Consider the following 41,634-nt stretch of genomic DNA (forward strand, 5'->3'; position numbering starts at 1 on the left):
GCGTGCCCAAAATTCGGTTTCCTGTTACGAAAACAGATCAGAACCGCTCGCAACCAGCTGACGGCGCTCCGTCAGACCGCCCCACATCAGCGTGTGAGAAATGCGGGCTAAAGAAATCCACTATGCGAAAGGCAAGCGGTGTCTTGTACTTCCGCTATGTAGGCGAAAGCAGACGGTCTTTTGACGGGAGCGAAATGCGAACATGCGACAGCCACATATTTCTCCATGCAACAATTTGGTTGACTCTATGAAATAATATCTATTTATCGATAAAACGATAATTGTGTGGTGGTGCAGAGATAGAGGTAATGGACGATTTGCAGGCCAATGTGTTTCGTGTGGCGGAATTGCTGAAAACATTGTCGCATTCCGATCGCCTCCTTATCGCCTGTGCATTGGCTAAAGGTGAGATGTCGGTTGGGCAGATACAAAGCGAGCTGAGTATACATCAACCCAATCTGTCCAGGCATCTGACAGTCCTGAAGGCGGCGAGAATAGTGACGTTCCGAAAGGAAGGTCTTTCTGTTTTCTACCGTCTTTCAGATGAGAAGGCAGGGCAGGTTATCGCCGCTCTTCATCATATCTATTGCGAGCGGAAGGAATAAAGATGTCCCCGATATACTGGAACAGTCTTGCGGGAGGAAGCCTGATCGGTCTGGCTTGCTCGGCCTATCTGCTGCTGAACGGCCGCATTGCCGGCATCAGCGGATTGCTTGCTCAAACACTTTCGGGGAGAAATATCTGGCCGGGAGCCGCTTTGCTGTTGGGGTTGGTCAGTGGTCCGCTGCTCTGGCGCCTTATGACCGGTGTATGGCCTGAAATGACAATCCGAGCGCCTTGGAGTGTTGTCCTCATATCCGGCTTTCTGGTCGGTTTCGGCACGCGTTTGGGAAATGGCTGTACCAGTGGTCACGGCGTGATTGGACTGGCTCGTTTATCACCACGCTCAATAGTGGCTGTAATCTGCTTCCTCGGAACGGGAATGGCAACTGCTACAATCGTTCATCTTTTGACGGGGACTTAACATGTTCGCGGTTATGAGAACTATTGCAGCATTTCTATGTGGGATCGTATTCAGTCTCGGGTTGATTCTGGGCGGGATGCTTAATCCTTCCAACGTTCTGTCTTTTCTGAATGTTGCCGGGCATTGGAATCCTGCTTTGGTATTCGTTCTGGGGAGCGCCGTCTTTGTGACATTCTGCGGGTTCTGGCTGAAAAAGAATCTGTCGCAGCCACTTCTTGGTGCTACCTTTCAAATCCCGGCATCGAGACAAATCGATAAATCGTTGATCGTAGGAAGCTGTTTGTTTGGATTGGGTTGGGGATTGACCGGTCTGTGTCCCGGACCCGCCATTGCGTCCTTTTTTATTTTTCAGCCAAAGAGTTTATTGTTTCTGCTGGGTCTTATCGTGGGGACAATCGTTTTTTCTTATCGAAATGGTGTGTGGCGATATTTGCTCCGCTCCTGTTGAACGATGAGCAGTTGAGCCGCGCTCCGGTTTTCCGGCCGCATGTCGGGCCGATGGTGGATGTAGGCGGTTCTTTTTTGTGACTGTAATATTTGACAGGTACGTTTGGCTCGGTGGGTTGAAATTTATCTCTAAATGGAATGTCTCTAGCGACGATGTGCGGCCCATGGTATAGGGCAATTGCCTTTTGCTGGCGTGACAACCGGCTATGGGTGCGCATTGTTGCGGAAACGCTGGGAGAGCCCTTATGTCGGGCGGCTCCCGAAATACAAAACCTCTCGTAGGGAATACGGGAGGCGCGTGTCCCAGCGTGCGCGTTGTCAACCACCCGGCACCAGAGGCCGGGGCTGATGTCGCTGGGGTGTGAATCAGATGTTTATAAGAAAATTATTGGATAAAATCGGTCTTCGTTCTGGGACGGGGGATCGTACCGCCCGTTTTTAGTCGGTGATATGGTTCGCGTCTATACTGGCTGGCCTCGAAACTATGCACTCGATTTTGTGGGCAGGATCGAAGAGATCAGAACCGATATTGGTCCTGAGGATGAAAAACTCCCTTATCAGGAGCAGCATCGTTATGGGATCAGGCTTCCTCATGCTGGCATCTATTATTTCAGCGAGGCGGAACTGTTGAAACTTTCAAAGAGAGCGTCAAAGAAGGCCAGAATCGAGAGGCGAATTTCATCACTGTAAAATGCGGAAGGAGAAGGGATTGTTGTCCCTTCTCCTTCTCGTCAGATTCTTTTTTGGTTTCCGGCGGAACAATCCGCCAGAAACCAACGAATAAAAGTCTTTTTGCTTCTTTTTCTTCAGAAAAAGAAGGTTCTTTCTTCAGTTCACCTTGGGCGCGCGGCCGTTGGCGGCGGCGACTTTGGTGCCCCATTTGACCAGGGTTTCGGTGCAGTCCGAACGGTCCAGGTCGCATTCGATCAGGGTGGGGCCGCGCGTGTTGGCTTTGGCCTGTTCGATGGCGCCCGCCAGTTCGCCGGCGGTGGTGGCGCGGAGGCCGAGTCCGTGACCGTCTTCGGCGTTGAAGGCGGCGATCAGGCCGGCGTAGTCCCAGTTCTTGATGTAGTTGTACGGGCCGTCATGGATCTTGATTTCGATGACGTAGCCGTGATTGTTCACGAGGAAGATGATGATCGGCAGTTCGTAGCGCACCATCTGGGCGACTTCCTGCGCGGTGAGCTGGAACGAGCCGTCGCCGACCATCAGGACGTGGCGGCGGTCGGGGGCGCCGAGGGCACCGCCCAGCGCGGCGGGGACGGACCAGCCGATGCTGCCCCACTGCATTTCGCTTTCGACCTTCGCGCCGCCGGGCAGGTCCATGCGGACGGCGTTGAACCAGCTATCGCCGGTTTCGGCCGTGAGTGTGGTGTTGCCGTCGATCAGGGTGTTGATCTGGCGCGTCATCTCGTCGTTGGTCAGGCGGGCGTCGCGGGGGGCCGGGGCGATGGTGGGCAGGGGCTGGCGCGGGGTTTCGGCGGAGCCGGCGCGGCGCGGGGCGCGGGCGGACAGGGCTTCGAGATACTGGCGGATGGAGAAGCCTTCGAAGACGCGTCCGTTGACGGTGATGCCGTGCAGGTCGGCCAGCAGGGTGTTCTCGGGCTTGAGCGTGGCGCGCCAGCCGACGGTGGCGTAGTCGTTGAAGATCGGGCCGAGGCAGAGGATGCCGTCGGCGCTCTCGACGAGTTCCTGCGCGCCGGGGGAACTGACTTCGCCCCAATAGACGCCGCGATAGGCGGGGTGGTCTTCGGGGAAGAAGCCCTTGGCGGCGGCCATGACGGTGACGGCGCAGCCCATGCGGTCGGCGAGGGCGGGCAGCAGGTCGATGACGCCGGAGGCGCGCATGCGGCTGCCGACCAGCAGCACCACCTTGTCGCGGGCGTAGAGGAAGCGGCCGGTTTCTTCCAGCGCGGCGTCCAGGCTGGCGGGGTCGGCTGCGGGTTCGGACAGCAGGCTGCTGACGGGGCCGGGGGCGGCGCAGGCGGCGTTGGCGAGGTTGCAGGGGATTTCGATATAGGCGGGTTTGCGCTCACGCAGGGCGGTGCGGATGGCGTTGTCGATCTGCTGCGGGGCGTGTTCGGCGGAGAAGATGACCTCGGCGGCGCAGGTGATGTGGCGCATCATCTCGGCCTGGTAGCCGTAATTGGTGTTGCCCAACGTGTGGTGCAGCAGGTGGCCCGTGCCGTGATCGTTGGTGTTGGGGGCGCCGGAGACGATGATGACCGGGACGTTTTCGGCGTAGGCGCTGCCGATGGCGTTCATGGCCGAGAGGGCGCCGACGCTGAAGGTGACGACCATGGCGGCGGCGCCGTTGGCGCGGCCGTAGCCCTCGGCGCTGTAGCCGCAGTTCAGTTCGTTGCAGCTATAGATCTGTTTGGTGGAGCCTTCGGCGAGCAGTTCGTCGAGCAGGATGAGGTTGAAATCGCCGGCGACGGCGAAATGGTGTTTCAGGCCGATCTGGCCGAGGCGGGCGGAAAGATACTGGCCGACTGTGGTGGTCATGGTGAGGACTCCCCCGGAGGTGTCCGGGGCGACCCGTTCGTCCCGGCTGCGTGGGGGCAGACTGGGAGGCGAATATTCTTCTGTCCAATATATGCGAACACCGTTATCCATATGTCTGAGATATGAATATCGAATTCCGCCATCTGCGCTACATCGCCGCGATCGCCGAGCATGGCAGCTTCACGCATGCTGCACGGGCGCTGCACATGGAACAGCCGCCGCTGAGCCAGCAGATCCGTGCGCTGGAGCAGATGCTGGGGCTGAAGCTGTTCGTGCGTTCGCGGCAGGGGGCGGTGCCGACCGAGGCGGGGGCCGAACTGGTGAAGCGGGCCGGCATCCTGTTGCAGATGCGCCAGGAGTTCGTGGAGGTGGCGACGGGGCTGGGGCGTGGCGAGCGCGGTAGCCTGCGCGTGGGCTTGGCCGGCGCGGTGTCGCTGCTGCCGCTGATTCCGGCGGCGATCCGGCAATTGCGGCTGGCGCTGCCGCATGCGGTGATCACGATGGAAGAGAGCAACACGCCGGCGCTGTGTGCGGCGCTGACGGAGCGGACGATCGACGTGGCGATTATCCGGCCGCCGGCGCCGGGTGGGGTGTTTATGATCGAGACGCTGTTCGAGGAGCCGACGCTGCTGGCGGTGCCGGTCGGGCACAAGGCGGCGGGGCAGGCGCGGGTGGCGTTGCAGGATGTGGCGGGGGACCCGCTGATCCTGTTTCCGCGTGCGCTGGGGCCGGGTTTTTTCGATGCGATCCTGGCGGCGTGCCAGAATGCGGGATTCACGCCGCAATTGGGGCAGGAGGCGCCGCAGATTACGGCGGCGGTGCCGCTGGTGGCGGCGGGGCTGGGGGTGTCGATCGTGCCGGCGAGCCTGGACCAGATTCATGCCGGTGGGGCGGTGTTCCGGCCGATCGCGGGGACGGCGCCGCGCGCGACGCTGGCCGTGGCGACGCGGCCGGAGCCGCCGACGCCGCTGCTGCGCCGGTTTGTGGAGACGGTGCGCGAACAGGTGCGGGCGACGGCGTTGGTGTGAGTACCTGTCCGGGCGGGGGCGTCGGCGGCGATCCGACGCGGGTTTCCTGTGCTTCGGTGCTCATGGCCATCGAGGCCACGTCGCTTTGATGCCCGGAGACACATGTCGGGCGCGGTCCTTTGGGCGGCTCTCGCTTGCCAGTGCGCATTGCAAGGCAGGTTCCGGGAGAGAGCGACGCAAGGGCGGCTGGTCAGGGGGCCGCGTTGGCCATGCGGTCGTCGTACTGGCGCTGTGCGTGCTGGATCTGCTCCATATGGCTCTCGGCCCAGTGGATGAGGCTGGTGGCGGCCTGTGTCAGGGTTTCGCCCAGCGGGGTGAGGCTGTAGGTGACGGCGACGGGGACGGTGGCGTGAACCGTGCGCAGCACCAGCCCGTCGCGTTCCAGGTTTTTGAGAACCTGCGAGAGGACTTTCTGCGAGATGCCGCTGATGTCGCGCCGGATGACGTTGAAGCGCGCGGCCTCGTACCGCAGGCGGCCCAGCACCAGAAGCGCCCATTTGTCGCCGATGCGGTCCAGCACCGTGCGGGCGGGGCAGGCGCTGGCATAGACGTTGAAGGCGGGGACGGTGGTCTCCGGCTCCGGTGTCGTCTGCGCGTCCGTGGGCCGGTCGGTGCCGGTGGTCGGGCAGGGCGGCGGTTTCCTGGGCGTAACCATGTTTCGAAAAAGTGCCTTCTTGCTGGCGGTGGCGTCGGTGCGTATCAGGAATCGAAACCTAGTTTCAATATGAAACCGGGTCGGGCAGATCGCAATCCGCGTCAGCGCGAGGGAACGAGACATGAGCAAGACCGTCGTTATCTATCATTCCGGCTATGGCCACACGAAAACTGTTGCCGAGCATGTGGCGCGTGGTGCCGAGGCGCAGATCATCGCGATCGATGCGCAGGGCGAGATTGCCGAGGCGGACTGGGATGCGCTGAATGCGGCGGATGCCATCATTTTCGGCACGCCGACCTACATGGGCAACGTGAGCTGGCAGTTCAAGAAATTCGCCGATGCGACCTCGAAAGTGTGGTTTACGCGCGGGTGGCAGGACAAGGTGTTCGGCGGCTTTACCAACTCGGCCAGCCCGAACGGCGACAAGCAGGTGGCGCTGATCACGTTGCAGACGCTGGCCTCGCAGCATGGCGGGATCTGGGTGAGCCTGGGCGTTTCGCCCTCCAACACCAAGGCCGCGACAGCGGACGATCCGAACAATCTGGGTGGTTCGGTCGGTCTGCTGGCGCGTTCGCCGGCCGATGCGGGGGCGGATGAGGTGCACAAGGGTGATCTGGAGACGGCCGCGCTTTATGGCAAGCGGGTGGCCGGGATTGCGGCGCGGTTGAGGCGTTAGACGCTTTCGCGGGGCTCTGCCCCGCACCCCGCCAAAGGCGGTGCCTTTGGAAACCGCTTTTGGGGTCAGGGGGGGGTGAGCCTGTTGCGTTCGAAGGGGGTGATGACGTCGGCCAGGGTGTGGCGGTCCAGGACCGTGGTCATGGCCTGTAGCGCCTCGCCCAGGACGCCGCGCAGGCGGCAGGCGGGCATGAGCAGGCACTGGGCGCGTGGATCGGTGTCCGCATTGCCGCCCATGCAGGCCAGCAGGGCCATGTCGTCTTCCATGTAGCGCACGACGGCGCCGATATTGATATCGGCGGCCGGGCGGGCAAGCCGGATGCCGCCATTGCGGCCGCGAATGGTGTCGATGAAGCCGGCCATGCCCAGACGGTGGATGACCTTGACCATGTGGGCTTCGGAAATGCCGTAGGCGTCCGCGATCTCGCGGATCGAGGACAGGCGCTCGGTCCGGCTGCCGAGATAGATCAATGCGCGCAGTGCATAGTCGGTTTGCAACGTCAGTTTCATGATCGGAAAGATGCGCGTTCTTGACAGGTTTTCCAATCTGTCCGAAAAGGTATATAGAAAATAAACCTTAAAGGATGGACCCATGTCCGCTCCTCTCGACGACGCGACCCGTGCGATCATCGGTGCCACCGTCCCCGCGCTGAAGGCGCACGGGGTGGATATCACCACGGAAATGTACAAGCGCCTGCTGGCGCATCCGCAGATCCGCGATCTGTTCAACATGTCGCACCAGCGTGACGGCGCGCAGCCCAAGGCGCTGGCGCTGGCGGTGCTGGCCTATGCCGAGCATATCGACCGGCTGGGTGCGCTGGGCGGCATGGTCGAGCGGATCGCGGAGAAGCATGTCGGGCTGAACATCCTGCCCGAGCATTACCCGTATGTGGCCGAGGCCCTGCTGGGGGCCATCGCGCAGGTGCTGGGGGATGCCGCGACGCCGGAGATCCTGGATGCGTGGGGCAAGGCTTACTGGTTTCTGGCCGATATCCTGATCGGCCGGGAAAAGCAGATCTATGACGCGCATGAGGCGGAGCCGGGCGGCTGGGTGGGCTGGCGGGCGTTCCGCGTGCGGGCGCGCAGGCAGGAGACGCCGGCGATCGTGTCGTTCGAGCTGGTGCCGGTCGATGGCGGGCCGATCGCGCGGCATAAGGCCGGGCAGTATCTGAGCTTCAGGCTGGATGTGCCGGGGCATGAGACGCAGCGCCGCAATTACAGCATTTCCTCGGCGCCGGGGGCGGATCATTACCGGATCAGCGTCCGTCGGGCCGAGGGGGGCGTCGTGTCGCCGTGGTTGCACGATAGCGTGCGGGAAGGGGCCGAGCTTCAGGTTGCCAATCCGGCCGGTGATTTCGTGCTGGACGAGGCGGCGGATGGTGCGGTTGTGCTGCTGACGGCTGGCGTGGGCCTGACGCCCGCGGTCTCGATGCTGGCGGAACTGGCGGCGAAGGCCGGACGTTCGGTGCGGTATGTGCATGGGTCGGACACGCCGGAGACGGCGGCCTTCGTGCCGGATGTGTGTGATCTGGCCGCGCGTGGCGTGCTGACGGCGGATTTCTTCTTCGCCCATGCGGATGGGACGGTTCAGGATGGCGGGCCGGGGGTGACGCGGCATGCCGGGCGCATCGGCACGGGCTGGCTGCGCGAGACGCTGGACCGGGAGGCGACCTATTATATCTGTGGGCCGGACGCGTTCATGCGGGACATGGTGGGGACGTTGCGGGCGGTGGAACTGCCGGCGGCGCAGATCCGCTATGAGTTCTTCGGGTCTGCTGTCGATCCGGAACTCGTCGTCTGATCGATGGTCGTGCGGCTGTCCGGGGGGAGCCCTTCGGACGGTCGGCGCGAATGGAGGGGGCTATGGTGCGAGACGATCATCGGTCCGAAATCGGGCTGAAGCGCGTGTATGACGCGCCTGAACCCGGAGACGGGGTGCGCGTGCTGGTGGATCGGCTATGGCCGCGCGGGGTGCGCAAGGACGCGCTGAAGATGGATCTGTGGCTGAAGGACGTGGCGCCCAGCCCGGATCTGCGGCACTGGTTCGGGCATGATCCGGCGCGCTGGGAGGAATTCCAGGCCCGGTATCGCCGGGAACTTCAGGCTGGAAATCCGGAGATCGCGCAACTGGAGGCGCTCGCGGGCAGGGAAAAGGTCACGCTGCTGTATGCGGCACATGATCTGGCGCATAACCATGCGCTGGTGTTGAGGGATTTTCTGCGCGGGGCGTGACCGCCCGCGCTGACGGCTTTTAGAGCATATCCTGCTTGAATGCGTGCATTCAAACAGGTGAAGATGCTCGTAAAAACAATAGACTGGAGCATCTTCACCGAACCGGCTTTTGCTGGTGGCCGGCTCACATCTGATGGTGGCGTGATGCTGCTGGCGGCCGCCGAACGGGTGTCCGTTCAAGATGTACGATTTCACGTTGCGCCATCGGCACATGCACCTCCGATGGTCTCGCGCGGGACATCCGCACATATGATACGGCCTGCTCGAGAGCTACCGACTGGTAAACCGGTCTACCTATTCCAGCAGGGCATAATCGTTAGTCCCGGACGCTCCCTAGGACCACTCCAAGCAATCGATCAGGTTCCTCTCCGTCACCTAATCCTTGGCAGAGAGGAAACCAGACCAATGACCCAATTCACCGCTTATACGACCGACACCGCTCCCGAAGCGGCCCGCCCCATTTTCGAAGGTGTCAAGGGCGCTTTCGGCTTCGTACCCAACCTGCAATCCTACATGGCCGAGTCACCGGAATTGCTGGCAGGCTACACGGCACTCTGGGATCTGTTTTCCAAGACGACACTGACCGCTCATGAGCAGCAGGTCGTTTACCTCACCGCAAACTACGAGAATGAGTGCCGGTACTGCATGGCCGGTCACACGACACTGGCCAAAATGCAGAAGATGGACGCGGCCGTGATTGAGGCTTTGCGTGCCGGTAAGCCCTTGCCGGATGCGAAGCTGGAAGCACTCCATCACTTCACGACGTTGGTCGTCCGCAATCGCGGCCAGGTCGCCGATGCCGATGTCGACGCTTTTATCAATGCCGGTTTCACCCGCCGCAACGTGCTTGAGGTTGTGCTGGGCGTCGCCACCAAGGTGATGAGCAATTACACCAACCACATTGTCCACACCCCCCTCGACGATTTCATGAAGGGGAATGAATGGACGAAACCGACCGGCAACGCGTCGTGACGTTCGGGCGCCCGGCATGACGCCGAGTGCCCTTTCTTCCGGAGCCGGGCACACTATCGAGATTTTCAGGACCGCATGAACGCGACCAGCCGGATCATATCTCCGGGAACGAGACGCCTGATGGCCCGCGTGGAATAGACGGCATTCACGATTGAGCCATCCGGTGCAAGGATGAAGCCGGTCGTTTCCAGAAAATGACCCGGCTGTGATGGTGCATGTCACAGGCCCCAGTGCGTTCGACGATTGTCTCAACGTCAGCGGAGTGGCCCGGTGGGAATGGCCAGTGTTGTCGTCGGGTAGAGCGGTCATTCTGAAAATTGCCAGCCAGACCGCTCACACCACCGAATTCATCAGATCCTCGACGAAGCCTGCGAACTGACGTGCTTTCGCGGTCATCATACGACCGGCTGGAAAAACGGCCCAGAGATCGATGGGGGGCAACGACCACCCTTCCAGCACCCGAACGACGGCGCCGCGTTCCAGTTCCGGCGCGAACATCCAGTCCGACGTGATGGTCAGGCCCATGTCCGCCAGTATCGCGGCACGCAACCCTTCGGCGGCGCTGACGCGCAGCCGTCCCGAGACGGAAACCGACACCGCCGCCCCGTTCCGCGTGAACGACCAGACGCTCGGCAGTTGACTGTAGATGACGGTGTCATGGTTCGCGAGATCTGCAGGGTGCCGCGGTAATCCCGCACGCGCCAGATATGCAGGCGTTGCGATGACCGAGCGCCGGCCGGTCGCGAGTTTTCTCGCAACGGCTGTGGAATCGGAAAGCGCGCCCATGCGCAGGGAAATATCGACACCCTCCGCCACGAGATCGATCATCCGGTCGTCGAGGAGGAAATCGACATCGAGTTGCGGATGCGCCGCCAGAAACGCGGGTAATTTCGGAATCACATGCAGGCGCGAAAACGTCGTCGCCGCCGACACCCGCAATCGCCCGGACAGCCCGATGCCCGCCCCCTTGGCGGCGCGTTCCGCCTCGTCCGCCTCCTGGATGGCATTGCGCGCGCGTTCATAGAAGTTCTGCCCGGCCTCGGTCGGCGTCAGGCCGTGCGTCGTGCGGATCAGCAAGCTGACCTGAAGCCGGGCCTCGAGTTGCGCCACGGTCTTGGAAACCGCCGGCTGCCCCACGCCAAGCTGACGCGCCGCGGCTGAGAACGAGCCCGTCTCCACCACGCGCACGAACGTGGTCATTGCCTGATATCGGTCCATGCCATTCCTCCGAGGAATGACCTTTATCGCCCCGAGACGGCTGCCATGTCGAGCGGCATGGAAGATATCGTCTCCCTCACCCGGACAGGCCGGGCCAGAGAGAAAGAAGACCCGATGTTCGGACCCTTCATTGTCGCGGCGTCCGAACCGGCCATCGCGCACGACATGCTCGCCTTCCAGCTCACCGGCAGCCCGCTTCATGCCCTGCTGGCGTTGGTCGGCCATGCTCTCTCCAGCCCGCAGGCCCGCCATGAAGGAGACAACGACGATGCTTGATGTTTATGCTTTCGCGACGCCCAACAGCGTCAAGGTGCCGATCGCGCTGGAGGAACTGGGACTTCCCTATACGCTGCATGGCGTCAATGTCCGCAAGGGCGAACAGAAGACGCCAGAGTTTCTCAGGCTGAATCCCAACGGCAAGGTGCCGGTCCTCGTCGACACGCCCGAGAGCGGCGATCCGTTCGTTCTCACGGAATCAGCGGCGATCCTCGTTTATCTCGCCGAGAAGACCGGGCGGCTCCTGCCGGCCAGCGGGGAAGAGCGCGCCCGCGTTTTCGAGCAGCTTTTCTTTCACGCCTCCGGTCTGAGCCCGGCTTTCGGCCAGTCCGGCTTCTTCCAGCGCTTCGCCGCCGAGCCTCAGCCCCTCGCCATCGCGCGTTTTGCCGCCGAAGCGACACGCACGCTGGGCGTGCTCGACGGCGTGCTGGCGCAGCGCCCCTTCGTCGGCGGGGAAGACTTCACCATCGCGGACATCGCCCATTTCGGCTGGCTGTGGCGCCGTGGTTTTCCCAACATCACATTCAGTGACGCACCGCATGTCGCCCGCTGGTACGAAACAATCGAAGCGCGCCCGGCCGTGCAGCGCGGGATCGCCCGCGTCGAAGCGCTCGTTCCGCAAGACTGACAGCATCCCAACCCAGGAAAACATCATGTCCATGCTTTTCACGCCTTTCAGAGCGGGTGCGCTGTCGCTCGGCCATCGGGTCGTCATGGCGCCCCTGACCCGCATGCGTTCGGAACCCGGTGACAGGGCCGGTGCGCTCATGCGCGACTATTACACCCAGCGCACCTCCCGGGGCGGCCTCATCGTTTCCGAAGCCACGCCCGTCGCGCGGGAAGGATACGGTTATGCTGGCGCGCCCGGCATCTATGACGACGTGCAGATCGATGGCTGGCGCGCGGTGACCGATGCCGTGCATGCGGGGGGCGGCAAGATCGTCATGCAGCTCTGGCACGTTGGGCGGCAGTCCCATCGCGATCTGCAGCCCGAGGGCGGCGCGCCCGTGGCACCGTCCGCGATCCAGGCGGAAGGCGATGCCTATACCCCGAACGGGCCGGCACCGTTCTCGATGCCTCGCGCGCTCGCACTTCATGAAATTCCTGGCGTGATCGAACAGTTCCGGCAGGGCGCGGCGCGCGCGAAAATGGCCGGTTTCGATGGCGTGGAAATCCACGGCGCGAATGGCTACCTGCCCGACCAGTTCCTGCAGGACGGCACCAACCATCGCACCGATGAATATGGCGGCCCGATCGAAAACCGCGCGCGCTTCCTGCTGGAAGTAACACAGGCGGCTATCGATGTGTGGGGCGCGGACCGCGTCGGCGTGCGGCTGAGCCCAAGTGGCACGTACGGTTCGATGTCCGACAGCAATCCGCAGGAGACCTTCGGCTACGTCGCGAAGAAACTGGACGAAATGGGCATCGCCTATCTTCACGTCGTCGAGCCGCGCATCAAGGGCACGGAACTGGTCGCCGAGAGCGATGCCGTCGCGGCCCGGTATTTGCGCGGCGCCTTCAGCGGCACGCTCATTGCCGCTGGCGGTTTTGATGGCGCCAGTGCCGAGGCGATCATCCGGGCAGGCGACGCCGATGCCGTCGCTTTCGGGCGGGCGTTCATCAGCAACCCGGATCTGCCGGAACGTCTGCGACGCAATCTGCCGCTGAACGCGTATGACCGTTCGACCTTCTACGGCGGCGACGCGCATGGCTACACCGATTATCCGGCCGTCGAATCCGTCGGTTGAAATCCCGTTCCGGCCCGGAATGACCGATCGTCGTCCGAGCCGGCATCCCCCCACGCAGCGCATCGCTCTATCCCGAGCATGTCACGACGAGCCATAATGGAAACCACCATGTCACTTCAGGAAAAACTCGACGCCTTCAAAACCGACTTTGAAGCCGGCAAGCCACCCTACAACGTGCCGTATGCCGTCATCGAGGTGATGCGCCGTGCCACCGCCGAACTGATCGCCTCCGGTGCCGCCGAAAAGGCGCTCAAGGCTGGCGACAGGGCTCCGGTTTTCACGCTGGACGATCCGGAAGGCAATCCGGTGTCCTCCGCCGATCTTCTGGCGAAGGGGCCGCTGGTCGTGAGCTTCTATCGCGGCGTCTGGTGCCCTTACTGCAACATGGAGCTACAGGCGCTCGAAGCCGCCCTGCCGTCGTTCCGCGCACTGGGCGCAAACCTGATCGCCATCTCGCCGCAGACGGTGGTCAACAGCCGCAAGTCGGTGCGCCAGAACGCGCTTGATTTCCCGATCCTGTCGGACACGCATAACGATGTGGCCGCAAAATTCCGCCTGCGTTTCGCGCTGCCGGATTATCTGGTCGAACTCTACCAGAACCTGAAGAACGATCTGCCGGGCTTCAACGGTGACGACAGTTGGACCCTGCCGATGCCGGGCCGCTTCGTGATCGGCCAGGACGGCGTGATTCTCTACGCCGAGGTCAACCCGGACTATACCCGCCGCCCCGAGCCTGAAGACATGCTCCCGGCCCTGCGCAAAGCCGCGAACGTCACGGCCTGATCAGCGCGATGTCCTCGCCAGCCCGACATGGTGTTCGGGGCTGGCGCGGACGATCAGAAAACGGGAGACAGACGATGACACCGAGAGAAAAAGGCAACGCGGCAACACGCGCCCTGATGGGGCCTGAGCCGTCCGAGCGCCTTGCCGCCGCCGCCGCGTCCAGCACATTCGGGGCTGATATTGCCGGATACGCGGTCGATCACGTTTTCGGCGACATCTGGACGCGCGATGGTCTCGACCAGCCGCGCCGAAGCCTCATTACCATGACAGTCATGGTGGCGCTGCGACAGCCGCACGAATTCGGTCTGCATATGAATTTCGCGCTCGACCACGGCATGAAGCTGCGCGAGATCGAAGAAGCGCTGATCCAGATGCTCCCTTATGTCGGATTTCCAGCCATCTCGAACGTCCTGCCGATCGCCACAAAAATCATAGCCGAGCGTGGGCTGGACAAGACGGCCGATTATGCAGGCCATCGCGGCCTTCTCTGAAACAGGGCGGGGGGCCGCAGGCATCGGAACGCGGCATGACCCTGTCTGCGGTGCCTTTTTCGCTTCCTCCCGCTCCCCTTCACTCCTGGAGACCCGACAATGCAACGAACCTTTCTGATTACCGGCGCCAGCAAGGGCATTGGCCTGGCTCTGGCGCATAATCTGGCGAAGCAGGGTCATCGCGTCGTCGGTCTGGCGCGCAATCGCACGGACGGCTTTCCAGGCACTCTTGTGCAGGCGGATCTTGCCGACAGCGATGCAACGGCACGCCTGTGCGCCGAGCTTGCGGAGCAGCACGCGTTCGATGGTGTCGTCAACAATGTCGGCCTCGTCAGGGCACAATCTCTTGAAGAGGTTTCCCTGTCGGCTCTCGACGAGGTCATGCGGGTCAATCTTCACCCGGCTGTCCTGACGGCCCAGGCCCTTCTGCCGGGGATGAAGGCGCGTGGTTGGGGACGCATCGTCAACATATCCAGCCTGACAGCCCTTGGGGCCGTGCAACGGACCGCCTATGCCGCGGCGAAGGCGGCACTGATCAGCTTTTCGCGGGGGTGGGCCCTCGAACTTGCCACGACCGGGATTACGGTCAACACCGTCGCTCCTGGCCCAACAGAGACCGAATTGTTTCGCGCCAACAACATGCCCGGCAGCGATGGTGAAAAACGCTATCTATCGAGTGTCCCCATGAAGCGGTTCGGAAGACCGGAAGAAGTGGCGGCGGCGATCGCGTTTGTGCTGTCGGAAGACGCATCGTTCATGACGGGGCAGACCCTGCATATCGACGGCGGAGCCTCGATCGGAAAAGCCTGACCGAACATGTGGGCTGGCGAGCGAGAGCGGCCCGTTTCGGGCCGCGCCCGACATGTGTTTCCGAGCATCGGAGCGGAGTGGCCTTGATGGCCATGAGCACCGAAGCCCAGAAAACGCGCGGAGGAAACGCGCGGGGGACACGCCGCCAGCGCGCATGTTCGGTCAGGCTCTGAGACCTGATCTTCAGGCCTGGCGGTTTTCCAGCAGGCTGCGGCGGATGTGGCGGCCGCGTTCGATGCGGTCGACGATGAAATCCTCGTCGCCCCAGCGGATGGCGCGGGCCATGGCCTGGGCGTCTTCCATGAAGCGGGCCAGCATTTCCAGCAGGGCTTCGCGGTTGTTCAGGAAGATGTCGCGCCACATCACCGGGTCGGATGCCGCGATGCGGGTGAAGTCGCGGAAGCCGGAGGCCGCGAAATCCAGCACTTCGGAGCGGGTTTCGTCGGCCAGGTCGTCGGCGGTGCCGCAGATGGTGAAGGCCAGCAGGTGCGGCAGGTGGCTGACGATGGCGCAGACGCGGTCGTGATGGGCCGGGTCCATGATGCGCGTGCGCGCGCCCAGGCGGTGCCACATCGTCTCCACCAGCGCGGTGGCCGCCGGGTCGGTGTCTTCCAGCGGTGTCAGCAGGCACCAGCGGTCGTCGAACAGGGTGGCGAAGCCGGCGTCGGGGCCGGAATATTCGGTGCCGGCCATCGGGTGGGTGGGCACGAAGGGGATGTCGGGCCGCAGGGCGGGAGCGATGGCGTTGATGATCGACTGCTTGGTCGATCCGACCTCGCTGAGGATCGCGCCGGGTTTCATGACCGGCAGGATCTGGGCGCCGACGGTGGCGATGGCGCCCACGGGCACGCAGAGGATGACGCAGTCGGCGTCGGCGGCGGCACGGAGGGGATCGGCTTCCACGCGGTCAGCGATGCCGAGTTCCGTGACGCGCTGGCGGACGGCGGGGTCGATGTCGCAGGCCACCAGTTCGCGGGCGATCGTGCCGTCGCGCTGGGCGCGGCGCAGGATGGACGAGCCGATCAGGCCGGGGCCGATGACGGCGAGCGTGCCGAACAGGGGGGAAGCGGTCGGGGTTTCGGTCATGGCGGGAGGCGGTTCAGCGCGAGCGTTCGGAGGCGGGGTAGGGACCGTCCTCCGGGGTGGCATTCGCGCGGCTGCCGCGCAGGCGGCGCACCTCGGCGGCCTGCCACAGCAGCAGGACGGGGACGCCGATGGCCAGGTCGCGGCCCCGGCGCAGCAGCGACAGGCCCAGCGAGATCGACGGGTCGATGCCGAAGGCCGAGCCGAGTGCGATGTAGGCGGCTTCCTGCACGCCCAGGCCGGCGGGCACCAGGAACGAGGCGGACATGATGCCGCAGGCCACGCCCTCGATCACGATGGCGCCGCTGAGGCTGAGATGCGCGCCGAGGAAATAATAGCCGACCCAGATGGCGGCGGCGCTGCCGATCCAGGCGACGAGATGGACCGCCGCGGCCTCGGCGATGCGGCCGGGGTGCGACCACATCTCGTCCAGCTTCTCCTGCAATGTGTCGGCACGGCTGAGCATCGCGCTGTGCCATTGCGAGGCGATGTTGCGGCTGAGGCCGCGCGCCATGCGCTTGAGGATGGTGCCGCCGTGCTGCTGGGTCCAGATGAAGCCGCCGATGCCCACGGCCAGCAGCAGCGTGCCGATGATGACCGGCTTGGCAAACGGGCTGGATTGCTGGTGCACGACCAGGAACACCACCGCGATCAGCACGAACACGATCTGGCCGAGCACCTCGGTCGTCAGGTCCACGATATTGGCGCTGGCGGCCTCGGGCCAGTCGATCGACCGGCCGCCGGTGCGGGGCGTGGCCTCGGCGCCGGTGGCGCGGATGCCGATCAGGATGCCGCCGAGCTGCGAGAAGGGCAGGCAGGTCGCCGCCGCGTCGCGGACCATGCGGGCCATGGTCAGGTGGGCCAGCCCGATCTCGCGGCAGGCCGCGTGCCAGGCGACGCCCAGGATTGCATCCACTGCAAGCTGGGCGAGGATGGTGGCGCCGAATCCGACGATGCCGATGGACAGGACCGCCTTCAGCACGGACCCCGCGCCAAGCCATGCGGTGCATCCGGTAATCAGGGCCAGTCCCAGGAAGGCCAGCAGGATCGTGAGTTTTTTCAAGGATTGACCGCACTTCGTCTGCCGCGCCATGGCCACTCCGCCAGGGAGGGGGCCGACGCATGGGTTGGGCCTGACTTACACTAGAGGAGGGTCTGGCGCCACCATGTGGTGTCGGGATAAATGGTGCCCCGCCTTCCGCCGTCCGCACGACCCCTCGGGGCCGCGCGGGCGGGACCTTCCGGAGCATTTGATCGGATCATGACTGCCCCCACGCTTGTTACCGGCGCGACCGGATTCGTCGGTTCGGCCGTTGCCCGCACGCTGTTGCAGCGGGGGCACAGCCTGCGGCTGATGGCCCGCAAGGGCGCCGACCTGAGCAATATCCGCGATTTGCCGGCCGAGATGGTCGAGGGCGATCTCTCCAACCCCGCGACGTTTGCCGATGCGGTGCGCGGCTGCCGCTATGTATTTCACGTCGCCGCCGACTACCGGCTGTGGGTGCCCGACCCGGCGCCGATGATGACGGCGAATGTGGAGGGCACGCGGCGGCTGATGCTGGCGGCGCAGGACGCGGGGGTGGAGCGGATCGTCTATTGTTCCTCGGTGGCGGCGCTGGGGCTGATCGGCGACGGCACGGTGTCGGACGAGGCCACGCCGGTGCATGAGCATGCGGTGATCGGCATCTACAAGCGGTCGAAATACCGGGCGGAGCAGGAAGTGCTGCGCCTGGTGCGCGAGCGTGGCCTGCCGGCGGTGATCGTGAACCCCTCGACGCCCGTGGGGCCGCGCGACATCAAGCCTACGCCGACCGGGCAGATGATCCTGGATTGCGCGGCGGGCAAGATGCCGGCCTATGTCGATACGGGCGTGAACCTCGTCCATGTCGATGACGTGGCGGAGGGGCATGCCCTGGCGCTGGAACGGGGACGGATCGGCGAGAAATACATCCTGGGCAGCGAGAACCTGGCGCTGCGCGACCTGTTCGCCATGACATCGCAGATCGCGGGCGTGAAGCCGCCGCGCGTCAGCCTGCCGCAGGAGGTGATCTGGCCGGTGGCGGTGGTGTCGGAATGGCTGTCGCGCGGGTTTGGCATCGCGCCGCGCGTGACGCGCGAAATGCTGGCCATGTCGCGGAAGAAGATGTTCTTCTCCTCCGACAAGGCCGAGCGGGAACTGGGCTATGCGCCGCGTCCGGCGCGTGACGCGGTGACGGATGCGGTGGCGTGGTTCCGCCAGAATGGCATGCTGAAATAAGACGGATGCCAAGACGATGGTCCTGCTGCTGACGGCGTTGCTCTGCGCCCTGATCTGGTTGTTTCTGATCTGTTTTCATGGCCGTTTCTGGCAGGGGGGGCCGATTCTGGACCCGGTTGCCATTGCCGGGGACGATTGGCCGCCGGTCTGCATCGTCGTCCCGGCCCGTGACGAGGCCGGGTCGGTGCAGGCCTGCGTGGGGTCGCTGCTGGAGCAGTCCTATCCCGGCCCGCTGTCGCTGGTTCTGGTGGATGACAACAGCACCGACGGGACCGGCGATCTGGCGCGCGCGGTGCCCGACCCGTTGCGCCGGCTGACCGTCGTGACCGGTGGCGAGCGGCCTTCCGGGTGGAGCGGCAAGCTGTGGGCCGTGGCGCAGGGCGTGGCCGAGGTGCGGCGCCAGGTGCCTGCGGATTCGGGGTATGTGTTCCTGACCGATGCCGACATCACGCATGATCCGGCCCACATCGCGACCCTGGTGGCCAAGGCGCGGACCGACGGGCTGGACATGGTGTCGGAGATGGTCGCGCTGAACTGCGCCAGCGTTGCGGAACAGATGCTGGTGCCGGCCTTCGTCTTCTTCTTCGCGCTGCTCTATCCGTTCGCGCGGGTCAATGATCCGGGCAGCCGCGTCGCCGGGGCGGCGGGTGGGTCGATCCTGATCCATCGGGAGGCGCTGGCGCGCATCGGTGGCATCGAATCGCTGCGCGGTGCCCTGATCGACGATTGCACCCTGGCCATGCATGTGAAGCGCAGCGGGGGGCGGCTGTATCTGGGGCATAGCCGGCTGGCGCGTTCGATCCGGCCCTATCCGCATCCGGGCGATATCTGGCGCATGGTGGCGCGGACCGCCTATGTGCAGTTGCGCTATTCGCCGCTGCTGCTGGTGGGCACCGTGCTGGGCATGGTGCTGGTCTGGATCGCGCCGATGCTGCTGGCGCTGTTCGGCCATGGGTTGCCGCGCCTGCTGGGGGCGGCGGCGTGGGTCGTCTCGATGGCGTCCTTCGTGCCGACGCTGCGGCGCTTTCGCCTTTCGCCGGCCTTGGCCCTGTTTCTGCCGCTGGTGGCCGTGTTCTATACCGCCGCCACCGTCGGGTCGGCCATCGACCATCATCGAGGGCGTGGCGTGGTGTGGAAAAGCCGCGCCTATCGCGAACCGAACGGGAACGCCCCGCCAAAATGACAGGACAGTATGTGAACGCGACCCAGAGCCCGCAGGATACCGCCGCGCCGACCGATCAGGACGTGTGGGGAACCGAGGATGTGTCGTCCGGCAAGGGGGCTTCCGACGAGAATTTTCCCGTCGGCTCATTGCTGATCAGCCGGCGGCTGCGCCCGCATGTGCATGCCTATTATGATTTCGCGCGGGTGATCGACGATATCGTCGACAATGAGCGGTTGACGCCCGAGGCCAAGATCGCGCGGCTGAATGCGATGGAAGACGTGGTGCGGGGCCGGCGCGAGGCCCCGTTGCGCCGCGATGCGCAGACGGCGGTGCGCGTGGGGCGGACGCTGGCGGTGACCGGGGTGTCGGTCGAAACCGCGACCGACCTGATCGTGGCCTTTCGCCAGGATGCGGTGAAGAACCGCTATGAATCCTGGGAGGAACTGGCCGATTACTGCCGGTATTCCGCCAATCCGGTCGGGCGGTTCCTGCTGGAACTGCATGGCGAGCGCGCGGAGACGTTCGGCCCGTCCGACGCGCTGTGCACGTCCTTGCAGGTGCTGAACCATTTGCAGGATTGCGCCGACGATCTGCGCACGCTGGATCGCTGCTATCTGCCGCTGCCGTGGCTGGCGCGCGAGGGGGCGTCGGTGGACGATCTGCGGGCGGGCCATGCCTCGCCGGGGTTGCGGCGGGTGATGAACGCGCTGCTGGACCGGGTGGACGGGCTGAACGACGAGGCCGCGCGCCTGTCCGGGCTGGTGCGCGACCGGCGCATGCGGCTGTATTGTGCGGTGATCGTCGGGCTGGCGCGGCGTCTGGCCGGACGGCTGCGGCGACAGGACCCGCTGGCGGGCCGGGTGAAACTGACGCGCGGCGACGCGGTGGGGGCGTTGGCGGGTGCCCTGCGCGTGCTGCCCTGATGGTAGGGTGGGGTTTTGTCTTGGGCGCCGATCCGCCATAAACCCTGCCGCGGAGTGATACGGATGATGGAAGCGGGAAGGCGGGAATGGAATTGACGCGGGCACGCACGGTTCAGGCGCCCCCCCTGGGATGCGATCCGGCCGATCTGGCGCAGGTCGAGGCGGTGGTGAGCGCGTCGGGGACCTCGTTCGGCAAGGGGATGCGTATCCTGCCGCCCGACCGGCGCTACGGCATGTATGCCGTCTATGCCTTCTGCCGGCTGGTGGACGATGTGGCGGACGACGAAGGCGCGGTCGATGACAAGGAAGCGCGGCTGGAAGCCTGGCGGCAGCGGATCGCCGGGCTGTATGAAGGCCGGACCGACGATGCGCTGGACCGGGTGCTGGCGGTGGTGATCGCCCGTTTTTCGCTGCGGCAGGCGGATTTCGACGCGGTGATCGACGGGATGATGATGGATGCGCGCGGCCCCGTCGTCGCGCCGGACGAGGCGACGTTCGACCTGTATTGCGACCGGGTGGCCTCGGCGGTGGGGCGCCTGTCGGTGCGGGTGTTCGGCGATGCGTCGGAAGAGGCCGACCGTGTGGCGTACCATCTGGGCCGCGCCTTGCAGATTACCAATATCCTGCGTGACGTGGCGGAGGATTCGCGGCTCGGCCGGCTGTATCTGCCGCGCGAATTGCTGACCCGCTTCAACGTGCCGCTGGACCCCGCGCGGGCGCCGCGTGCCCAGGGGCTGGAAGGTGTGTGCCGGGTGCTGGCAGGGCGGGCGCGCGACCATTTCCGTGCCGCGCATCGGGCAATGGCGCGCTGCAACCGGCTGGCGATGCGGCCGGCCCGCCTGATGGGGGCGACCTACGGCGCGATTCTGACGGCGCAGGAGCGGCAGGGCTGGCGCCATCCGGAACGGCGGGTGTCGCTCTCGCGGCCGCGCAAGCTGCTGATCGCCGCCCGCGCCCTGGTGGGATAGGACGATGGCGGGGCATGTCCATATCGTCGGTGGCGGGCTGGCCGGCCTGTCGGCGGCGGTCGAACTGGCGGGCAGCGGCGGGCGGCTGACGGTCTACGAGGCCGGGCCGGCCTGTGGCGGGCGGGCGCGGTCCTATCACGACCGGCATCTCGGCTGCCGGATCGACAATGGCAACCATCTGCTGCTGTCGGCCAACGATGCGGTGTTCCGCTATCTGGGCCTGATCGGCGCGGAGAAGACGCTGGTCGGTCCCGATCGGCCGATCTTTCCCTTCGTCGATCTGGGGGATCGCGCGCGCTGGACGCTGGATCTGTCGCGCGGGCTGCTCCCGTTCTGGCTGTTTTCGGCGCATCGGCGCGTGCCGGGCATGCGGCTGGGCGAGGTCCGGTCGCTGATGCGGCTGATGCGGGCCGGACCGGACCAGACGGTGGCGGAGTGTCTGTTGCCGGGCATGCTCTCGACCCGTCTGCTGGAACCGTTCGCGATTTCGGCCCTGAACACGCTGTGCGAGACCGGCAGCGCCGCCCTGCTGGGGGCGGTGATCCGCGAAAGCCTGGCCAAGGGGGGGCGGGCCTGCCTGCCGCGTTTCCCTGCCGTCGGCCTGTCGGAGAGTTTCGTCGATCCGGCGCTGGACCATCTGGCGCTGATGAAGGCGGAGGTGCGTACCGGGTGCCGCGTGTCGGGCATTACGACCGCCGATGGCCGTGCCACCGGCCTGCGCCTGCCGGACGGCGACGTGACGCTGGACGGGGACGATAGGCTCATCATGGCCGTGACGGCGCCCGTGGCGGCCGATCTGCTGGGGGACGTGCTGCCGGACCTGCGCGTGCCCGATGCGTTCGAAAGCATCGTCAATGTCCATTTCCGGCTCGATCCGGCGCCTGTGGCCCTTGGGGCGCTGGGGCGTGCCCGCTTTATCGGTGTCGTCGGCGGGATCAGCGAGTGGGTGTTCGTCAAGGACGATATCCTGTCGGTGACCGTCAGCGCCGCCAACCGCTATGCCGACCGGGACAATGACGAACTGGCGGCCGTGATCTGGAACGAGGTTCGCGCGGCGGTGGAACCGGCCCTGGCGCGACCCCTGCCGCTGGACATGCCCCCCATGCGCATGGTGCGTGAGCGGCGCGCCACCTTCGCCGCGACCCCGGCCCAGGAGCGGTTGCGACCGCCGGTGCGCACCGCGCTGGACAACCTGTTTCTGGCTGGGGACTGGACGGCGACGGGATTGCCCGCGACAATCGAAGGTGCGATCAGGTCCGGCGTGACCGCGGCCCGGGCCGCCCGCGACCCTCTCCGGCGATGAGCCAGCCGCCGGAATTGTGAATGGCTGGCATTTTGGACAGGTCCCGCCGATGGGGCGGGAGACAATGGAATGATGGTGAACGCGACCGATACCCTTGAACGTCCTTCCGCCGGTGCGGCGGACCCGGTGGTGCCGATGATCGAAATCGACCAGGCGGTCGATTCCGCCCACGCGGCACTGGGCCGCCGGCAGAACGATGACGGGCACTGGGTGTTCGAGCTTGAGGCCGATGCCACCATTCCGGCGGAATATGTTCTGCTGGAGCATTATCTGGATCGGATCGAGCCGGATCTGGAGGCGCGGATCGGCGTCTATCTGCGGCGTATCCAGGGCGATCATGGCGGCTGGCCGCTGTATCACGGCGGCAGGTTCGATCTTTCGGCGACCGTGAAAGCCTATTTCGCGCTGAAGGCGATCGGCGACGACATCGACGCGCCGCACATGGCGCGGGCGCGGGCGGCGATCCTGGACCATGGCGGGGCGGAGCGCAGCAACGTCTTTACCCGCTTCCAGCTTGCGCTGTTCGGCGAGGTGCCCTGGCACGCGACGCCGGCCATGCCGGTGGAACTGATGCTGCTGCCGCGCAAGGCGCTGTTTTCGGTCTGGAACATGTCCTACTGGTCGCGGACGGTGATCGCGCCGCTGCTGGTGCTGGCGGCGCTGAGGCCGCGCGCGGTCAATCCGCGCGACGTGCATGTGCCCGAACTGTTCGTCACCCCGCCCGCGCAGGTGCGGGACTGGATTCGTGGCCCCTACCGGTCGACGCTGGGCCGGGTGTTCAAATATGTGGACAAGGTGGTGCGGCCCGGCGAGCGGCTGATCCCCGAGGCGACGCGGCGCCGGGCGATCAAGGCGGCGGTCGATTTCATCGAGCCGCGTCTGAACGGGGTGGACGGGCTGGGCGCGATCTATCCCGCCATGGCCAATTCCGTGATGATGTATCGCGCGCTGGGCGTGCCCGACAGCGACCCGCGCGCCGCGACGGCGTGGGAGTCGGTGCGGCGGCTGCTGGTGGAGAATGGGGACGAGGCCTATTGCCAGCCCTGCGTCTCGCCGATCTGGGATACCGGCCTGGCCGGCCATGCGATGATCGAGGCGGCCTCCGGCCCCGATGGCATCCGCCCCCACGAGACGAAGAAGAAGCTGGCCGCCGCTGCGGAGTGGCTGCGGAGCCGGCAGATCCTGGACGTGAAGGGTGACTGGGCGATCAATTGCCCCGATGTGGCGCCGGGAGGCTGGGCCTTCCAGTACAACAACGATTATTACCCGGACGTGGATGACACCGCCGTGGTCGGCATGCTGCTGCATCGCGAGGGCGATCCGGCCCATCATGATGCGATCGAGCGTGCGCGCCAGTGGATACTGGGCATGCAGAGCACCAACGGCGGTTGGGGCGCGTTCGATATCGACAATAATATGGATTTTCTGAACCATATTCCGTTTGCCGATCATGGTGCGCTGCTGGACCCGCCGACCGCCGACGTGACCGCGCGCTGCGTCTCGTTCCTGGCCCAGCTTGGCCATCCCGAGGATCGGCCGATGATCGAGCGGGCGGTCGCTTATCTGCGCTCCGACCAGGAGGCCGAGGGGTGCTGGTTCGGCCGCTGGGGCACCAACTACATCTACGGCACATGGTCGGTGCTGTGCGCGCTGAACGCGGCCGGCGTGTCGCATGACGATCCGGCCATCGTGCGCGCGGTGGACTGGCTGCGCTCCGTCCAGCGTGAGGATGGTGGCTGGGGCGAGGATTGCGCCACTTTCGAGGGCGCGACGCCGGGCCTCTATACCGAGAGCCTGCCGTCGCAGACCGCGTGGGCGACGCTGGGCCTGATGGCCGCCGGCCTGCGCGACGACCCCGCCGTGGCGCGGGGCATGGCCTATCTGGCCCGTACCCAGAAGGAAGACGGGGAATGGGACGAGGAGCCGTATAATGCCGTCGGTTTCCCCAAGGTTTTCTATCTGCGCTACCATGGTTATCGGCAGTTCTTCCCGCTGATGGCGCTGTCGCGCTACCGCAACCTGGAGTCCAGCAACACCCGCCGCGTCGCGTTCGGTTTCTGAGCGTGACCGGGCCTGATGTGCCGCCGGCCGCGTGCCTGGGCGTCGTGGTGGGGATGGAGGCCGAGGCTGCTCTGGTCCGGGCCGCGATGCCAGCCGCGCGCGTCGGCATCAGCGGGGCCACGGCCGAGGGGGCGCGCGCCGCCGTCGATGATCTGGTGCGGCAGGGGGTGGAGGCGCTGCTTTCCTTCGGGCTGGCGGCTGGTCTTGACCCCGATCTGCGGCCCGGTGCGGTGCTGGTGCCCCGGCATGTGCGGCTGCCCGATGGGCGGCTGCTGGCGGCGGCGCCCTGGCTGCTTGCGTGGCTGGGCGATGGACGGCCCGACCGGGTGAGCACCGATCTGCTGCACAGCGACGACATTGTGGCGACCGCCGGGCGCAAGGGCGCGTTGTTCCGGAGTACCGGTTGCGCCGGGCTGGATATGGAAAGCGGGTTTGTCGCCGAGGGTGCGGTACGGGCGGGTCTGCCGTTCGCCGTGCTGCGGGTGGTGTGCGACCCGGCCGGCCGTTCGCTGCCGCCGGCGGCGGTGCTGGCGTTGCAGCCTGATGGCGGGATCGGGCTGGGGGGCATTCTGCTGAGTGTGTTGCGTCGGCCGGTGCAGATTCCCGCGTTGATCGCCCTGGGGCGTGACGCGGCGCAGGCGCGGGCGCGGGCTGTGCAGGTGTTGCGGGATATTGCCTAAGGTCTTCTTTTTCTGAAGAAAAAGAAGCAAAAAGACTTTTTCTCGTTCGGGGGCATCGTATGGCGCAAACACACGGCTCCTGACCGAATCAAAGTTTTTTGGTTCTTTTTTTCAAAAAAGAACAACAACGAGCCCCCAGGAATCTTGATACGGGTCAATGATCCTTGTCCCTGCCGGACGTTAGGATGCGTGGCATAGCGGATAGCAAGGAAACGGGGCTTCCATGGCGACGGCAATTCTGGCGCTCAATGCCGGTTCTTCCAGCGTAAAATTCACCCTGTTTCATCAGGAGCCGGGAGCCGAGGCGCGCCGGATCGCGCATGGGCAACTGGAAGGGTTGAACACCCACCCGCATTTTCGGGCCACCGGTGCCGATGGTGCGGTGCTGATCGACCAGACGTGGCCGGCGCCCGCCCCCGAAGGTGAAGACCCGCACCATGGCCCGGTCGCCTGCCTGCTGGACTGGGTGACCTCTCATCTGGGCGATGTGCCGCTTCTGGGGGTGGGGCACCGTGTGGTGCATGGCGGGGCTGAATTCGCGGCGCCCATCCGCATCACGCCCGAGACGCTCGCGCGGCTGGAGGCGCTGACGCCGCTGGCGCCGCTGCATCAGCCGGCCAGCCTGGGGCCGATCCGCGTACTGCTGGCGTTGCAGCCCGACCTGCCGCAGATCGCCTGTTTCGATACCGCGTTTCATCACACGCTGCCCGACACCGCGACGCGGCTGCCCCTGCCGGCCAGCTATGGGGCGAAGGGTGTGCGGCGCTATGGCTTCCATGGCCTGTCCTACGAATATATCGCCTCCTGCCTGCCGGGCCTGTCGCCCCGGCTGGCGGCGGGGCGGACGATTGTCGCGCATCTGGGCAATGGTGCCAGCCTGTGCGCCATGGCGGCGGGGCGCAGCACGGAGACCACGATGGGGTTTTCGGTTCTCGACGGACTGGTGATGGGCACGCGCTGCGGGCAGATCGACCCTGGCGTGCTGCTGTACATGATGCGCGCCGAAGGGCTGGATGCGGCGGGGATCGAGAAGGTGCTGTATCATCAGGCCGGCCTGCTGGGTGTGTCGGGTGTATCCAGCGACGTGCGGGATTTGCAGGAGCGTGCGGCGGGCGACGCGGCGGCCCGCGAGGCGCTGGAGATGTTCACTTATCGGCTGGTGCAGCAGATCGGGGCCATGATCCCGGTGCTGGACGGGCTGGACGGGCTGGTCTTTACCGCCGGGATCGGCGAGCATGACGCCGCCATGCGGCAGGCGGCCTGTGCCCGCCTGGCCTGGCTGGGCGTGCGGCTGGACCAGGCCGCCAATGATGCCCATGCGGCCGTGATCAGCACGCCGGACAGCACGGTGGAGGTGCGGGTGATCCCGACGGATGAGGAAAGCATGATCCGGCGTCACGTCGCGGCCAGTCTCATGCAGGCATAGTCCGGGACAGGCATGATGCCGCCGGCAACGTCACAAAGGAAAGGAACGAAAATGAACGAGCCCCTTTCGGAGGTTCCGTCGGTCGCGCCTCTTTCGGAAACTGAACTCGCCCTGTTCAACCGCTGGTGGCATGCGGCCAACTACCTGTCCGTCGGCCAGATCTATCTGATGGCCAACCCGCTGCTGCGCGAACCGCTGCAACTGGAGCATACCAAGCCGCGCCTGCTGGGCCATTGGGGCACCACGCCGGGGCTGAATTTCCTCTGGCTGCATCTCAACCGCATCATCCGGGCGCGCGAGACATCGGTGCTCTTCATTGCCGGGCCGGGGCATGGGGCGCCGGGCCTGATCGCCAGCACCTATCTGGAGGGCACCTACAGCGAATATTTCCCTGAGGTGTCGCAGGATCTGGATGGGCTGGGACGGCTGATGAAGCAGTTCTCGTTCCCCGGCGGCATTCCCAGCCATGCGGCCGCCACCACGCCGGGTTCGATCCATGAGGGTGGCGAACTCGGTTATTCGCTTTCCCACGCTTATGGCGCGGCGTTCGACAACCCGGATCTGGTCGTCGCCTGTGTGATCGGTGATGGCGAGGCGGAAACCGGGCCGCTGGCGACTTCGTGGCACAGCAACAAATTCGTCGATCCTGCGACGGATGGCGCGGTGCTGCCGATCCTGCATCTGAATGGCTACAAGATCGCCAATCCGACGATTCTGGCCCGCATTGCGCCGCGGGAACTGGCGGCGCTGCTGCGTGGCTACGGCTATGATCCGATCTTCGTCGAAGGGCATGACCCCGACCCGATGCACCAGAAGATGGCGGCGGCCATGGATCTGGCGTTCGACCGCATTGCCGCCATCCAGAAGGCGGCACGGGAGGACGGCAAGACGGAGCGCCCCGCTTGGCCGATGATCGTGCTGCGCAGCCCCAAGGGCTGGACCGGCCCCAAGGAGATTGACGGGCTGCGGACCGAAGGCTACTGGCGCTCGCATCAGGTTCCGTTCTCCGACCTGACGCATCCGGGGCATCTTCAGGCGTTGGAGACCTGGTTGCGCAGCTATCGGCCGGACGATCTGTTCGACGAGTCCGGTCGGTTGTTCCCCGAGATCGCGGCCCTCGCCCCTTCGGGCACGCTGCGCATGAGTGCCAATCCGCATGCCAATGGCGGCCAGTTGAAGCGCCCGCTGCGGTTGCCCGATATTGCCGATTATGCGGTTGCCGTCACCAGTCCGGGACACGAGACCGGCGAGAGCACGCGCGTGATGGGCGAATGGCTGCGCGACGTGATGAAGCTGAACCTGGAGGCGCGCAATTTCCGGGTGCTGTCGCCGGACGAGAACAATTCCAACCGTCTGAACGCGGTGCTGGATGTCACCAACCGGGCTTGGAACGCCGAGACGTTCGATTACGACGACCATCTGGCGCGCGATGGCCATGTGATGGAGATCCTGAGCGAGCATACCTGCCAGGGATGGCTGGAAGGCTATCTGCTGACCGGGCGGCACGGCTTCCTGTCCTGCTACGAGGCGTTCATCCACATCGTCGATTCGATGGTGAACCAGCATGCCAAATGGTTGAAGACGGCGGCCGAGGTGCCGTGGCGCCGGTCGATCGCGTCGTTGAACTACCTGCTGACCTCGCATGTCTGGCGTCAGGACCATAACGGCTTCAGCCATCAGGACCCCGGCTTCATCGACCATGTGATCAACAAGAAGGCCGAATTCGTCCGCGTCTATCTGCCGCCCGATGCCAACACCCTGCTGTGGACGACCGCCCATTGCCTGCAAAGCTGGGACCGCATCAATGTGATCGTGGCCGGCAAGCAGCCCGAGCCGCAATGGCTGGGGCTGGATGATGCGATCCGCCATTGCGAGGCGGGCATCGGCATCTGGGAATGGGCCAGCAACGACAAGGGTGGCACGCCCGATGTGGTGATGGCCTGTGCTGGCGATGTGCCGACGCTGGAGACACTGGCGGCGGTGAAGCTGCTGCGAGAGCATGCGCCGGACCTGAAGGTGCGCGTGATCAACGTCGTGGACCTGATGACGCTGGATTCCCCCAGCCAGCATCCGCATGGGCTGGACGATGCCAGTTTCGATGCGCTGTTCACCCTCGACCGGCCGGTGATCTTTGCCTTCCATGGTTATCCGCAACTGATTCACAAGCTGATCTATCGCCGGGCGAATGCGCGGAATTTCCATGTCCACGGTTTCCGCGAGGAAGGATCGACCACGACGCCGTTCGACATGGTGGTGCGTAACCATCTTGACCGATTCCATCTGGTGTCGAACGTGATTGACCGCGTGCCGGGGCTGGCCACACGGGCCGCCTATGCCAAGCAGGCGATCCGCGACAAGCTGGTCGATCACACCCGCTATATCGCGGAACATGGTCGTGACCTGCCGGAAATCGAAGCCTGGCGCTGGTCGTAGAGCAGAGCCTGTTTGAATGCGTGCGTTCGAACAGGTAAAAAACTCGTAAAAACAATAAACTAGAGCATTTCCACCGAACCGATTTTCGGTGGAAATGCTCTAGACCTGCCGGTTACGCGGGTGGCCACGGGATGTCGTTGAGTGCGGCGGTCGCCTCCGTTACATGACATCCCGCCGCAGGATTTACGGCACATGCTTCTAGAGCCATATCCGTTCACACTGGTTCACGGATATGGCTCTAGATTATTGATTTTTCGAGCATCATGAGAACGGCGCGGAAGGGCGGCTCTGAGCCGTTGGTCCGGACTATCGGGCAATCTGATCCGACATTCGGTTGGCCGCCGTTGCTTTTATTGACCGACTGCTACAGTTCTCTATCGTTCCATATGGGTGTTTATTTTTGTCAAAATACGGGTTCTAAAGGATTCATTGATATCCATTTCCTCCCCGAATTCACGCGCTAAAGAGAATGCGTATTCAAGGACCATTTTTATACATTTCTCTTTGTAGTCGACATTCTCTGTATATTTTAACATGCCACCTTCGTAACATATGCGGTCTTCTACGTCATTGTCATTTGGGGTCTGGTTAAAGAACCATTTATTTTCAAGTATTTCTTTTGGGTTCCTTAGGAGTGTGTTGAGGGGGGCTATATAATGAGAGCCAGTGCCCTTATCTACCTCCCTTTTTCCTGCGGCGGTTATTTTTAGACGCATCACGATCCATTTATATATGTCCTGCCATCCGGACCGGCGTGGATAATGTGCTATACACAAATTTGAGCCACCGAAGTAATCTAATTCTTTGTTATTTCGATAGGCAGTATGATTACCCTCGTGTATATGGATATTTCCAGAGAGTTGACCTCTTACCACAACCTTGAAAACACCGATCTCCTCTCTCATCCGCCATGTCATTCTGTTTGGCACGATGATTTCGTCCTTGTTATCCAGGACCGTATCTTTGTAATTCCTCATCGGGAGCAGCATTGATTCAAAATGACCTGGAACGGACACGATAAAGTCCTTCATGCCATTGATACGCCCGCGCATATCGATAAATTCGTCGGCATCCAGAAAAAATACCCAGTTTGCCTTTAATTTTTGAGAAGCATAATTGTAAAGGAAAGTATTCCTTCCGCGCTCATCTGAAACAACGCTGTCGCATTCGATCAAAGTTATCGGAAAACCATCAGATATCAATGACTCGATTATATATAAGGTTTTGTCTTGGCTTCCATCATCAAGGATAACAAAATGATCTATAAAGCTTCTGTGGTGACGAATATTTGCTTCTATAATGTCATCCTCGTTGAGGATACGCATTACCGCCGTTAAATTCATTAATTTACCTCCTGTGGAGTATAAAATAAGTATTTAATTTATTTTTACACATTTGCGTCTGAGCATACAGCGCATACTTTAACAAATCCTTTCAGTTCTCTGATCGCCTATAAAAAATCACCACAGTAAAAATATCGTTTTTTATGATGAAGTCCGGCTTCTACGCAGCCCTGACGAGTGACCATATCTTGATTGCCAGCCACGGATTTTGCCTGCGCGCGCAGACATGCTTTCGGAACATTTCACCTGTTTGAATGCACATATTCAGACCGGGCCTGCTCTAGGCTCATATCCGTTCACGCTGGTTCACAGATATGGCACTAGATTATTGATTTTTCGAGCATCTTTATCCGACCGGATGAGTCCATCTGGTCGGATAAAGATGCTCTAGTTATGGAGAATGGCCAAGCCAAGAGCGTCGTTCCATCTCTTGCCGTTGAAGGTGACGGCGATACCTGTTTGCCTGTCATTGGATGGTTGTAATGTTGAATAGCAATCGGGACAAAAAACCACCTCACCTGTATCGGCTTTGGCAGGGAGGGATGCGAATGAAACCTTTCGCAAGGGCAGAGAAAAATTGCAAGATGAAGAATGTGATGAGGCTTGATGCTTCATGCTGCCATCATCATCTGTTTGTAGCTTTTTGTATATGCCGTTTTCTTGTACGAATAATTGATGAGTGACGGGATTGTTGATCAGAAAACCATCGGGGTGTTTCTGGCTCCATATATCGTCGTTTTCTGGGAAATTTGGTAGATATAGCCCCTTTTGGAAATAGGAATTTTTTAAGAAAAACAGGCTTCCCGTTTCTGAATCTATTTTCAGTGATATGGATTCTTTGGATTTTATTTCCAATGACTTGTTCTGCGTATCAGATACAAAGGAAAATGCATTCGAGTTTCCAATGCTGATTTTCTGGTCATCCGGTATGTTTAGACCATAATAAAACAGGCCCGTACCGGAGTTCGCGTCCAGACTGAATGATTTCTTGCCTCCGACTGTGAATTCCAGATTGCCGTTATGGGAGTTATATTTTTGTGTCGTCGTACCGTCGCTGCTATATGTAAGATTCATATTGTCACCCATCCAGATCACGGGAGGGCAATGTGCGCCGGCCTGGTCGGTCTGGCACATTGGCTTTGTCTCGCGTAGATCTATCGCAGACGTGGAGAATTTCCCGTACAGCATCAGAGTTTTTCCATAATATGCATCGTCGCTGTTTGTGCCGATCAGCAGCCCTTGGGAGACGGACATCGGGCTTCCGTGGTGCAGGGAGTCGATAACTAGCAGGGCGAGCGTGCGATTGTTGGGCGCTCCGCCGGTTGTATCCAGGCCGTCCGCATAAATATCCGCTTCCAGGGCGCCCATTCCTCCTGAACGAGAGGATGCCTCTTCTGTATCGTCTTTGGCAACGGCGGTCAGGGCTGTGATGGATGATCGCGGACCCTGGTGATCGAGCAAAGCATCGGGAGGACGCTCTACAACAAAATTCCCAGAGGAATTTACGGGACCGTCATAGGCGGAGGTAATCATCCAGTTCGTTTGACAATAGAAACTCTCCTTTGTCCGGATTGCAGCCTCATGGCAGCGTCCTAGGAGACCGGCAATCTGGTTATATCTTTCGTGAGGTGTTTCGATATCTCTCTGGAAAGACAACGAAGGAGGGGAATTTTCCCTCTGATTTCCTCGGAGCAATATAAAAAGGGGAAAATTTATTGGTGTGGGCGATACAGATTCCGGATTTTTCCAGAAAGACGATATTTCATGTAAAGGATTATTTTTTTTCTGCGGATATGATTTGTTTTTTTGGAAATCGGTATCAACGAATTGTACATTATGACGCAAGAGCTTCGATGTGAAATCATGTGCCTCCGCGTTCTGTATTGATAAAATAAGAGAATATAAAAATATTCTTCGTGTTTTCATGATTTCTGTGCCTTGCCGTCCATCATGTCACTTTACAGTCCATCTCTCTCATCTGTCTGACGAATTTTTGCGGCTATATATTGAATAATCGGTTCTTTTTTTGCATTTCGCTCCAATGTTTTCCGTTTTCTCTATAGGTATAGTGTTTGTAGATTTCAAATCCGCAGCTTGAAGCGTGATCCATGGTTATGAGTTTAACCATGTCTTTATATTCGTAGAATATATCTGTCTTGCTGAATATCGTGTCCATTATCGCTTGTGTTCCGGTCAAGTGGAATATTTCATAAGGCACATAATCTTTTGTTGTATTTTCCTTTTCGTAGTGATCTTCCAGGTTCAGGAATATTCTCTTTAAAATCGATTTCAGAATAAAGCTGCGCGATCTTCCTGCTATTACCGTATTCATGACGTTTATGATGTCCTGATCGTTTCTTTCCCATCCTTTTCCGAACAGAAGAACATCATAAGTGGAGAGTTTTTCCAGCGTCGAGGGAAGCAGGTGCGATTCTCTTTCTGCTATCCCGGTATGTGCATCGACATACATTCCACCGTATTCGAGGAGGAGAATAATCCGGGCGACGTCGGACCTGGCGGCTGGTATCGTTATGGAAGTGTATATTTTTCTCAGTCGTTCGCTCTTGATCAGGCCGATGACGTCGCTGTCGGAAAATACTTTAAATTCAGGAAAGTACCGGTTCCACTCCTCTTTTGAATGCGGGTATCGTATTTCCGGATGGGACCAATATGTGAATATCATTTTCGATATCTTTCTTTATATGAATATTGTTTCTGATTCTGTTTTTTTCTTGTTGTAACGCTAGGTATTCATTCGAGCAGCGATTCCAGAATGCGCAGATATGTAATCTTACTGTTTTCCATGAAGATTCGGTGAATCGTATTCCGGCGTAGCATGTGCCATAGCGTCTCGTCGGTGTAGGCTAGGCTCAGGACGTCAGCGAATGCTTCTGGGGCGTTGACGGGTGCGCAGGCGAGATCCGATCCGGCGGTCCAGCCGATCTGCTGGCAGAGGAGGTCGGTGGCGACGATGGGAAGGCCGTGGGCGGCGGCTTCGTGAATCTTGTAGGGAATGCCCGCCGCGAAGCGGGTCGGGGCGATGAAGACGCGGTGCGATTCATAGAGTGGGCCCAGGTCTTCGACGAAGCCGAGCAGGTCGAAGCGTGGGTGCGTCAGGATCGAAGCGAGGTCGATGCCCTCCGCGAGATGGCCCGCGACGCGGATACGGGCCTCGGGGGGGAGAAGGTGGCCATATTCGGGTAGAACCTGGTCGTTCAGCCATGTCAGCGCGTCCAGATTGGGGGATTGCGGGTTCTGGATCGCGCCGACGAACAGGACGTGTGCGCGGGCGGCGAAGGGACGGGGCTGCGGGGCAGGCGTTTTGACATGGCCCAGTACCGCGACCGCGCGATGCACCTCCGGGGCGAGCAGGTCGGCTTCGGCCTGGCTGACGGCCACGAACCGGTCGACGAAATCGGTGGCGCGGAATTCATGGCGCAGCATGGCTGCCAGCGTGGGCAGGTCTGGCCGGTTCTCCAACTGCATCCGGCCCCGTTCGCGTAGCGAGGCGATGGCCTCGGTGTCGAGAATGATGCGGCAGTCCGTGAGCGCGGCACGGCAGGCGGCGATGATCGGGCGCAGGCGGGCGGCATTATGGGTCCGGCCGATCCACAGGACATCGTAATAGCCCGATCGGGCGTGCAGGAAGGCGTCCAGGTCGGCGATTCCACGGTCCCAGATGATTTCCGCGCGGTCGGGCAGGTCGCGATAACGGCCCGCCGGGGCCTCGCGCGGTGGGAAGACCGGATAGACGGTCACATGCAGGCCCAGATCCTCGACCATCAGGCGCACGATGTCGTTCGAGCGGGGAAAGCCGGCGCCGATGGCCGGTTGGGGCAGGTAATCTTCGATGAACAGGACGTGTTTTTGCGTTCTCGCGCTGGTGCGTGCCCTCAGCAGGTTCGCGCTGTCGCGCGTGTAGTACCCTTCGATCTCGTCGCGGTGTCTATGGAAGAACCTGCCGATATTCCGGCCCAGGATGGTGTCGATGTCCGCCGGATTGCCGCTGCCGGACTCGTAATGCAGCACGGCTACGTCGGGGTCGTAGAGCACGTCGAAGCCTTGCTGGCGGATCCGGACGCAGAGGTCGGTGTCCTCATAATAGGCCGGGCTGAAATGCGGATCGAAGCCGTGCAGCGCCTTGGCCAGTTCGGTACGGACCATCAGGAATGCGCCGGAGCAGAAATCGACCGCCCGCGCGTAATTGGCTTCGGGGCAGAGTGGGGAGGCGTCGCGCAGGTAGCCCGATGTGGTGCCGTCATTCCAGATGATGCTGCCCGCTTCCTGAAGCCGGCCGGTGGTGCGGATCAGCTTCGCACCGACGGCACCGGTACGGGCCTCCCGCCGCAGGCGGTGTAGTGCGGCCGCGATCGCGCCGGGGAAAATCTCGACATCGTTGTTCAGGAACAGGACATAGGGTGCGGCAACCCGTGCGAGCCCGGCGTTGGAGCCGGCGAGGAAGCCGATATTTTCCGCCAGCCGGACGATATCGAGCCCGTGGACATACCGTTCGATCCGGCGGGTCTCGTCTCGCGAAGCGCCATCGACCAGGATCACCTGCACTGGCCCCGGACAGGTGGCCCGCAGCGAGGACAGCGCGGTCATGGTGAAGGCGAACTGGTCGTGGACGACCATGACGACGCTGAAATCGGGAAGGTCGCAGGAAAAATCGAGTGGGCGGGCCATCAGGGTGCTGGTGCGTGCATCGGCCAGCAGGCGAAAGGCGCGGCGGCAATGCAGCTCGGCGCTCTCCGCAGGTTTCTCGCCGTCCGGCAGCGCGCCGGAGAGGGCGGCATAGGCAGCGAAGGGGGTAGGGTAACACCCTCGGCCGATCGCCTCGATCACGCCGGGGTCTTTCGCATAGGCGGCGAGATCGACCTGCGGATGGGGACGGCGTGCTTCCTGCTGGCCGTATCGCAGGAAATGCGCGTAGCCGTTGCGGAAAGCGCCCGTCGCGACGGCATGGGCCACGTCCGGATGGCTGGTTGCATAGAACCGTTCGGAGAAGAACGGCAGGGGATCGAAAGCGGCTGGCGTCGTGGTGATCAGGTAATGGCGCAGGGGATGGCCCCATTCCGGCATCCGGTCCGAGACGGTGGGATAGGCCCGCAGATACCAGGCGGGATCGAAGAACCAGGATGTCCGACGGGAGGCGTTCTCTGGCGCGTGCAGGTTTTCCATGAAGGCGACGAATGGGCCGAGCCGCGTGTCATGGAGGAAATCCGGGTTTTCCTTGAGGAAGAGCGAGGTGGAAAAGAACAGGGAGGCGTCCCGGCCTTCCCTTGCGCCGTAGGACAGGAAATGATCGTAGCCGTTGCGCAGGCCGTGATGTTCGACTTCTTCGAGCGACAGGCCGAGTTGGGTTTCCCGATAGAAGAGTTCGTCGAAGAAACCGTTCGGATTGCGGTCGCTGAAGCCTTCCGCGCAATAATGGGCGAAGCCTGACGGGACCTCGTGTGCGCGAATGGCCTCGTCTATGTCGGCATAGGCCTGGCGATACCATTCCTCGTCGAAGAACGGGTTGGGGGAATGACCCAGGGGTTCGCCGCATTCCTTGTAGAAGGCCAGGATGTCCGCCTCGTCCCGCAGGTCGGCGACGGCGGGGATGAAGGCGTAGCGGCGGCGATACCACGCGGCGTCGAACCGCCACCATGCGGGTTTCGCGGCCGGTTGTTCCGCCGGCTGGTCCATGGGCGTCATGATCGCGTCCTTGTCGTCGGCCTGGGTCACTGGATGCGGAGCAGCCAGGGTGTCAGCAGCACGGTGGCCAGGGAGGCGATGGGCAGGTGCAGCGGCACGGTCAGGCCGGTGCCCGTTGCCCTGACGCGCGCGGCCGGCGCGCCGATATCGAAGGTGATGACCGGCACATTCTGCCGCCAGAACTCGGTCAGGATATAGGACCAGGTTTCCGGCCAGATCGCGGGCAGGAAACCCCAGTCGCACGGGTGGCGCCGGATCAGGGCGGCCAGTTCGTGCTCGCCATAGCGGCCGGTGATCTCGACGACGCCGGTGGCCAGCAGCCTTGGATCGTCACAGGTGTAGCCGATGATGACGAAGCGCAGCGGCAGGTCGTGGTCCGCGACATGTCGGGCCAGCGCGAGCAGGATATTATAGCCCTTCTCGATCCCGATGGCGCCGATCAGGAGGATGCGCCGTATCTCGTCTGGTGCCTTCGGCAGGAAGGTCGCGGGGCGGGTCGGGACGGGCGGTTCCCACTGGGCCAGGGTGATCGGGGCGTCGATGTGGCGGCGATAGCGGTCCGCGACGTCCTGGCAGGAGGCGATGATGGCGCCGGCGCGCCGGAACAGATCGTCGCTCAGGTCGCGCAGCAGCTCCAGGGGGGCGTCGTCGCTGTTCAGGGACCCCAGATCGGCGATGCAGCGCTGGCAGACATCGCGCGCCGGTTCGCCGCAATAGAGATTGTTGTGCGACACCAGCGTGATGCGTGGGCAGAACCAGGAATAATCGTGCAGATACACGACATAATCGATTCCGCTGCGCGAGACCCAGTGCACGTCGCGGATTCCGGCCCCGATATAGCTGTGGATTTCGATCCTGTCGCATCCCAGATCGAGCAGCAGCGTGCGTAGCTCCGTGCCCTTTCGCGGCGCGGTGATGTTCGGATAATCCTCCGGCAGGAAGGGGATGATCGTCCAGCCCGTGTCTCCGTTGCCTGAACGGTGGGGTGAGAGGATCAGCGGCACATGGCCGGCGGCCAGGTTTTCGCCCGCGCGCTCGGTCACGAAACGCTGGACGCCGCCTTGGCGGTCGTGGGTCAGCAGCGCCACGACGGGGCGCCCGGCGATGGCGTGGCGCAGGCGGGAAAGGTCGAGATTCCGGCGGAAGGGGCGTAGCGGATCGCGCGCCTGCCAGACCTGGACCATCCGGTCATATCCGGGGTGCAGGCCGTTGAGGGTCGCCAGGTTGCGGCGGATCAGGTCGTTTCGGACGGCGCTGAAGGATTGTCCTTCCGCGTGGCCGACGAAGGTTTGCAGGCAGACCACATGCCGCCAGCCCAGGGCGGCGGCGCGGCGGCTGAAATCATTTTCCTCGCCATAGCCTTGTGCGAAGACGTCTTCGCGCAGCAGGCCGGTCTGATGCAGGCAATCGGCGCGGATATACATGCAATAGCCGTGCGCGGTCGGAACGTCGATCAGGGCGTCGTTCTCGCATGCCGCGATGCGCTCCGCCGTCTCGACGACTTCTTCATAGGCTGGCACGGGATTCTGGCCGTTTGCATTCGGGTAGCTGAAAATCGTTGCGGCGTTGGAGAGCGGTGTGGCGGTGCCGATATCGGGCGCGCGATAGACGGTGCGCCGCAAGGCCGCGATCCAGTGCGGAGGGGGCAGCGTGTCGCTGTTCAGGAGAATGGCGTCTTCATCCCGCTCCACCGCGCGCAGGCCGCGATTGGCGGAAAAGGTGAAGCCGCCATTGCGGGCGTTGGTCAGGACCGTGACGCCATCGAGCCCGGCCAGTGTGTCGAGAAAGGCGGTGATCCGTTCATCGGGCGAGCAGTCATTGACGATGACTACTCGTTCGTTCGGCCCACGATGCTGGAGGACCAGCGTGATGCATGTGCGGGTGACTTCGTAGCCGCGATAGACGGGAATGATGACCGCGACCTGACGGGCAGGGATTGTGGGAGCAGCGGCTTCGGGCACCGTGAAGCGGGGGGTGTAGAGGGTCGGGAAGGGTTGGTTGAAACTAGGCCGTACCGCCGTGGGATGTGCGCTGGGGAACAAGGTGGCGACCCATTCCGCCTGCGTGCGGGCGTAGCGCCCGCCGGCGAGGGGGTCGAGCGGGCTGCCGTAAAAGGCGCGGCCGAAGCGGTCGGTGACCTTGACCGCCGGCGTCCGGGCGCCCAGGAGGTCCTGCCATGGAATGACGAAGTCGGTGCGCGGCTTTTCGGGCAGGAGCAGTTCGTCATCGGGCTGCCCGACCGTTGCGTCGAACAGCATGTGGTCGTCCTGGGCGGCGCGCACATGGATCTGGTCGGCGGCTCCCGGATTGTTGGGGTAACGGCACCACCCGCTCAGTCCCTCGGCCGTGCCCTCGATGAATCCTTCGAAGGCCCAGACTGTCCGGCTGTCGATGCCGCTACCCAGCAGGCCGCGGCCCTCCTGAAGGATGTCGATGCGTGGCAGGTGGGCCGGCAGGATAAAATTACTGATTTCCCAGACCTGATAGCCAGGAGGGTGGGTCAGCAAGGCCAGGTCGGCGGGGCGTTCCTTTCCGTCATGGGACAGGACGAGGTTGCGGGCGGCGTGATCCGGCAGGCCGGCGACGAGGCGCCCGTCGGGCAACATGGCGCACCATGCCGAACAGCGATTGGCTTCGGCGACGGCGCTGAAGAGGGAAAAGGCGATATCGGGAAAAATGACGGCGGTTTCGCGCAGGAGAGCCCGCAGTTCGGCAAAGGCGCGATCGTGGGCGCCGAAACGCATACGGGTGATCAGCAGGAAAAACCGCGCCAGTGGCGAGAGGGTGACCGAAGAGAGAAATTCGAAAGCCTCCGAAGCGCGTGGCTCGTGCAGTGCCAGGCGGCAGAAGCCGATACCCAGCGTGATGTCGCGCGCGCTTGGATGCGATCGTTGCAGATATTCCAGCCGGGGCAGGATGGATTCCGGGGTTTGCGGAATGCCTTCCAGTTCTTCGTGGCGAGACGAAAGAACGTCGCCGTACCGGGCGGAGATGTCCCGCACGAAGCCGTCGATCGTCGTCTCCATTATGCGGTCGGCTTGTCCGGTCATGGGGACGTCAGGCGGCGCAGAAGCCGCGCCAGGTGTCATAGACCGGTTCCAGCGCCTTGGAGGGGGCCCGTAACTCGGCGCGGCCGACATTCAGCCAATGCATTTTGCCGTTGGTCCATTCGCCGCGCAGGACGGAGGCGGCGACATCGGGGTTATTCTTCAGGTACCATTTTTCGTCGAATTCCTTGCCGTCGGTGTCGCGGCCTTCGAAGAAACCGACCTGGATGAAATGGTCATGGCCGCTTTTCAGTTCGCCGCGATGGATCGCGGCATCCACATCGGGATTCGCCCGCAGATAGGCCGCTTCGTCGAACGGTACGGTCCTGAGGTAGGTGGTTATCAGGAATTTGAAAACATCTTCTGGAATAACGACTTTTCCATTTTCAGTTTTCGTTAAACGTTTAACTGAAGAATAAAGAATCACGATATTTCTCCAGAGAAAGAGTCCGTAAAATGGATATTTCTTTCTCTGGATACCGACTTGAAGTAAATATAAGGTAAAATTTTTCACCATTCTGCGCATGAAGCCGGATATCTCCCGGGGTTTTCATGCGGATAAAGAGTGAAGATTTAATAAAGATATGGTTTTTATTTCTTCGCGGCTATGTGAAGAATGAGGCGTGCGTCAGCCTGGGGCCTTTTGTATAAAAACAAGGGCGATATCATTATGCCGGATAATCAGGCTGACACCGGGGCTGAACGCAACGGGAGCGGCATGTTCGGTCGGCCTTTCTTCCTTGTCAGGACAGAAAGAAAGGCGATCCGATTACTCCTTGAAGGCGCGGGCGAGGATATTCTGCTTTTCCAGCGAGACGGGTAGCGCGGTTGCGGTCACGGCCGCGCCCTGCCAGCCCGCCCCCATGGCGGTGTAGAGATTGACCGCATCCTGCAACCGCTCCAGCCGCGCCACGGCCTCGGCGTTTTCGGCCGCCAGCGCGGTGCGCTCGGTCGTCAGCACTTCTAGGAAACCGACCAGACCGGCGCTGTAGAGCTTGCGCGCCCGGTCGCTGGCCAGCCGGCTGTCTTCGGCCGCCTTGTGCAGCAGTTCGGTATGTTCCACGTCGTCATGCCAGGCCGCCATCGCGTCCTCGACCTCGCGGAACGCCGTCAGCACCGTCTGGCGGTAGTTCAGGCGGCTGGCTTCCGCCGCCGCCTGCATCCCGCGCACCTGCGCCGTCAGCTTGCCGCCATGCGCCAGCGGCAGCGAGGCGAGCATGAAGAACTGCCAACTCAGCGCCCCCGCCTGGAAAAGCTGGTACATCGCCGAGGCATTGGGGTTGAAGTTCAGCGGAATGCTGAAATTCGGATACATCTGCGCCACCGCGACCCCGATCCGCGCCGTGGCCTCGGCATAGGCGCGTTCGGCCCGGCGGATGTCCGGCCGGTTGGCCAGCACGATCGAGGGCATGGTCGCGGGGAACGCGGGCACCGTGGGCAACGGACGGGCGATCTTCAGTTCCGCTTCCGTCGTGCCGGGCATCTGGCCCATCAGCACATCGAGCGCGTGCGTGATCTGGGCGATATGCGTGCGCAGCGGCTCGCGCGCCGCAAGCTGGCTGTCCAGTTCCGCCTTCGCCTGCGCGATCTGCAACGTGTTGCCCACGCCTTCCAGATACAGCCGCTGCGTCAGGTCATAGGCTTCCTGCGCCACGCGGATATTGCGGTTCGAGATTTCCAGCCGCAACTGGGTGTCGCGCAGCACCATATAGTCGCTGACCAGTGCCGAGAGCATCGTCATCAGCACCGCGCGCCGGTCCTCCACGGTCTCCTCGACCGCGCGTTCCTGCGCTTCCACGCTGCGGCGGATGCGGCCGAACACGTCGATCTGCCAGCTCGCGCTCACCCCATAGGACAGATACGACGCACCGGGCCGGTTGGCCGGGTTGCCCGGACGCAGCGGCCAGTTGTCGATATTGAGCGAGTAGCGCGAATCACCGTTGGTGGTGTTGGCGTCGATCTGCGGATACCAGGCAGACGCCTGACTGTCGCGCAGCGCCCGTTCGGCGAGAATGCGCTGGCCGGCGATCTGCAGATCGTAATTGCCGCCGATGGCGCGGTCCACCAGCCGGTCGAGTTCCGCATCGTTGAAGCGGTGCCACCAATCCTTCAGTTCGGCATTGGTGCGTGCGATCTCGGCATCGGTCGCCGGATGCTCGTCTTCGGTAAAGTGCTCGGGCACCTTCATCCGGTCCGGCTGGTAGCGCGGACCGACCGTGCACCCCGCCATCACCAGCGCCGAGGTCAGGACCAGGCCGGCCCGTCGGGTCTTCGTCATCATGGTCATGCTCGCGCCGGGGGCCTTACAGATGGTCTTGCAGCCAGGTGGTCAGATGCCCCTTCTGGCTGCGCGATTGCGGGCCGACACTCACCGTGCAGGT

37 protein-coding genes are annotated in these 41,634 nt (G+C 62.7%); 23 read left to right on the top strand and 14 right to left on the bottom strand.

Annotation, left to right across the window (positions count from 1 at the left end; all coding sequences use genetic code 11):
* Positions 1 to 308: 308 nt before the first annotated feature.
* Genes HLH25_RS18655 through HLH25_RS18665 form a run of 3 tightly spaced genes read left to right on the top strand, consistent with a single transcriptional unit; the run spans position 309 to position 1,472 of the window.
* Positions 309 to 605, top strand: coding sequence for an ArsR/SmtB family transcription factor (locus tag HLH25_RS18655; protein ID WP_182975510.1), 297 nt, complete (start codon positions 309 to 311; stop codon positions 603 to 605).
* A gap of 2 nt (positions 606 to 607) precedes the next feature.
* A complete protein-coding gene (locus HLH25_RS18660; RefSeq protein WP_114724942.1) occupies positions 608 to 1,024 on the top strand; it encodes a YeeE/YedE family protein in 417 nt (138 codons plus the stop codon).
* A gap of 1 nt (position 1,025) precedes the next feature.
* On the top strand, positions 1,026 to 1,472 hold the full coding sequence (locus tag HLH25_RS18665) for a DUF6691 family protein (protein WP_220791911.1): 447 nt from the start codon (positions 1,026 to 1,028) through the stop codon (positions 1,470 to 1,472).
* Positions 1,473 to 2,081: 609 nt separating this feature from the next.
* On the opposite strand, the gene HLH25_RS18670 is transcribed toward HLH25_RS18665, so the two are convergent.
* Positions 2,082 to 2,351 (bottom strand): hypothetical protein, encoded by a 270-nt coding sequence (locus HLH25_RS18670; RefSeq protein ID WP_182975511.1) that lies wholly within the window; start codon positions 2,349 to 2,351, stop codon positions 2,082 to 2,084.
* The gene (locus HLH25_RS18675) at positions 2,300 to 3,976 is read right to left on the bottom strand and encodes an alpha-keto acid decarboxylase family protein (RefSeq protein WP_182975512.1); all 1,677 of its coding nucleotides are present in this window, start codon (positions 3,974 to 3,976) and stop codon (positions 2,300 to 2,302) included. Before HLH25_RS18675 ends, HLH25_RS18670 begins: the two co-directional genes overlap by 52 nt.
* 122 nt (positions 3,977 to 4,098) lie before the next feature.
* Here HLH25_RS18675 and HLH25_RS18680 point away from each other — a divergent pair, with 122 nt between their 5' ends.
* A complete protein-coding gene (locus tag HLH25_RS18680; RefSeq protein ID WP_220791912.1) occupies positions 4,099 to 5,004 on the top strand; it encodes a LysR family transcriptional regulator in 906 nt (301 codons plus the stop codon).
* 190 nt (positions 5,005 to 5,194) lie between these two features.
* On the opposite strand, the gene HLH25_RS18685 is transcribed toward HLH25_RS18680, so the two are convergent.
* A complete protein-coding gene (locus HLH25_RS18685; RefSeq protein ID WP_182975544.1) occupies positions 5,195 to 5,659 on the bottom strand; it encodes a winged helix-turn-helix transcriptional regulator in 465 nt (154 codons plus the stop codon).
* 121 nt (positions 5,660 to 5,780) lie between these two features.
* Between HLH25_RS18685 and HLH25_RS18690 the strand changes: the two genes are divergently transcribed.
* Positions 5,781 to 6,335 (top strand): flavodoxin family protein, encoded by a 555-nt coding sequence (locus HLH25_RS18690; protein ID WP_182975513.1) that lies wholly within the window; start codon positions 5,781 to 5,783, stop codon positions 6,333 to 6,335.
* A 65-nt stretch (positions 6,336 to 6,400) separates the two neighbouring features.
* On the opposite strand, the gene HLH25_RS18695 is transcribed toward HLH25_RS18690, so the two are convergent.
* Positions 6,401 to 6,844 carry an Rrf2 family transcriptional regulator gene (locus HLH25_RS18695; protein WP_182975514.1) on the bottom strand — a complete coding sequence of 148 codons (444 nt, stop codon included), beginning with the start codon at positions 6,842 to 6,844 and terminating at the stop codon, positions 6,401 to 6,403.
* 82 nt (positions 6,845 to 6,926) lie between these two features.
* Between HLH25_RS18695 and hmpA the strand changes: the two genes are divergently transcribed.
* The 3 genes from hmpA to HLH25_RS18710 all read left to right on the top strand — a co-directional run bounded on the left by hmpA (position 6,927) and on the right by HLH25_RS18710 (position 9,538).
* Entirely contained in the window at positions 6,927 to 8,135 is a 1,209-nt protein-coding gene (gene hmpA, locus HLH25_RS18700; protein ID WP_182975515.1) for an NO-inducible flavohemoprotein, read from the top strand.
* A gap of 62 nt (positions 8,136 to 8,197) precedes the next feature.
* Positions 8,198 to 8,566, top strand: a complete 369-nt coding sequence (locus HLH25_RS18705) for a DUF488 domain-containing protein (RefSeq protein ID WP_182975516.1) — start codon at positions 8,198 to 8,200, stop codon at positions 8,564 to 8,566.
* A gap of 405 nt (positions 8,567 to 8,971) precedes the next feature.
* Complete coding sequence (locus HLH25_RS18710) at positions 8,972 to 9,538, top strand: carboxymuconolactone decarboxylase family protein (RefSeq protein WP_182975517.1); 567 nt, start codon at positions 8,972 to 8,974, stop codon at positions 9,536 to 9,538.
* 333 nt (positions 9,539 to 9,871) lie between these two features.
* On the opposite strand, the gene HLH25_RS18715 is transcribed toward HLH25_RS18710, so the two are convergent.
* Positions 9,872 to 10,756, bottom strand: coding sequence for a LysR family transcriptional regulator (locus tag HLH25_RS18715; RefSeq protein WP_182975518.1), 885 nt, complete (start codon positions 10,754 to 10,756; stop codon positions 9,872 to 9,874).
* Between the two features lie 114 nt (positions 10,757 to 10,870).
* Between HLH25_RS18715 and HLH25_RS18720 the strand changes: the two genes are divergently transcribed.
* The 6 genes from HLH25_RS18720 (at position 10,871) to HLH25_RS18745 (ending at position 14,864) form a co-directional block, all read left to right on the top strand.
* Entirely contained in the window at positions 10,871 to 11,032 is a 162-nt protein-coding gene (locus HLH25_RS18720; RefSeq protein WP_182975519.1) for a hypothetical protein, read from the top strand.
* The gene (locus HLH25_RS18725) at positions 11,025 to 11,660 is read left to right on the top strand and encodes a glutathione S-transferase family protein (protein ID WP_182975520.1); all 636 of its coding nucleotides are present in this window, start codon (positions 11,025 to 11,027) and stop codon (positions 11,658 to 11,660) included. Before HLH25_RS18720 ends, HLH25_RS18725 begins: the two co-directional genes overlap by 8 nt.
* Before the next feature lie 25 nt (positions 11,661 to 11,685).
* On the top strand, positions 11,686 to 12,780 hold the full coding sequence (locus HLH25_RS18730) for an alkene reductase (RefSeq protein ID WP_182975521.1): 1,095 nt from the start codon (positions 11,686 to 11,688) through the stop codon (positions 12,778 to 12,780).
* Between the two features lie 108 nt (positions 12,781 to 12,888).
* Entirely contained in the window at positions 12,889 to 13,563 is a 675-nt protein-coding gene (locus HLH25_RS18735) for a peroxiredoxin-like family protein (protein ID WP_182975522.1), read from the top strand.
* 74 nt (positions 13,564 to 13,637) lie between these two features.
* Entirely contained in the window at positions 13,638 to 14,054 is a 417-nt protein-coding gene (locus HLH25_RS18740; RefSeq protein ID WP_182975523.1) for a carboxymuconolactone decarboxylase family protein, read from the top strand.
* Positions 14,055 to 14,153: 99 nt separating this feature from the next.
* Complete coding sequence (locus HLH25_RS18745; RefSeq protein ID WP_182975524.1) at positions 14,154 to 14,864, top strand: SDR family oxidoreductase; 711 nt, start codon at positions 14,154 to 14,156, stop codon at positions 14,862 to 14,864.
* A gap of 183 nt (positions 14,865 to 15,047) precedes the next feature.
* Here the strand turns inward: HLH25_RS18745 and HLH25_RS18750 are convergent, their stop codons facing one another.
* Both HLH25_RS18750 and HLH25_RS18755 read right to left on the bottom strand, forming a co-directional pair.
* A complete protein-coding gene (locus HLH25_RS18750; protein WP_182975525.1) occupies positions 15,048 to 15,950 on the bottom strand; it encodes a prephenate dehydrogenase/arogenate dehydrogenase family protein in 903 nt (300 codons plus the stop codon).
* Between the two features lie 13 nt (positions 15,951 to 15,963).
* On the bottom strand, positions 15,964 to 17,010 hold the full coding sequence (locus HLH25_RS18755) for a lysylphosphatidylglycerol synthase domain-containing protein (RefSeq protein WP_182975526.1): 1,047 nt from the start codon (positions 17,008 to 17,010) through the stop codon (positions 15,964 to 15,966).
* Positions 17,011 to 17,208: 198 nt separating this feature from the next.
* Here HLH25_RS18755 and hpnA point away from each other — a divergent pair, with 198 nt between their 5' ends.
* From hpnA to HLH25_RS18800, 9 genes are all read left to right on the top strand, one after another.
* Positions 17,209 to 18,204, top strand: coding sequence for a hopanoid-associated sugar epimerase (gene hpnA / locus HLH25_RS18760; protein ID WP_182975527.1), 996 nt, complete (start codon positions 17,209 to 17,211; stop codon positions 18,202 to 18,204).
* A 16-nt stretch (positions 18,205 to 18,220) separates the two neighbouring features.
* A complete protein-coding gene (locus HLH25_RS18765; RefSeq protein ID WP_182975528.1) occupies positions 18,221 to 19,387 on the top strand; it encodes a glycosyltransferase in 1,167 nt (388 codons plus the stop codon).
* Positions 19,384 to 20,292, top strand: coding sequence for a squalene synthase HpnC (gene hpnC / locus HLH25_RS18770; protein WP_182975529.1), 909 nt, complete (start codon positions 19,384 to 19,386; stop codon positions 20,290 to 20,292). The genes HLH25_RS18765 and hpnC overlap by 4 nt, the downstream gene beginning before the upstream one ends.
* Positions 20,293 to 20,378: 86 nt before the next feature.
* Positions 20,379 to 21,260 (top strand): presqualene diphosphate synthase HpnD, encoded by an 882-nt coding sequence (gene hpnD / locus HLH25_RS18775; protein WP_182975530.1) that lies wholly within the window; start codon positions 20,379 to 20,381, stop codon positions 21,258 to 21,260.
* 4 nt (positions 21,261 to 21,264) lie between these two features.
* Positions 21,265 to 22,563, top strand: coding sequence for a hydroxysqualene dehydroxylase HpnE (gene hpnE, locus HLH25_RS18780; RefSeq protein ID WP_182975531.1), 1,299 nt, complete (start codon positions 21,265 to 21,267; stop codon positions 22,561 to 22,563).
* A 135-nt stretch (positions 22,564 to 22,698) separates the two neighbouring features.
* Positions 22,699 to 24,624 carry a squalene--hopene cyclase gene (gene shc, locus HLH25_RS18785; protein ID WP_246402754.1) on the top strand — a complete coding sequence of 642 codons (1,926 nt, stop codon included), beginning with the start codon at positions 22,699 to 22,701 and terminating at the stop codon, positions 24,622 to 24,624.
* Between the two features lie 53 nt (positions 24,625 to 24,677).
* Positions 24,678 to 25,304: a nucleoside phosphorylase-I family protein gene (locus HLH25_RS18790; RefSeq protein ID WP_182975545.1), complete on the top strand. Its 627-nt coding sequence runs from the start codon at positions 24,678 to 24,680 to the stop codon at positions 25,302 to 25,304.
* A 223-nt stretch (positions 25,305 to 25,527) separates the two neighbouring features.
* Positions 25,528 to 26,730, top strand: coding sequence for an acetate/propionate family kinase (locus HLH25_RS18795; RefSeq protein ID WP_182975533.1), 1,203 nt, complete (start codon positions 25,528 to 25,530; stop codon positions 26,728 to 26,730).
* A 51-nt stretch (positions 26,731 to 26,781) separates the two neighbouring features.
* Positions 26,782 to 29,163: a phosphoketolase family protein gene (locus tag HLH25_RS18800; protein ID WP_182975534.1), complete on the top strand. Its 2,382-nt coding sequence runs from the start codon at positions 26,782 to 26,784 to the stop codon at positions 29,161 to 29,163.
* A 374-nt stretch (positions 29,164 to 29,537) separates the two neighbouring features.
* Here the strand turns inward: HLH25_RS18800 and HLH25_RS18805 are convergent, their stop codons facing one another.
* The 7 genes from HLH25_RS18805 to HLH25_RS18835 form a co-directional block, all read right to left on the bottom strand.
* On the bottom strand, positions 29,538 to 30,506 hold the full coding sequence (locus HLH25_RS18805; protein ID WP_182975535.1) for a glycosyltransferase family 2 protein: 969 nt from the start codon (positions 30,504 to 30,506) through the stop codon (positions 29,538 to 29,540).
* A 387-nt stretch (positions 30,507 to 30,893) separates the two neighbouring features.
* Positions 30,894 to 32,432 carry a hypothetical protein gene (locus tag HLH25_RS18810; protein ID WP_182975536.1) on the bottom strand — a complete coding sequence of 513 codons (1,539 nt, stop codon included), beginning with the start codon at positions 32,430 to 32,432 and terminating at the stop codon, positions 30,894 to 30,896.
* A 73-nt stretch (positions 32,433 to 32,505) separates the two neighbouring features.
* Positions 32,506 to 33,189, bottom strand: coding sequence for a glycosyltransferase (locus HLH25_RS18815; RefSeq protein WP_182975537.1), 684 nt, complete (start codon positions 33,187 to 33,189; stop codon positions 32,506 to 32,508).
* Positions 33,190 to 33,257: 68 nt separating this feature from the next.
* Positions 33,258 to 36,236, bottom strand: coding sequence for a glycosyltransferase (locus HLH25_RS20705; RefSeq protein WP_182975538.1), 2,979 nt, complete (start codon positions 36,234 to 36,236; stop codon positions 33,258 to 33,260).
* The gene (locus HLH25_RS18825; RefSeq protein ID WP_182975539.1) at positions 36,233 to 39,256 is read right to left on the bottom strand and encodes a glycosyltransferase; all 3,024 of its coding nucleotides are present in this window, start codon (positions 39,254 to 39,256) and stop codon (positions 36,233 to 36,235) included. The genes HLH25_RS20705 and HLH25_RS18825 overlap by 4 nt, the downstream gene beginning before the upstream one ends.
* Positions 39,257 to 39,263: 7 nt before the next feature.
* Positions 39,264 to 39,680, bottom strand: a complete 417-nt coding sequence (locus HLH25_RS18830; RefSeq protein WP_182975540.1) for a hypothetical protein — start codon at positions 39,678 to 39,680, stop codon at positions 39,264 to 39,266.
* Between the two features lie 342 nt (positions 39,681 to 40,022).
* Positions 40,023 to 41,534, bottom strand: coding sequence for an efflux transporter outer membrane subunit (locus tag HLH25_RS18835; protein ID WP_375289008.1), 1,512 nt, complete (start codon positions 41,532 to 41,534; stop codon positions 40,023 to 40,025).
* Between the last annotated feature and the right edge of the window lie 100 nt (positions 41,535 to 41,634).

This window comes from Gluconacetobacter dulcium (assembly GCF_014174165.1).
GTDB lineage: Bacteria > Pseudomonadota > Alphaproteobacteria > Acetobacterales > Acetobacteraceae > Gluconacetobacter > Gluconacetobacter dulcium.

What these genes read in the sequence shown, in the direction of transcription:
- HLH25_RS18715 (WP_182975518.1), bottom strand. Translation starts at nt 10,756, where the DNA reads ATGGACCGATATCAGGCAATGACCACGTTCGTGCGCGTGGTGGAGACG.
- HLH25_RS18805 (WP_182975535.1), bottom strand. Translation starts at nt 30,506, where the DNA reads ATGAATTTAACGGCGGTAATGCGTATCCTCAACGAGGATGACATTATA.
- hpnD (WP_182975530.1), top strand. Translation starts at nt 20,379, where the DNA reads ATGGAATTGACGCGGGCACGCACGGTTCAGGCGCCCCCCCTGGGATGC.
- HLH25_RS18680 (WP_220791912.1), top strand. Translation starts at nt 4,099, where the DNA reads ATGAATATCGAATTCCGCCATCTGCGCTACATCGCCGCGATCGCCGAG.
- HLH25_RS18655 (WP_182975510.1), top strand. Translation starts at nt 309, where the DNA reads ATGGACGATTTGCAGGCCAATGTGTTTCGTGTGGCGGAATTGCTGAAA.
- HLH25_RS18690 (WP_182975513.1), top strand. Translation starts at nt 5,781, where the DNA reads ATGAGCAAGACCGTCGTTATCTATCATTCCGGCTATGGCCACACGAAA.
- HLH25_RS18765 (WP_182975528.1), top strand. Translation starts at nt 18,221, where the DNA reads ATGGTCCTGCTGCTGACGGCGTTGCTCTGCGCCCTGATCTGGTTGTTT.
- HLH25_RS18730 (WP_182975521.1), top strand. Translation starts at nt 11,686, where the DNA reads ATGTCCATGCTTTTCACGCCTTTCAGAGCGGGTGCGCTGTCGCTCGGC.
- hpnE (WP_182975531.1), top strand. Translation starts at nt 21,265, where the DNA reads ATGGCGGGGCATGTCCATATCGTCGGTGGCGGGCTGGCCGGCCTGTCG.
- HLH25_RS18670 (WP_182975511.1), bottom strand. Translation starts at nt 2,351, where the DNA reads ATGGGGCACCAAAGTCGCCGCCGCCAACGGCCGCGCGCCCAAGGTGAA.
- shc (WP_246402754.1), top strand. Translation starts at nt 22,699, where the DNA reads ATGATCGAAATCGACCAGGCGGTCGATTCCGCCCACGCGGCACTGGGC.
- HLH25_RS18705 (WP_182975516.1), top strand. Translation starts at nt 8,198, where the DNA reads ATGGTGCGAGACGATCATCGGTCCGAAATCGGGCTGAAGCGCGTGTAT.
- hpnC (WP_182975529.1), top strand. Translation starts at nt 19,384, where the DNA reads ATGACAGGACAGTATGTGAACGCGACCCAGAGCCCGCAGGATACCGCC.
- HLH25_RS18675 (WP_182975512.1), bottom strand. Translation starts at nt 3,976, where the DNA reads ATGACCACCACAGTCGGCCAGTATCTTTCCGCCCGCCTCGGCCAGATC.
- HLH25_RS18790 (WP_182975545.1), top strand. Translation starts at nt 24,678, where the DNA reads ATGGAGGCCGAGGCTGCTCTGGTCCGGGCCGCGATGCCAGCCGCGCGC.
- HLH25_RS18740 (WP_182975523.1), top strand. Translation starts at nt 13,638, where the DNA reads ATGACACCGAGAGAAAAAGGCAACGCGGCAACACGCGCCCTGATGGGG.
- HLH25_RS18835 (WP_375289008.1), bottom strand. Translation starts at nt 41,534, where the DNA reads ATGATGACGAAGACCCGACGGGCCGGCCTGGTCCTGACCTCGGCGCTG.
- HLH25_RS18810 (WP_182975536.1), bottom strand. Translation starts at nt 32,432, where the DNA reads ATGAAAACACGAAGAATATTTTTATATTCTCTTATTTTATCAATACAG.
- hpnA (WP_182975527.1), top strand. Translation starts at nt 17,209, where the DNA reads ATGACTGCCCCCACGCTTGTTACCGGCGCGACCGGATTCGTCGGTTCG.
- HLH25_RS18735 (WP_182975522.1), top strand. Translation starts at nt 12,889, where the DNA reads ATGTCACTTCAGGAAAAACTCGACGCCTTCAAAACCGACTTTGAAGCC.
- HLH25_RS18815 (WP_182975537.1), bottom strand. Translation starts at nt 33,189, where the DNA reads ATGATATTCACATATTGGTCCCATCCGGAAATACGATACCCGCATTCA.
- HLH25_RS18660 (WP_114724942.1), top strand. Translation starts at nt 608, where the DNA reads ATGTCCCCGATATACTGGAACAGTCTTGCGGGAGGAAGCCTGATCGGT.
- HLH25_RS18750 (WP_182975525.1), bottom strand. Translation starts at nt 15,950, where the DNA reads ATGACCGAAACCCCGACCGCTTCCCCCCTGTTCGGCACGCTCGCCGTC.
- HLH25_RS18800 (WP_182975534.1), top strand. Translation starts at nt 26,782, where the DNA reads ATGAACGAGCCCCTTTCGGAGGTTCCGTCGGTCGCGCCTCTTTCGGAA.
- hmpA (WP_182975515.1), top strand. Translation starts at nt 6,927, where the DNA reads ATGTCCGCTCCTCTCGACGACGCGACCCGTGCGATCATCGGTGCCACC.
- HLH25_RS18720 (WP_182975519.1), top strand. Translation starts at nt 10,871, where the DNA reads ATGTTCGGACCCTTCATTGTCGCGGCGTCCGAACCGGCCATCGCGCAC.
- HLH25_RS18745 (WP_182975524.1), top strand. Translation starts at nt 14,154, where the DNA reads ATGCAACGAACCTTTCTGATTACCGGCGCCAGCAAGGGCATTGGCCTG.
- HLH25_RS18665 (WP_220791911.1), top strand. Translation starts at nt 1,026, where the DNA reads ATGTTCGCGGTTATGAGAACTATTGCAGCATTTCTATGTGGGATCGTA.
- HLH25_RS18725 (WP_182975520.1), top strand. Translation starts at nt 11,025, where the DNA reads ATGCTTGATGTTTATGCTTTCGCGACGCCCAACAGCGTCAAGGTGCCG.
- HLH25_RS18685 (WP_182975544.1), bottom strand. Translation starts at nt 5,659, where the DNA reads ATGGTTACGCCCAGGAAACCGCCGCCCTGCCCGACCACCGGCACCGAC.
- HLH25_RS18795 (WP_182975533.1), top strand. Translation starts at nt 25,528, where the DNA reads ATGGCGACGGCAATTCTGGCGCTCAATGCCGGTTCTTCCAGCGTAAAA.
- HLH25_RS18710 (WP_182975517.1), top strand. Translation starts at nt 8,972, where the DNA reads ATGACCCAATTCACCGCTTATACGACCGACACCGCTCCCGAAGCGGCC.
- HLH25_RS18695 (WP_182975514.1), bottom strand. Translation starts at nt 6,844, where the DNA reads ATGAAACTGACGTTGCAAACCGACTATGCACTGCGCGCATTGATCTAT.
- HLH25_RS18825 (WP_182975539.1), bottom strand. Translation starts at nt 39,256, where the DNA reads ATGACCGGACAAGCCGACCGCATAATGGAGACGACGATCGACGGCTTC.